Source organism: Planobispora rosea, from assembly GCF_014648175.1.
Lineage (GTDB): Bacteria > Actinomycetota > Actinomycetes > Streptosporangiales > Streptosporangiaceae > Planobispora > Planobispora rosea.
This window is the reverse complement of sequence record NZ_BMQP01000020.1, coordinates 1-56,210: the sequence shown is the minus strand read 5'-3', so window position 1 is coordinate 56,210 and position 56,210 is coordinate 1. Positions and strand designations below refer to the sequence as shown.

The following is a 56,210-nucleotide window of genomic DNA, read 5'->3' as shown; positions in this document are numbered from 1 at the left end:
CCCGCTGGAGCAGCTGGACTTCCTCCGGATCACCCGGGCCGACCTCGCCGAACTGCGCCGGGAGGTCTACCCGCTGGCCCGCCGCCTGGCCGCCCGGCTGACCGTCAAGCACCGGCTGGGCCACCGGGGCCGCCTGGACTTCCGCCGTACCGTACGGGCCTCGTTGTCCACCGGCGGCGTCCCGCTGACCACCTACCTCAAGCCCAGGCGGCCGCACAAGCCCGAGCTGGTCGTCCTGTGCGACGTCAGCGACTCGGTCGCCTCGTTCGCCCATTTCACGCTGCTGCTGACCTACGCGCTGCGCGAGCAGTTCACCAAGGTCCGCGCGTTCGGCTTCGTGGACACCGTGGACGAGATCACCCGCTTCTTCGTACCCGGCGCGGACGTGGCCGAGGCGATGACCCGGCTGGCCTCGGAGGCAGACATGGTCCGCTTCGGCCGGACGAACTACGGTCACGCTTTCGAGCGCTTCGCCGAGCGGTACGGCGACGCCGTCGGCCCGAAGACCTCGCTGCTGATCCTGGGCGACGCCCGGTCCAACTACCAGCCGCCCGCGCTGGAGACGCTCAGGCGTCTGAGCTCCGGCGCCCGGCACGCCTACTGGCTCAACCCGGAACCGGTGAACCAGTGGGACACCGGCGACTCGGTGGCGACGGCCTACGGCGCGGTCGTGCCGATGCGCGAGTGCCGGAACGTCGCCCAGCTCGCGGCCTTCGTGGAGGAGCTCGCCTGACGAGGGGCAGTTCAGAGGAACCACCTGACGGGGGTCGGCCCGGAGGAACTCCCCTGACGGGGGTCAGCTCATCCGCCGCAGCACCCGCGCCGCCGTACGGGCGAGCACCTCCACCTGGCTCTCGTCGAGCTCCTGGCGCGGGGCTCCGAGGATCCAGGAGGCCACGTGGCGCGGCTTGAGGAGGGTGACCCCCTCGGCGGTGACCGTGCGCCGCCGGTCCGCGCCGTGCACGAGCTTCCCGCAGTGCACGGCGATCAGCGGCTCGATCGTCACGGGCACGCCCGACTCGCGGCTGAGCACCTCGGCCAGCGTCGTCGCCACGCCGACGAGCGCCGCGGCCTCCTTCGAGCCGTACTTCTCCCCGAGGAACAGCCGCCCGCCGTACGTGGCGATCTCGGTGTCGGGGTCCCAGGACTCGTTGTCCACGACCCACACGCCGCCGGGGCCGATGACCAGGTGGTCCGCCGAGGCCTGGCCGGGTACGGCGCGCCCGCCGAGGATCCGGTAGCCGCGCCTGCCGAGCTTGCGCCGGAGCAGCCTGCCGGTGATGGTCTCGCCCCGCCGCCTGCCGCGCCAGACCGCGGTGGCCTGGTAGGAACGCCAGGCCATGAACGCGTCCACGACGCCGACCACCAGCCCGAGCAGGAGCCCGGCCGGCACCGGCGCGGGCAGCTCGAAGCGGTATCCCAGCGCGACGCCCGCGACCGCGCCGACCGCCGCCTTGATCCCTCGCAGTTTCCAGCGTTCCTTGGCTTCCTTCCGCCAGAACTGCTCGTACATCACCTGCGGTGACAACCCGTGGAGCCGGTCGGCATCCGGCACGTAGATCGATCCGCCAGGCACAGCGAACCCCCGAGGCTCGAGTGGTGAGAGGAAGACGGATCTGCGGCGTCGGAGATCCTTGATAATCAAATACCCAAGCGGGGGCTCCAGGCGTGGAAAAGTGATGGAAATAACACGCTCACGCCATCCCATCCCGCACCTGACCGACCAGTCGGTATGCTTGCCTCACCACATGAGGGGAAAACGATGAGTCAGGATCAGGAGCCGGTACGGCAACGCCTGCTCGGCGAGGCCACCCGCCTGTTCGCCGAGCGGGGGTTCGAGAGCACCTCGGTGCAGGAGATCGTATCCGCCGCGGGCGTCACCAAGGGCGCCATGTACCACTACTTCGACTCCAAGGACGACCTGCTTCACGAGATCTACGCCCGGGTCCTGCGCCTGCAGACGGACCGGCTCAACCACTTCGCCGGCGCCCCCGGACCGGTGGCCGAGCGCCTGCACGCGGCCGCCGCCGACGTCGTGCGGACCACGGTCGACAACCTGGACGACTCCAAAATCTTCTTCCGCTCCATGCACCTGCTCGCGCCGGACACCCGCAAGACCGTGCGGGCCGAGCGCCGCGTCTACCACGAGCGCTTCCGGGACCTGGTCACCGAGGGCCAGCGCGAGGGGGTCTTCCGCGACGACATCCCCGCCGACATCGTGGTCGACTTCTTCTTCGGCTCGGTCCACCACCTCGGCACCTGGTACAGCCCGGAGGGTCCGCTCTCCGGCGCCGAGCTGGGCACTCACTTCGCCGACCTGCTGCTCACCTCGCTACAGCCGGAGAAGCAGGGGTAACCGGAGCGGCCACCACCTTCCGGGTGACCATCCGCCCGATCAGCGCGACGAGCTTGCGCGGGCGCCGGGGCATGAGGTGGGCGAGACCGATGTTGCCGAACCCCGGCACCACGTAGCCCCGGTCGCGGTCGAGGGCGCGCAGCGCGCTGCGGACGACCCGCTCGGGGGTGCTCATCCGCGCGCCGATCGCCGCCTCACGGGTGCCCATCACCTCGAAGAAGGGGGTCTCGACCGGGCCCGGGGTGACGGCGAGCACCCGCACCCCCCTGCCGCGCAGCTCGCTCCAGAGCGCCAGGCTGAAGTTGAGCACGAACGCCTTGGACGCGCTGTAGGTCGTGAAGAACGGCGAGGGCTGGAAGCCCGCGGTCGATCCCACGTTCACGACCGCGCCGTGCCCGCGCGCGAGCATGCCCGGCACGAGCGCGTGCGTCAGGCCGACCGGCGCGACGACGTTGACCATCAGCTCGTCGCGCTCCCGGTCCGCCTGGATCTCCTCGAAGCGCCCGGCGGTGCCGAACCCGGCGTTGTTGACCAGCACGTCCACCGTCAGCCCGCGGGCGGCCAGTTCCCCGGCGATCGCCGAGGCCGCATCCGGCTCCGCGAGGTCCTGGACGAGCACCTCGGCCCGCACGCCGTACGCCTGCCGCAGCTCGCCGGCCAGCCGCTCCAGGCTGGCGGCCGAACGGGCGACGAGCACCACGTCGTGCCCGCGACCGGCGAGCTGGCGGGCGAACTCCGCGCCGATGCCCGAGGAGGCGCCGGTCACGAGGGCGGTTCCAGTCATGATGATCTCCCGTCTACGCATCTTCTGCTCCACAAAAGTATCAGCTAATCCATTAATTGCAACATCGAAGTGGCAGATAACCGAAGAACGGGATCGATGGTGTAACTTCTGAGCATGAGTACGACAGGCCGAAAGCTGCGCGCGGACGCCGAGCGCAGCGTCAGGACGATCATGGAGGCCGCCGAGCGGGTGCTCAGTGAGAACCCGGGCGCGACGATGGAGCAGATCGCCGAGGCCGCGGGGGTCTCCAGGACCACCATCCACCGGCGTTTCGCCAGCCGCGAGGCGCTGATCGACATCATGACGGTCGCGGCCTGGAAGGAGATCGCCGAGGCGGTGGACGCCGCACGGCCGTCCACCGCGCCGCCCCAGGTGGCGATGTACCAGGCGACCGCGAACGTGCTGCGGGTGAAGTCCGGCTGGCGGTTCGCCCTCACCAGCCAGGGCCCGCCCTCCGGCGAGCGGGCGCGGGCCGAGGCCGCCCGGATCGAGGCCGACACCATCGGCAAGTGCGACATCGCCATCCGCCGCGCCCAGCAGGAGGGAGTCATCCGCCCCGACGCCGACCCGCTGTGGGTCCGCCGGGTCTATCTGGCGCTCCTCACCGAGGCCGCCCACGGGGCATACGCCGGCCGTGCCGGGGCGCACGGTGGGGCGCACGGTGGGGCCGCCCCCGCCGAGACGGAGGCCGACATCGACGAGCTCGCCACCCGCGTCATGGACACCCTGCTGCGCGGGGTCGGCGCGGGGAGCTGACGCGGAAGAAACCGAAGCGGAAGAAGACGCCGAGGGAGAAAACGACGACCCCGGGCACCCGTCCCGGGGTCGTCAGCCGCCGTGCCCGGCCGGGGCGCTCGGGCCCGTTCCCCTCGATCAGAGCTCTCCGGCCCCGTCCCACCCGGCCGGGGCGCTCAGGCCGGGCCCGGGAGGTCGGCCAGCTCCGCCACCGCGTCGTGGTGGGCGCCCGGCGCGCCCAGCGCAATCTGCGATGCCTTCGCCCGCTTGAGATACATATGCACCGGGTGCTCCCAGGTCATACCGATGCCCCCGTGCAGCTGCACGCTCTCCTCCGCGGTGTGCAGCGCCACCTCCGAGCACCACGCCGCCGCCACCGCCGCCGCCAGCTCCGCGTCGGCACCCGCCCCTCCGCCCGCGCCGGAGGGCGCGATCAGGTCCGAGGCCGGGGCCGAGGGCGCCGCCAGCAGGTCGGCGGCGTTGCGGGCGGCCGCGCGGGCACGCACCACGTCGAGCCAGAGATCCGCCATCCGATGCTTGATCGCCTGGAACGACCCGATCGGCCGGGCGAACTGGTGCCGCTCCTTGATGTAGGCCAGCGTCGTGTCCAGACACCACTCGGCCACGCCGAGCTGCTCGGAGGCGAGCAGCCCCGCCCCGAACGAGAGCACCGTCCGCACGTCGACGTCGCCGAGGACCTCGCCGGGGGCGCCCGCGAAGGTCACCGTCGCGATCGGCCGGGTCAGGTCCAGCGAGGGCACGACCTCGACACGGGCGTGCTCGGCCGCCACCTTGTAGAGCGCCGGACCGACCGGGACGAGCAGCACGTCGGCCGCGTCGGCGCCGGCCACCGCGCGCACCTGTCCGCTCAGCGTGCCGTCCTCGCCGGCCGTCACGGTCTCCGGCAGCGGCCGGTACGGCGAGGCCGACAGCGGGACCACCAGCGCCGCCGTGACATCGCCGGAGGCCAGCTCCCGGAGCAGGTCCTCCGCCCCCGCCTCCAGCAGCGCCTTCGTGGCGAGCACCGCGCTGGTCAGGAACGGCACCGGCGCGACCGCCCGCCCCAGCTCCTCCAGCACCACCGCGACCTCACGCGCCGTCGCCCCCGCGCCGCCGTACTCCTCCGGCACGAGCAGCCCGGCCACCCCTATCTGATGGGCCAGCGTCTTCCACAGGTCCATGTCGTACGGCGCGTCCGACTCGATCCGCTTCAGCACGGCGTCCGGCCCGCACCGGTCGGCGAGCAGATCCCGCACGGAGGCCCGGAGCTCCTCCTCGACCTCGGTGTACAGCAGTGTCATGGGTCGCTCACCACTCCTCATTCACTACGGGCGGTCGTCATCGGGGCAGGTCCTTCCAGGGCACGTCCTTGTCGACGCGGGGCTCCGACGGCAGGCCCAGCACGCGCTCGGCGACGATGTTGCGCAGGATCTCCGAGGTGCCGCCCTCGATCGAGTTGCCCTTCGCGCGCAGGTAGCGGTATCCGGGGCCGCGGCCGAAGAAGTCCACGCTGTCGGAGCGGCGGAAGGACCAGTCGTCGTACTCCAGGCCCTCCGCCCCGCGCAGCTCCACGTCCAGCCCGGACAGCGCCTGGTTGATCGAGGCGAAGGAGAGCTTCATGCCCGACCCCTCCGGGCCCGGCTGCCCCGCCGACAGCTGCTCGCGCAGCCGCGCCCCGGCCAGCCGCGTCACCTCGGACTCCACCCAGAGCGCCAGCAGCCTGCGGTGCAGGTCGTGGGTGCGCAGCTCGGGCCGGGACCGCCAGGTCTCGGTCACCACGCCCATCATGCCGCCGCCGCGCCGTACCGGAGCGCCGCCGATGGCGACCCGCTCGTTCATCAGCGTCATCTGCGCGACCCGCCAGCCGTCGCCGATCTCGCCGAGCCGCAGGTCGTCGCCGAGCCGGACACCCGTCAGGAAGACCTCGTTGAACTCGGCCTCACCGGTGATCTGCCGGAGCGGACGGACCTCGACGCCCGGAGCGTGCATGTCGCACACGAAGTAGGTCAGCCCGCGGTGCTTGGGCACGTCCGGATCGGTCCTCGCCACCAGGATCGCCCAGCGGGCGTGGTGCGCCCCCGAGGTCCACACCTTCTGCCCGTCCACGACCCACTCGTCGCCGTCGCGGACCGCCCGCGTGGCGAGGGTCGCCAGGTCCGATCCGGCACCGGGCTCGCTGAACAGCTGGCACCAGATCTCCTCGCCCGTCCAGAGCGGGCGCAGGAACCGCTTCTTCTGCTCCTCGGTGCCGAACGCCAGGATCGTCGGCGCCGCCATGCCCAGGCCGATCCCCTGGACTCCGGTGTCGAGCTGCGGCGTCCCGGCGAGCTCGCGCTCGACGACCAGCTGGAGTTCGCGGGGCAGGCCGAGGCCGCCCAGGCCCTCGGGGAAGTGCACCCAGGCCAGCCCGGCGTCGAACCGGGCCCGCAGGAACTCCAGCCGGTCGCCCGGGTCGTGCGCGGCCAGGAACTCCCTGGCCAAGGATGCGACGTCGTCACCTGTCATGAACGGTCTCCCATGTGCTTCTTGAGTTCGCGATACGCCAAGGAGCGTTTGTGGACCTCGTCCGGGCCGTCGGCCAGGCGCAGCGACCGCGCTCCGGCCCAGAGACCGGCCAGCGGGAAGTCCTGGCTGACACCGCCGGCGCCGTGGACCTGGATGGCCTTGTCGAGGATCCATTCCACGTCCCGGGGCGTTGCGATCTTGATGGCCTGGATCTCGGTGTGGGCACCCCGGTTGCCCACGGTGTCCATCAGCCAGGCGGTCTTCAGCACCAGCAGCCGGAGCTGCTCGATCCGCACGCGCGACTCGGCGATCCAGTCCTGGACGACACCCTGCTGGGCGATCGGCTTGCCGAACGCGGTCCGGGTCAGGGCCCGTGCGCACATCAGCTCGACGGCCCGCTCGGCCATCCCGATCAGCCGCATGCAGTGGTGGATGCGGCCCGGCCCGAGCCGGGCCTGGGCGATGGCGAAGCCGCCGCCCTCCTCGCCGACCAGGTGGCTCACCGGCACCCGTACGTCGTTGAAGTCGATCTCGGCGTGCCCGCCGTGGTCGGCGTCGGTGTAGCCGAACACGTGCATGCCGCGCCGGATGTCCAGACCGGGGGTGTCACGCGGGACCAGGACCATCGACTGCTGCCGGTGCGACGGCGCGTCCGGGTCGGTCTTGCCCATCACGATGAGGATGCGGCAGTTCGGGTTCATCGCGCCGGAGGCGAACCACTTGCGACCGTTGATCACGTACTCGTCGCCGTCGCGCACGATCGACAACGAGATGTTGGTGGCGTCGGAGGACGCCACCTCCGGCTCGGTCATCGCGAACGCCGAGCGGATCTCCCCGCGCAGCAGCGGCTCCAGCCACTCCTTTCGCTGCCACTCGTCGCCGAACATGGAGAGCACCTCCATGTTGCCGGTGTCCGGGGCGGCGCAGTTGGTCGCGGTGGGCGCGATCCTCGGCGACCGGCCCATGATCTCGGCCAGCGGCGCGTACTGCAGGTTGGTCAGCCCGGCGCCGTGCTCACCCGGGAGGAAGAGATTCCACAACCCGCGCCTGCGCGCCTCCTCCTTGAGATCCTCCAGCAGCGGCGGGGCGGCCCACCCGCTCTCGGCCGCCTGGGCCTCGAACGCCTCCTCCGCCGGGTAAACACACTCGTCCATGAACCCCAGCAGCCGCTCCCGCAGCTCCTCGGTCCTGGCGTCGAACCCGAAATCCATGGGCCCTCCTCACGGTCTCACACCGGAGCGTACCGACCGGACGGTATGACTGTCGACCACTCGTCCTCCGCACCGCACGACGGCCGGGACGCGGCCGGCGCCGTCCGGCGGCCCTCAGGTGGCACCGGGGAAAACGCCCCGAGTGGACCTACTCGCGGATCCGCCCCCTTCCTAAGGTCGTGCGCATGACCGCGAACATGCCCTCCCCCGTCACTCTCGAAGGCGGCACCGTACGGCTGGAGCCGCTGACCCTCGCCCACATCCCCGATCTGTTCCTGGCGGGGGGCGGCGACGAGGAGGTGTGGCGCTGGCAGGGCGGCCCGGCGCCGAGGACCGCGGAGGAGCTGACGGCCACCGCCCGCTCCGTGATCGAGGATGCCGCGTACGTCCCGTTCGCGGTGATCTCCAAGGAGAGCGGGCGGGCGGTGGGCTGGACGACCTACATCGACGTCCCCGGCTACGACGAGAGCGTCGAGATCGGCTGGACCTGGTACGGCAGGGCCGTCTGGCGGACCGCGGTGAACACCGAGTGCAAGATCCTGCTGATCGACCACGCCTTCGGGCTCGGGTTCAACCGGGTCCAGCTGAAGACCGACCATCTCAACACCCGTTCGCAGGCCGCCATCCGCCGCCTCGGCTGCACCCACGAGGGCACGCTGCGCCGTCACCGCCGCCGTCCCGACGGCACCTGGCGGGACACGGTCTACTTCAGCATGCTGGAGGAGGAGTGGCCCGCCCACCGTGCCCGGCTGGCCGCCCGCCTCGCCGCCGGACCCTCTCCGGCGGCCGTCTGACCCGCCCCGCGGGCTACGGCAGCATCCCCCGCAGCAGTTCCCTCAGCCCGAGACGGAGGTCGTCGAGGGCCGGTTCGGCCCCGGCTCCGGCGACGGCGTCGAACATGATCCCCTCCCCGAAGGCGACCAGCTGGCGGCCGTGCCGTACCGGATCGCCGGAGCCCGCGGCCGCGAGGACGGCGACGGCGGGCTCGCGGAACCGCGCGCCCGCCCGGTCGTAGATCGCGCGCAGCTCGGGACGGCGGGTGGCCTCCAGGGCGAGCTCGTAGCGGGCGATCGTACGGCGCCTGCCGACGGTGAGCTGCCCCCACAGCGCCTGGGCCATCAGCTCCGCGAGCGCCTCCAGCCCGCGTTCCCCGATCGCCTCGCCCGCCCCGGCCGTCCCGCCCTCCAGCAGGGAGGAGAAATGCCGCGCCTCCAGCTCGGTGAGCCGGGCGAGGGTCAGCTCCAGCAGGGCCGAGCGGGTGCGCGCCAGGTTCGAGGTCGAACCGGGCGGCAGGCCCGCCGCCTCGTCGACCGCCCGGTGGGTCAGTCCGCGCATCCCCCGCTCGACCAGCAGGGCGATGGCGGTGTCCGCGACCAGCTCAGCACGTTGGGACCTCACCCCTCGATACTACATTTGTAGTTTAACTACAGGAGTAGTAACCTTCACTACATCCGTAGTGAGGAGAGGGTCATGGCACACGCAGTGGTGGTCGGGGCGGGAATCGGCGGGCTCACCGCGGCGGCGGCGCTCCAGCGGCGCGGCTGGGAGGTGACGGTGCTGGAGCGGGCCCCGTCCCTGGAGCCGGTCGGCTCCGGGCTGGCCGTCGCCGTCAACGCGCTGAGGGCTCTCGACACCATCGGGGCCGGTGACGACATCCGCAAGCTCTCGGCCATCCAGGGCGACGGCGGCGTCCGGAGCGCCGGAGGCCGCTGGCTGGCGCGGACCAGTGCGGAGGCCGTCTCCGCGCAGTACGGCGACTCGGTGGTCCTGCTCCGCCGCGCGCAGCTGGTCGACGTCCTCATCGCGCACCTGGCGCCCGGCACCGTCCGGCTGAACACCACCGTGACGGGCGTGGACCCCGGCACCGGCACGGTGAACGCCCTGGAGAACGGCGCGGCGTCCGACCTGCGGGCCGATCTGGTGGTGGCCGCCGACGGCATCCACTCCCCCATCAGGAGGGCGCTGTTCCCCGGCCACCCGGGGCCCGTCTACTCGGGGATCACGAGCTGGCGGGTGCTCGTCCCCGCCGAAGGCGTCCCGGGCCAGGCGTCCGAGAGCTGGGGCGCGGGCCGGGTCTTCGGGATCATGCCGCTGGCCGGGGGCGTGACCTACTGCTACGCCACGGACGCGGTCCCGGCCGGCGGCGGGGGCGGCGACCAGCTGGCGGAGCTGCGGCGCCTGTTCGGCCGATGGCACGCCCCGATCCCGGACCTGCTCGCCGCGGCCTCGCCGGAGAACGTCCTGCGCAACGACGTCTACCACCTGGCGGCCCCGCTGCCCGCGATGCACCGCGGCCGGGTGGCCCTGCTGGGCGACGCGGCGCACGCCATGACGCCCAACCTCGGCCAGGGCGCCTGCCAGGCGATCGAGGACGCGGTGGTGCTCGCCCACGTCGCGGGCCCGGGCGCGGGGCCGGCCGGCGACGTCACCGCCCGCCTGGCGGACTACACCGCCGCCCGCCTGGAGCGGACCTGGAAGATCGTGAACCGTTCGTCCTCGATCAACCGCGTCACCGGGATCCGCAACCCGCTGGCCGTACGGCTGCGCGACACCCTGATGGCGCTGGCCTCCCGCCTGGCTCCCGGCAGGATGGCCGGCGCGGCCGACGACATCTTCGGCTGGCGCCCGCCCGCGGCGTGACGGAGCACCGGGCCCCCCGGACTCCCCGGCAGGAGCGGGCCGTCCGGAATCCCGCCGCCCGCACGGCGGCGGGCCCGGCCCGCACGCCGGTGTGCCCCGTTACCGCGTGACCGGGACGGGTTCCGGTGCCGGAAGCGGGGTACGGGCGCCGTGGTCGGGGGCGAGCCGCCCGAGGGTCATCGTCCCCCAGACCATGAGCGCCCCCGCCAGCAGCGCGGGGAGCACGTTGGACCAGCCGGAGGGCACGGCCTCGTCGAGCAGGAGGACACCGGCGAGGATCGAGGTGATCGGGTCGAACACCTGGACTCCCGCGTAGGCGATGCCGAAATATCCCACCTCGTAGGACTTCTGCAGCAGCACGGTGGCGCAGATGAGCAGGATGGGGACGGCGAGGGTGAACCAGTTGAGCAGATTGGCCCACTCACCGCCGAAGTTGCCGCCGACCACCCGGACGAAGGTGGACACGCTGGCCGTCGTGGCACCCGCGCCGACCGAGAGCAGCAGGGCCTTGGAGGCCCCCGTCGCCTTCCGCCCGGCCAGATGCGCCAGGAGCACGACCAGCCCCACGCAGGCGAGGAACCCGAACGCCTCCTGGCCCGTCATGTGCGGCTTCACCGAGTGCACGGGGACCAGCAGGAGCAGCCCCAGCAGGCCGACGGCCACCGCGACGGAACCGATGATCTCCGCCCGGTGCGGCTTGCGGCCGTGCAGCATGGCCGCCAGGGGCACCGCGAACACCAGCGTCGCCACGCTGATCGGCTGCACCGCGACCAGCGGCGCGAAGCTCAGCGCCACCGCGTGCAGGCAGGCCCCGGTGAACCCGATGACGCCGCCCAGCCACCAGCGGGGGCGTCTCATCAGTTTGAGCGAGGCGCCCTCGGTCACCGCCTCCAGCTGCTGGAGCGCGGCGCCCAGGGCGTATCCCAGCGCGCCGACGAGGGCGATGGAGATGCCGACCCAGGTCATCGCCACCCACCAAGGGAAGACGCGCACGGGGAGGTAAGCGATACTCGGGTCATCTCTCCAGCTTAGGGTGCCGCGTGAGTCGACGATGGCGTTCGCGAGCATGATCAGTCAGAAAACAGGCCGAATACTGATGTAACAGGACGGAACCAGCACCTCATTTCCCACTGCATTTCCCACTGCCCACTCCGCCGGCGACACCGCCGTGAGCACGCGCTCGACGGCGGCGCCGCCCGGCGGCTCACCCGGCGGCGCGCTCACGCCGGAGCGTGCGCGCACCGGCGAGCCCGACGCAGACGGCGAGCAGGCCGAGGAAGGCCAGCAGCTCCGTACCGCTCCACAGCGGCATGAACGACGCCGCGTCCACGGCGTCCGAGACCCGCACCGCCGCGTCCGTCGGGAGCCGCCGCCACGGCCACCCGCGTCTCCGGGGTCGTGATGGGGGCCTGCCTGATGCTCATGGCCCGGCACTCGCTGGCCGGTACGGTCAGCGCGGCCGCCTGCCTGCCGGTGGGGATGGTCGCGTTCGACGCCCCGGGGGTCAGCGGCGCGACGATGATCGGCATGATCGGGGCGGTCGCCTGGTCGGGCTGGCGGAGCCCCCGCGCCGTTCGGCCGTGGCGCTGGGCGTCGCGGCGGCGTCCTTCACCGGTGCGGCGCTCGTCGGAGCCTCGTCGTGGGAGTTGTTCTTCGCGCCGTCGGTCCTGCTGCCGGGCTGGTTCATGGGACTGCTGGCCCGGCGCAGCAGTCAGCGGGCCGCCAAGCTGGCCGAGCTGGCCGCCGCCCTCGACGCGGAGCGCGAGGCCAACGCCCAGGCCGCGGTCGCCATCGGCTCCACCGGTCAGGCGCTCACCGTGGAGGTACGAAGAGGACGCGCACGTCGCCGCCGCGCTCCGCGCGGGGGTCAGCGGTTTCCTGCTGAAGGCCGCCCCGCCGGAGCAACTGGTCGAGGCGGTACGGACGGTCGCCGCCGGGAGAGGGCTGCTCGATCCCGCCGTCACCCTGCGGGTGATCTCCGCGTTCGCCGGGCAGCCGGACCCCGACCGCGGCACCGGACGGGCGGCCGAGCTCGACACGCTCACCGGCCGGGAGACGGACGTGCTGAGGCTGCTGGCGCAGGGCCTGACCAACACCCAGATCGCCGCCCGGCTCCACCTGGGTGAGGCGACCGTCAAGACCCGCCTGTCCCGTGTCCTGATGAAGCTCGGCCTGACCTGCTGAAAGTGGACGAGAGCGCCGTCGCGCTCGGATGGGACTTCTTCGGCCCGCTCATCCACGAGATCGTCGCCGTCCTGGGGCGGTTCGGGCCCGCGGACCAGGCGGCCATCGAGCGATTCCTGGACGGCGTGCACACGGCCGTCGTCCAGCGACGGACCGGCGAGGAGTAGCGCCCGTACCGCTCTCATGACCGGGCCGGTCGTGCCGCGCGTCCTCGTACCCGCCGAGAGTCCCGGACCGGAGGAGATCGAACCCGGCCGTCCGTGGTCGCCCGCCCGGCCGGGTGTCCGGATATGCGGTGGAGCCAGGGGCCGCCGTCCCGTTACGGTGGGCGCGTGCCGACGTTCCTCATCGCTCCCGTCATCTCTCCCCCGCCCGCCCGGTAGCGGGCGGCATCTCTCCTGTGTGACCGGGTCGGGGTGACCCGGTGGGTGGTCGCTGCCCGCAGACGTGCGGACGTTGACGACCACTTCCTCCGGAGAGATCTCCATGACGCATGTCTCCGTACGGCAGGGCCTGCTGTACGTCTCCCTCGCGGCGACCGCCTGGGGCACCGGTGGTGCCGCCGGGGCGCTGCTCGACCGGGCCGGCGGGATCGGGCCCGCCGCGGTCTCGTTCTGGCGGTTCGCCGTCGGGGCGGCCGTGATCCTGCTGGTCACCCGGGTGCTCGGCCACGGACGCCGGTCCGGTTCCGGAGCGCGGCCCGGCCCGGCGCGATCCGTGGTCACGGGTGTGATGATGGCCGTCTGCCAGGCGGCCTACTTCGCGGCGATCGCCGAGTCCGGCCTCGCCGCGGCCACCGTGGTCACCATCGGCGCGACCCCCGTCCTCGTCGCCGCCGGGTCCGTCGTGCTCCTGCGGGAGCGGCCGGGGGCGGCCGGGCTGGGGTGCGCCGGCGCCGCCCTGACCGGGCTGGCCCTGCTGGTCTCCGGCGACGGCCCGGGGAGCCTCTCCCCCGCCGGCGCCGGATGGGCGTTGCTCTCGGCGGCCGCCTACGCGGGCGTGACGCTGCTCAACCGGGCCCGGCCCGCCGAGCCGTACATCGTCGCGATGGGCGGCTTCGCGGCCGGCGCCGTCTGCCTGCTCCCCGCCGCCCTGGCCCACGGGCTGCTGCCCTCGGGCGAACCCCTCGCGTCCTGGGTGCTCATCGCCTACCTGGGCGCGGTTCCGACGGCTCTCGCCTACGGGTTGTTCTTCACCGGGCTCGCGGCGGTGCGGGCCACCACCGCCTCGGTGATCACGCTGGTGGAGCCGGTGGGAGCGGCGGTCCTCGGCGTGTTCCTGTTCGGCGAGCGGCTCGGCCCGCGGACCGCGGGCGGCGCCGCGCTCCTGCTCGCCGCCGTCGCCCTGCTCGCCCTGAGCGAGGGGAAGGAGCAAAGAAACCGGGTCTGACCTGTGATGAGACGGCCGGAGCAGGGCGGTGCGATCCGGCCGTCTCCATCACCCGGCCGATGGAGTCCCGGCTCAGTCGCGGGCCGGGCAGACGCAGAACAGGTGTCCCTCGGGGTCGGCGAGCACGGTCCAGTTCTCCCCGCCGGGCTGGAAGCCGGGCCTGCTCGCGCCGAGCTCCAGGTAGTCCTTGACCGCCTGCTCCACGTCCGGGACGCGCACGTCCAGGTGGAACTGTTTGTCCGGGCCGGGCCAGGCGGCGGGCCTGCGCTCGGTGTTCTTCTGGAAGTAGATACTCATGGTGCCGTCGCCGATACCGGCGTACTCGTCCTCGGCGTACTGGACCTCGTAACCGAACACGGCCGCGTAGAACTCGGCGAGCCGCTTGGGCTCGGCGCAGTCGAGGGTGACGGCGAGGAACTTCGCTGTGGTGGTCATGGAGTCGATGCTGCCGCCCGTACCTGTCATCTCATGTCAGGTACGGAGGGCGGATCATCACGAAGCGGACACGCCGTCGCCGTTCTTCGGGGAGGCCGGGGAGGCCGGGGAGGCCGGGGAGGTTTCGGCGCTTCCGGAGATCTCAGAGGCCCCGGAGGCCCCGGAGACCGAAGAGGGCTCCTCGCCGTCGGCCGTCGGATCGTCCGGGGCGGGCAGGGCGATGACGAACCGGGTCCCGTCCGTGTAGCCGGTGTCGAGCCAGATCCTGCCGTGGTGGTATTCGACGATCTTCCGGCAGATCGCCAGGCCGATCCCCGTCCCCGGATAGGCGTCCCGGGTGTGCAGCCGCTGGAAGATGATGAAGATCTTCTCGGCGAACCGGGCGTCGATGCCGATGCCGTTGTCGGCCACGGAGATGTGCCACTCCGGGCCCTCGCGGCGCCCCTCGATCCTGATCACCGGCGCGCGGTCGGGACGGCGGAACTTCACGGCGTTGCCGATGAGGTTCTGCCAGAGCATCACGAACTGGGAACGGTCACCGCTGATCACCGGCAGGTCGCCGACCTCGATCACGGCATCGGCGTCCTCGATCGCGGCCGAGAGGTTCCGCCGGGCGGACGCGACCGCGTCGCCGAGGCCGAACGTCACGGGGTCCCTGGTGATCCGGCCCACCCGGGAGAAGGTGAGCAGCTCGTTGATGAGCTCCTGCATGCGCTTGGCGCCGTCCACCGAGAACGCGATGTACTGCTTGGCCCGGTCGTCGAGCTGGTCGCCGTAGCGCTGCTCCAGCATCTGGGTGAAGCTGGCGACCTTGCGCAGCGGCTCCTGCAGGTCGTGACTGGCCACGTAGGCGAACTGCTCCAGCTCGGTGTTCGAGCGCTTCAGCTCCTCGGCCCGCTCGGCCAGCAGCCGCTGGGACCGGCGGGTCTCCTCCAGCTCGGCGACGATCCGTCCGCGCATCGCCTCCATGTCGCGGGCCAGCTCGGCGAGGTCGGCCGGGCCGCCGGTGTCGACATGGTGGGAGAAGTCCCCGCTGGTGACCCGGCGGGAGGCGGCCGACAGCCGGTCCAGCGGGCGGAACACCACCAGCCGCAGCAGCACCGCCATCGCCACGACGGCGAGCAGCAGGGCTCCGACGATGGCCATGAAGACCGTGTCCCGCGTCGCCCGGGCGGCGCCGAGGTCGGCGCGGGCCATGTCCCGCGCCCGGCTCCAGGCGTCGTTGTAGGCGTCCAGCGCGTGGCGGACGGCGTCGAAGGACTCCTTGCTCTCCTGGGCCTGCGCCGGGGTGACCCGCTCCGGCCCGTCGGTCCGGGTGAGCGCGACCATCGGTTCCGCGTGCCGGGCCCGCCACTCCGCGGCGAGCCGCTCCAGCTCCTCCAGCTCGCGCAGCCGCCGTCCCGGGTTGAGCTGCCGGATGCGGGCCGCCGCCTGGATCTCGGCCTCCCGGCCCAGGGTGTACGGCTCCAGGAACTCTTCCTTGCCGGTGAGGACGAACCCCCGCACGCCGCTCTCCTGGTCCAGCAGCGCGGCCTCCAGGTTCTTGCCCTCGACGCGGGCCGGGGAGATGCGGTCGACCAGGCGGTTGGAGACCTCGGCGGTGTACTGCAACGCCAGGGCCCCGCCCACGGTGGACACGCACAGCAGGACGGCCATCGTCGCGAGCACGAGGGCGAACCAGGCCTGGGCGCTCCAGCGGCCGGCACGGGAACTCACCGGAGGCCTGGCGAGCGTCTCCTCAGCGGGCATCGCACTCCGTTCCGGCGGCACGGTCCCCCGGTCGGGGGATCCCGGACGGGGGAGTCCGGCCGTGCCTGAGGAAAGATACCCGAAGGACCGTCCCCGCGGCATGGCCGGACCCGTACGGGCGCCCTGTCAGGCCGTCATCGCGACCAGGATCCGGCGCTCGCCCGTGAACGGCGCGCGGCCGTGGGCGCAGAGCATGTTGTCGATCACCATCAGGTCCCCGGGCCTCCAGGGGAAGGAGAAGGACGCCTCGTCGTAGGCTGCCTTGATCGCGGCCAGGTCGGCGGGGTCGATCGGGGAGCCGTCGCCCAGGTAGGCGTGCCGGGGCAGGTCGGCCTCGTCGTACAGCGACAGCAGCGCCTCCAGGACCTCCTCGTCGAGGCTGGAGGCGTGGAACAGGTTCGCCTGGTTGAACCAGACCCGTTCCCCCGCGTGCGGCTCGGTCTGCTCGGCGGGCCGGTGGTGCCTGGTGCGCAGGCCGTCCTCGGTCCACTGGAAGCTCTGCCCGTGGCGCGCGCAGTACGCCTCGACCGCCGCCTGGTCGCCGGTCTGGAACGCCTCCTGCCACGACAGGCCGAGCCCCTCCCGGAACGCCCTGGCGTACACGACGCCGCCGGCGAACCGCTCGCGCACCTCGGCCGGGATCAGGCGCAGCACGGAGCGGCTGTCGGCGATCGGGGTGGCCCCGCCCGCGGCCGCGGCGATCTGGCAGAAGAAGAACAGGAGACCGGGCCAGGAGTCGGAGTAGGAGTTCTCGTTGTGCATGGGGATCGACTGGTCCGCGGGGTACTCGGTGGAGGTGTAGATGGCCTCGGTGACCGAGGTGCGCGGGGTGGAGCGCTCGGTGTACGGCAGCGGGTCGCCGCCGACGGCCCGGACGATCCCGTCGAACAGCTCCAGGTCCACCGGCAGGCCGCGCAGCAGCACCGCGCCCCGCGTGCCCAGCACCGCCCGGATGCCGTCGCGGTGGGTCTTCGCCCAGCCCATGTGGTCGGTGATGTCCGGCCCGAGTTCGTACACCGCCAGGCTGGTGTGCTCGTTGCCGTCGAGACGCCCGGTCACCGGTCCGAGCCGGGGCGGGTCCGCGGGGATGACGCCTGTCATCGGGTCTCCTTGATGGGATGGCGGTCCGCCGGGACCGCCGGGTCGTTGCGGAGGTTCTCCAGGCGGCGCTGCCGTTCCTGGATGCCGACGAGGTCGTCGGGGAGCGAGTCGGGCACCTCGGTGTCGAAGTCGCGCAGCAGCCGCACGCCGAACGCGCAGGCGGTGATGGAGGCCATCACCAGCGCGAAGACGACGTAGGTGAGGCCGACGCCCCGCCCTTCGCCGGTGCCCAGGACCGCGCCGACGGAGCCGGCCAGCACCCCGTCCGGTCGCAGCAGGGGATCGAACAGGGACGTGGCCAGCGGGGCCAGCACGGCGAACCCGATCGGCAGGGTGGACCAGGAGATGGCCTGGTTGAGCGCGAGCACCCGGCCGTGGAAGCGCTGCGGCACCTTGACCTGGACGAGCGTCACGTAGATGCCCTGGGAGACGGACATGGCCGTGCCCAGCCAGAAGGCTCCGAAGGCGACCACCGCCAGGGACGGGCGCAGGCCCATGATCAGGCACCCGGCCGCGGTCCCCAGGTTGCCCAGGAGCACACCGACCATCCGGCGCCGCCGGGGGCCGCCCCACAGCGCCATCGCGATCCCGCCGGCCGTCGCGCCCAGCGCCTCCGCTATCGCCACGTGGGCGACGTTGTCGACCGTGCCGAAGGAGAGCGTCAGCGGGACCGTCAGCACCAGCGCCGGGGCCAGGAAGATGTTCGCGACGCCGAAATAGATGATCATGTAGCGGAACCCGCGGAGGTTCCACGAGTAGCGCATGCCCTCGCCGATCGCGGTCAGCAGCGGCTCGCGGGGACGCCAGCCCATCAGGTCGGGGAAGCGGACCACCAGCAGCACCACGACGGCGAACAGGTAGCTGACCACGTCGATGGCCAGGATGCCGGGCAGGCCGATCGCGACGTACAGACCGGCGCCCGCCAGGGGCGCGAACAGCATCGCGAAGCCGTTGCCGAGCTGGGCCAGGCCCGCCGCGTGTCCCAGATAACGTTTGGGGACGAGCTGAGGCACCGCCGCCTGGAAGGCCAGGCGCTGGAACGTCCCGGCCATCGAGTTCAGCGGCAGCATCACGTAGACGGCCACCAGGTCCAGCCCTCCCGTCCACAGCAGCAGCGTGAGGACGAGCTGGATGGCGCCCGAGACGCCGCTGGCCGCGATCAGCACGGCCCGCCGGTCGAAGCGGTCGATCAGCGGACCGGCGAACGGGAGCGTCACGACGCCGAAGACCAGCGCGAGCGCCCAGAGCAGGCCGAGGTCGGCCACCGACCCGGTGCGGTCGAACAGCCACACCGGGATGGCGAAACCGGTCAGCGCCGAACCGATCGACGACACCAGCTGCCCGACCGTGACCACGGCGAACCTCGCGGTACTCGGCTGCACCGGGGGCTTGCCCGCGGGTGCGGCCGGGTTCCCGGAATCCCCCGGCGGGCCCGCCGCCGGGTCGCCGGGGTAGTGCACGGCGTGCAGGGCCCAGGGGGCGTCGACACCACGCCGGGCGATGTCGTACTCGGCGGTCTCGTGCCGCGCCATCGCGGGGTGCACGCCCGTGACGATCTCAGCCAGTTCCTCCGCCCGGTGCTTGAGGAAGAAGTGGCCCGCCCGGTCGAGCACCACCAGGCCGGTGGTGTCGGTGATGAACTCCCACTCGCGGTAGCGCTCGGCGTAGTAGTCGGTGACCGGGTCCTCCGAGCCGACCACGGAGATGATCGGCGCGGGGATCGGCTCCGCCCGCTGGTCGAGCAACGTGGTGAAGTACTCCTCGGCGGCGCGGGAGTCGGCCCGCATGTTGCCGATGATCCGGTCGGCCTGTTCCGGGTCGAGGTCGTCGGTGTCGACGCCCATCCCCTTGAGCCAGTTGGCGTACTGACGGTTGTTGCGCAGCTTCTCGATCCGGGTCTGCCACGAGCCCACGACGCCCTTCAGCCGGGCGAAGGGGAACATCGCCCCGATGTAGACCGCCTCGACGTCGCGGCCCTGCTCGGCCAGCCGCCGCGCCACGCCGACCGTGATGGCGCTGCCGACGCCGCAGTGGCCGTACAGGACCAGCGGGCCCCGCACCCCTTCGAGAATCTCGGCCGCGAGCCGTTCCACCAGCTCGTGGAAGGGCAGCGCCTCCTCGCTCAGTCCCACGTCGTGGCCGGGGATGGCCACCGAGTACAGCGCGGTGCCCTCGGGCAGGGCGTCGGCCAGCGGCTGGTAGACGATCGCGCTGCCGCCGCCGTACGGCACGCAGACCAGCGACAGGGTGCGGGGGCGTCCCTTGGGCGTCAGCTCGTACAGCAGCGGCGGAGGCCCGTCGGCCGCGTCCTGGCCGCCGTCGATGAAGACGGCCAGCTCGGCGATCGTGCGGTTCTGGAACAGGTCCATGACGCCGACCGGGCGCCCCGAGCCGTCGGAGGCCTTGCGGATGCGGGCCACCACCTGCGTGGCGAGCAGGGAGTGACCGCCCGCGTCGAAGAAGTCGTCGTGGATGCCGATGCGCTCCACGCCGAGCACCTCGGCCCAGATCGCGGCCAGCATGCGCTCGGTCCCGGTCGTGGGCTCGACCGGTTCGGTGGACGCCTCCCGTCGCGCCTTCGGGGCCGGCAGCGCGGCGCGGTCCAGCTTGCCGTTGGGCGACAGCGGCAGCGCGTCCAGGGTGACGAAGGCCGCGGGCACCATGTAGTCGGGGAGCGTGAGCTTGAGCGCGGCCCGCAGCTCGGCGGCGTCGATGTCCCGGCCGGTGTCCGGGCCGGCGTCCGGGCCGGCGTCCGGGCCGGCGTCCTGGGCGGCGGGAGTGAGGTAGGCCACCAGCCGCTTGTCGCCCGGGGTGTCCTCGCGGACCACGACGACGGCCTCGGCGACCTCGGGCCGCTCGCGCAGCGCCGTCTCGATCTCGCCGAGCTCGATGCGCAGGCCGCGCAGCTTCACCTGGTGGTCGATCCGGCCCAGGAACTCCAGGTTCCCGTCGTGCCGCCAGCGGGCCAGGTCACCGGTGCGGTACAGCCGCCCGCCCGGCTCGGGGCCGAACGGGTCGGGCACGAACCGCTCGGCGGTCAGTGCGGGGCGGCGGTGGTAGCCCCTGGCCACACCGACCCCGCCGATGTGCAGCTCCCCGGGAACGCCGACCGGGGCGGGGTTCCCGCGCCGGTCCAGGACGTGGAGCCGGATGTTGGCGATCGGGGCGCCGATCGGCAGCGTGGCCGCCCGGGCGACGGCCTCCGGGGTGCAGTGCCAGGAGGTGACGTCGACGGCGGCCTCGGTGGGACCGTACAGGTTGTGCAGCTCGCAGCCGGGCAGGGCCGCGACGAACGCGGCGGCGGTGGCGACGGGCAGCTCCTCGCCGCTGCAGATCACCCGGCGCAGCGTGCCGCAGCGTGCCGCGGCCTCCTCGTCGTCGGCGAGGAACACCGCCAGCATGGAGGGGACGAAGTGGGCGGTGGTCACGCCCTCCGCGATGATGAGGTCCCGCAGGTACGCCGCGTCCTTGTGCCCGCCCGGCCGGGCGAGCACCAGCCGGGCCCCGGTCAGCAGCGGCCAGAAGAACTCCCACACCGACACGTCGAATCCGGCGGGGGTCTTCTGCAGCACGACGTCACCGGCGCCCAGCCGGTAGGCGGACTGCATCCAGCGCAGCCGGTTGACGATGCCGCGGTGGGTGTTGGGCACGCCCTTGGGACGGCCGGTCGAGCCCGAGGTGTAGATCACGTAGGCGGCGTTGCCCGGGACGGCCCCGGGACGCGGCCCGTCCCCGGGATCCTCCCGCTCCTCACCGGGGCGTTCCCTCCACTCCTCGGAGTCGTCCAGGTCCAGGACGATCGCGTCGGTCGCCGGCAGGGTCGCCCGCAGCCGTCCCTGCGTCAGCACCACGGGCGCGCCCGCGTCCGAGATCATGAACGCCAGCCGGTCGGCGGGGTACTCGGGGTCGAGCGGGAGGTAGGCCGCCCCCGCCTTGAGCACGCCCAGCAGGGCGACCACGAGCTCGGCCGAGCGTTCGGCGTAGACGCCGACCAGGGTCTCCGGTCCCACGCCCAGGCCGCGCAGCCGGTGCGCCACCCGGCCGGCCCGCTCGTCCAGCTCCCGGTAGGTCAGGTGACGGCCCTCGAAGGTCACGGCGACCGCGTCGGGGGTGCGGGCGGCCTGCCTCTCGACCAGGCCGTGCAGCGTCCCCTCCCCACCGGCCGTCTGTCCGCCGATCGTCTCTCCGCCGGCCGTCTCCTCGCCACCGGCCTTTCCGCCGTCGGCGGCGTCCCAGTCGACGGCGGTGTCGTTCCACGCCTCCAGCAGCGCCCGCTCCTCGGCGTCCAGCATCGGCAGCTCGGACGCGCGCACGGAGGGGTCGGCGACGATCGAGCGCAGCAGGGCGACGAACCTGGCCGTGATCCCGCGTACGGTCACCTCGTCGAACAGCGCGGTGTTGTAGACGAACTTGACCACCAGCCTGTCGGACACCTCGATGACGTGCAGCTCGATGTCGAAGCGGGTGGCGCGCAGGTCCGTGGGCAGCCAGGTGATGTCCAGGTCCGACCGCCCGGCCTCGTCGATCCGGCCCATGCGGTAGTTCTGCAGCGCGAACATCGCCTGGAAGACCGGCGGCCGGCTGACGTCCCGGGGCACGCCCAGCGCGTTGACCAGTTTCTCGAAGGGCACCTCCGCGTGGTCGAAGGCGTCGAGCACGCTCACCTTGGTGCGTTCGAGCAGTTCCTCGAAGGTGGGGTCGTCGCCGAGCCGCGCCCGCATCGGCAGCATGTTGATGAACATGCCGACCACGTTCTCCAGCTCCGGCAGCGACCTGCCGGCCGAGGAGGAGCCGACGGCGAAGTCGTCCTGGCCGGAGTGGCGGGCCAGCAGCACCTGGTAGGCGGCCAGCAACGTCATGAACAGGGTCGCGCCGCGCTCTCGGGAGAACCGGTTCAGCGCGGCGGTGAGTTCCGCGTCGGTCTCGACGAGGTGCCGGTCTCCGTCGAAGACCTGTACGGCGGGCCGGGGCCGGTCCCCGGGCAGCTCCAGGGCCGGCACCCCGGCCAGCCGCTCGCTCCAGAAGGCGAGCTGCCGCTCCAGCTCGGCGCCGGCCTGGGTGGTCCGCTGCCAGTGCGCGAAGTCGCCGTAGGAGATGGGCTGCTCGGGGAGCACGGCCCCGGTGCCGGAGCGCAGGCCGTGGTAGGCCGCGGCGAGATCGCGCAGCAACAGGTCCACCGACCACCCGTCACCGACGATGTGGTGGGTGCTGACCAGCAGCAGGTGGTCGTCGTCGGTGATCCTGACGAGCAGGGCGCGCAGCAGCGGCCCCTGCGCCAGGTCGAACGGCTCGCTCGCGAAGGCGGTGGCCAGCGCCCGGGCCTCGTCCTCGCCGGCGGCCTGCGTGACGCGCAGCGGCACCGCGACGGCGGGCTCGACGACGACGCACGGGCTGCCGTCGCCGTCGGCGGGGAAGCGCATGCGCAGCGCCTCGTGCCGGACCGGGAGCGACTGCAGGGCCCGGTCGAGCAGCTCGACGTCGAGCGGCCCGGTCAGCCGCATCGGGATCGGGATGTTGTACTGATCGGTCCCCGGCGCGAACTGCTCCATGAACCAGACCCGCTCCTGCTGGTAGGACAGGGGCGGAGCGGTCCCCTCGGGGCGGGGTGTGACGGTCGTGGACACGCGCCGGCGCAGGCGCCGTTCCAGCAGCGCCCGGCGGGCCGCCGCAGAGGTCGCCGAGGAGGCCGCCGGGGACTCCGGAGGGGATGCCGCGGGGGTCGCCGGATCGGGTCCGGAGGAAGCCGGGGGAGGCGATGCGGAGGAGGGCGGAGGAGAGATCCGCGGGGGTGTCGTCATGCCTGGGCATCGCCTTCCTGCGCGAGCATCCGCTCGACGTCTTCGTCGCTGAGGCTGTCGAGGTCCTCGGTGAGCCGCCGCTCGATCTCGGCCGCGAGGTCGGCGACGGTGGCGTAGGAGAACAGTCCCCGCACCGGGAGGTCGACCTCGACCTGCCGGCGGATCCTCGCCATGGCCCGGATCCCCAGCAGGGAGTTGCCGCCCGCCTCGAAGAAGTCGTCGTGGACGCCGATGCGCTCCACGCCGAGCAGCTCGGCGAACACCTCCGCCACCAGTTCCTCCGCCGCGGTGCGCGGCGCGACGTATCCGGTCCCGGGCCTGTCGTCCGCGGCCGGCGCGGGGAGCGCGGCCTGGTCCAGCTTGCCGTTGGCGGTCAGGGGAAGGGCGTCGAGGGTGACGTAGGCGGAGGGGAGCATGTGCGCGGGCAGGACGGCGGCCAGCGCCTCGCCCACCTCCCGGTGATCGGCCTCCCCGACCAGGTAGGCCACGAGCCGCGCGCTGTCGGCGGTGCCCGCGGCGCCGGGAGCACCCGGGACACCGGCGGCTCCGGCGGTTTCGGCGGTTTCGGCGTACAGGCGGACCGCGGCCTCGCGCACCCCGGGCTGGGCGCGCAGGACCGCCTCGATCTCACCGGGCTCGATGCGGTGGCCGTGCAGCTTGATCTGGTCGTCCACCCGGCCCAGGAACTCCAGGTTCCCGTCCGCGCGGCGGCGGGCCAGGTCGCCGGTGCGGTACATCCGCCCGCCGGGCGGCCCGTAGGGGCACGGGACGTAGGCGGCGGCGGTGGCGCCGGGCCGGTTCAGGTAGCCGCGGGTGACCTGGGGACCGGCGATGTACAGCTCGCCGACGACCCCGGTGGCCACCGGGCGCATCCGGCCGTCCAGCACGTAGGCGGCGGTGCCCGGGACCGGGCGGCCGATGACGGCCGAACCCGTCAGACCGGTGGGCAGTTCCTCTCCCGGCCCGGCGTGCGCCGCGACGCATCCGACGGTCGCCTCGGTGGGACCGTACTCGTTGACGACCGTGACACCGGGGTGCCGCTCGCGCCAGGCGACGACCGCGGCCGCGGGCAGCGCCTCGCCGCCGAGTACCAGGTCGGCGGTGGGGGCCGCGTGCTCGGGCAGCGCCGCCAGCAGCGTCAGGTGGCTGGGGGTGGCCTTGAGGAACGCCGGGCGGTCGGCCGCGGTGAGGGTCTCGTCGAGAGCGGCCAGCCGTACGGTCCCGCCGACGGTGAGCGGCCCGAACAGCGCGGTCACGGTCAGGTCGAACGTGATCGGCGAGTGCAGCAGCGCCTGCCCGGCCAGGCCGGGGTAGGCGCCGCCCGCCCAGGACAGGTAGGCGGCGACCGAGGCGTGCTCGACCACGACGCCCTTGGGGGTCCCGGTCGAGCCCGAGGTGTAGATGACGTAGGCGACGTTTCCGGGTCCTGCTTCTCCCCGGGCCTCGCTCCGGCCCTCTGCCGGGGCCTCGCTCCGGAGCGCGGGGTCCGGCGGCTTCACCGCCCACTCGGCGGGATCGTCGATCGCCAGGACGGTCGTCCCGGCGAGCTCCGCCGTACCCGTCAGATACTTGTGCGTGAGCACCACCGCGGCGCCCGAGTCGGCCAGCAGGTACGCCACCCGTTCGGCCGGGTAACCCGGATCCACCGGCAGGTATCCCGCCCCTGCCCGCCACACGCCGAGCAGGGCGGGCAGCAGTTCCAGGCAGGGGCCGGCGTAGACCGCGACCAGCGACTCCGGTCCGACGCCCGCCCGGCGCAGCCGCCCGGCCACCCGCTCGGCGGCCTCCTCCAGCTCCGCGTAGGTCAGCCGCCGCCCGCCCGCGGCCACGGCGACCGCCTCCGGTGTGCGCGCGGCCTGCTCCCGCACCATCCGGTGCACCGTGGTGGGTTCGTACGCCGGGACGGCGGGCGCGAGCAGCCGTTCCCGCTCGGACTCCTCCAGCACCGGCAGATCGCCGAGCCGGATCCCCGGGTCGTCCACGGCCGCGGCCAGCACCCGCAGATAGCGGGAGGCGAACGCCTCGGCGGTGGCGTGGTCGAACAGGTCCGCGCGGTACAGCAGCCGGCTGACGTCCGAGGTCAGGTCGATCGCCAGGTCGTCCTTGGAGGTGGTGTAGGGGACGGCCTCGATGCCGGAGTCGGGGATGTAGTTGAAGCCGATCTGGTACAGGGGCTGCACCCCCGGGTCCCGGCGCGGCGCGACGGCCTCGACGACCGCCTGGAACGGGACCCGGCCGTACTCCATGGAGTCGAGCACGGTGTCGCGGACCCGGTCGAGCAGCTCGGCGAAGGCCGGGTCGCCCGAAGTGTCGGTCCGTACCACCACCTGGTTGATGAACATGCCGATCAGTTCGGCGACGTCCGGCAGGTCCCGGCCGCTCAGGGTCACCCCGACCACGATGTCGTCGTCACGGGACATCCTGGACAGCAGCGCGATGTAGGCCGTCAGGAACACCATGAACGGGGTCGCCTTCGCCTCGCGCGCCACCGTCTCGGCCCGCTCCCGCACCGGCAGGGGAAGGGTGAAGCGGACCTCGCCGCCGTCGTAGCGCAGCCGGGCCGGCCGGGGCCGGTCGGTGGCCAGGGAGTGCACGGCCGGCAGCCCGGCCAGCCGCGCCTTCCAGTAGGCGGTCTGCTCCCGCAGCGCCTCCCCCGTCAGCTGCTCGCGCTGCCAGATCGCGTAGTCGGCGTACTGGATGGGCGGCTCGGGCAGCTCGGCCGGCCGGCCGGCCAGGGCGGCCTCGCACAGCTCGAACATCTCCCTGGAGAGGATGACGGCCGAGGTGGCGTCGGAGACGATGTGATGGACGACGAGTGTCACCGTCCAGAAGTCGTCCTCGGTCCGCACGGCCAGGGCCCGCAGCAGCGGGGCCCGGTCGGTGGGGATGGAGCCGGCGGCGGCGGCCCGGGCCAGTTCCATGGCCCGCCGCCCGCGCTCCGCGGCCGGCAGTCCTCGCAGGTCGTGCACCCGTACGTCCGGTACGGCCTGCGAGTGCACCACCTGACGCAGGGTGTCGTCGCGCAGCCGGAAGGAGGTGCGCAGCACCTCGTGCCGGTCGACGAGTGCCCGCAGCACGCCGACGACCTGGTCCGCCTCCAGCGGGTACGGCAGGTCGAACGGGAACGGCAGGTTGAACACCGGCGAGTCCGGGTCGAGTTGCCCGGCCAGCCAGATCCGCTCCTGCCCGAAGGAGGCGGGAGCCTCCCATTCATCACCGGTCACGCCACCGGTCATATCGCCGATCATGTCGTCGGTCATCGTTCCTGCCTTGTTCCTGGGCGGGTCTGCGGGGAGATGACGCCGGTCCGGCGGATCACACGGCCGCCGCATGTTGCGCCCCATCCGAAACCCCCGCCGGGTGTGTTACGCCCTCGCGCACGACTGACGGCTCGCTGATACACGAAACGTTAAAGGGGCGAGATTTCGGATCATTGGCCGTACGATTGCAATGTCCGCAAACATCGCCATATATGGCGTAGGTCGATCTTTTGCGCAAGACGTACGGGCGGCTCAAGCGACTCTCGCGAAGGAACGGACATGACGGTCGACACGACTGTTCCCGCGTACGACTTCCAGATCCTCGGTCCGCTCCGGGTCTGCAGCGAGGCGACTCCCCTGTCGCTGCCCGCTCCCCACCCGCGGATGATCCTGGCGGTGCTGCTGCTGCACAACGGCGAGCTCGTACCCGAGGCGCGCCTGCTGGAGCAGGTGTGGGGCCACGGCACCGGCAGTACGACGGCCCTGCGCACGGCCGTGTCGCGGCTGCGCGCCTGGCTGCGGGAGCGGGTGGGCCCGGTCGCCCGGGTCGAGCACGCCGATGGCGGCTACCGGCTGCTGCTGCCCGACCGCCTCGTCGACGCGGCCCGCTTCCGCGCCGCGATGGCCGCCGACGTCGAGACCGCCGATCCCCACCTGCGGCTGACGACGCTGATGGCCGCGCTCGACCAGTGGCGCGGGCCCGTGCTCGACGGCGCCCCGGACGGGGTGCGGCAGGACTCCGCGGCACGGGCGCTGGACGACGACCACGCCGCGTGCCTGCGGAGGCTGGCCCTGCTGGCCGTACCGGCGCGGGTCCCCGAACTGGTGCTGCCGAGGATCCGCGCCCTGGCCAGGATGCGGCCGTTCGACGAGCCGCTGCACACCCGCCTGATCGAGCTGTACGCCGCCTGCGGGCGTCCCGCCGAGGCCCTGATGGAGTACGAGCGCCTGCGCTCCCGCCTCGCCGACGAACTGGGCATCGCGCCCAGCGCGGACGCGCAGCGCGCCTACCTCGCCGTCCTCAACCAGGATCCCCCGGACATGACGGGAGGCTCCGTACCGCTCCCGCCCTCCGGCGGCACGGCGCCGGAACGGCCGCCCGGGGACGGGTGGGGTCATCCCGTCGTCCCCCACCAGATCCCCGCCGACGTCGCCGGTTTCACCGGACGGGAGAAGCAGACGGCCGCGCTCCTGGACCACCTGGGCGGGCCGCCGACCGGCCGGGGACCGGCGGCCACGCCGATCGCCGCCGTCACCGGTCCTCCCGGCGTCGGCAAGACCGCCCTGGCCGTGCACGCCGCCCAGCGGCTGGCGCCGGTCTATCCCGACGGCCTGCTCTATGCCGACCTGCGCGGCAGCGGCTCCGCCCCCGAGCCGCCGATCCGCGTCCTGGGCAGGTTCCTGCGGGCGTTCGGGGTGCCGGGGGCGGCGGTCCCGGACGACCCGGCCGAGTGCGCGGCCCTGTACCGCAGCCTGACCAACGACCGGCGCGTGCTGATCGTGCTGGACGACGCCGAGGGAGAGGCGCAGGTACGGCCGCTGCTCCCCGCGTCGCCGTCCTGCGGAGTGATCGTCACGGGGCGGCCGCGGCTGGTGGGCGTCGGCGGGGTGAGGATCGTCGACCTGGACCGGCTCGACACCGACCACGCCGTCGAACTCCTGGCCGCCGTCATCGGGCACGAGCGGGTGAACGCCGAGCCCGAGGCCGCGACCGAGCTGGTCCGGCTGTGCGATCGGCTGCCCCTGGCGGTGCGCATCTGCGGCGCCCGGCTCGCCGCCCGGCCGCGCTGGCCGCTGGCCCGGCTGGCGGCGGCGTTGCGCGAGGAGGACCGCCGTCTGGACGAGCTGAGCGTCGCCGACCTGGACGTGCGGGACGCGCTGCGCCAGGGCTACGCGCGGCTGCGGCCGGACGTGCGGCAGACGCTGGAGCGGCTGGCCCGCCGGGGGCCGGACGAGTTCACCGTCGGCACCGTGGCCGCCGCCTACGGTCTGACCTCGGCCGCCGCCGAGGAGCACCTGGAGGCCCTGGTGGACCTCTGGCTCGTCACGGCGGACGTCGATCATTCCGGGCGGCCGTGCTACCGCATGGACGACCTGACGCGCCTGTTCGTCCTGCGGCCCGGCTGAGGCCGCCCATCCGGACGGGCCGGGGGTCGCTCAGCCGGGCAGGCCGGGGCCGCCCGTCCGGGAAGGCCGGGGCCGTCAGTCGAACAGGTCGGGGTCGGAGGCGGCGATCTGGTCGTACAGGGGCTGGAAGTTGACCCAGCCGACGAAGTCGTTGCCGATCTGCCCGTGGGTGAGCTTGGCGTTCTCGTGCTCGATCGCGACGGTGGGACCGGCGGCCTTGGCCAGCAGCTGCGCCTGGCAGCTGCGCTCCATGGTGATGAACCACCAGGCGGCGGCGTCGACGCTGTCGCCCACGGTCAGCAGGCCGTGGTTGCGGAGGATGACGGCCTTGTGGGAGCCGAGCGCCGCCGCGATGCGCCGGCCCTCCTCGGTCTCCAGGACGACGCCGGTGTAGTCGTCGAACAGGCCGTGGTCCTCGTAGAAGGCGCAGGCGTCCTGGGTCAGCGGCTCCAGCAGCGTGCCCAGAGACGACAGCGCCTTGCCGTGCACCGAGTGCGAGTGGGCGGCGGCGACCGCGTCGGGGCGGGCCTGGTGGACCATCGCGTGGATGGCGAACGCGGCCTGGTTGACGTGGTGGCGGCCCTCGACGACCTGGCCCTCGTGGTTGACCAGGATCAGGTCGCTGACCTTGATCTGCTTGAAGGACATCCCGAACGGGTTCACCCAGAAGTGGTCGGTGTGCTCGGGGTCGCGGGCGGTGATGTGACCGGCCACGCCCTCCTCGAAGCCGAACCGGCCGAACAGGCGCAGGGCGGCGGTCAGGCGCTCCTTGCGGTGCCGCCGCTCCTCCTCCACGGTCGCGAACGCCGGCGGCATCCGGAAGGTGAGCTGGTCGGCGGGGACGGGCTTCAGGTCGGACAGGCTCATGCGCGCTCCAGTACGGAAGGGTCGAGGTCGGCGGGCGTGCGGAAACCCGCAAGCCCGAGGGTGAGGTCGAGGTCGGCCAGGATGCTTCGCAGGACGTGGCGCACACCGGCCTCGCCGCCGTTCGCCAGACCCCATACGTACGGCCTGCCGAGGAGTACGGCCCGCGCCCCCAGGGCGAGGGCCTTGACGACGTCGGACCCGGTGCGCACGCCCGAGTCGAACAGCACGGTCAGCCGGTCGCCGACGGCCGCCACGACCGGCGCGAGCGCGTCGAGGGAGGCCAGCGCGCCGTCCACCTGCCGGCCGCCGTGGTTGGAGACGACGACGCCGTCCATGCCCGCGTCGGCGGCGCGGCGGGCGTCGTCCACGTGCTGGACGCCCTTCAGGACGATCGGCCCGTCCCAGTTGTCGCGCAGCAGCGGCAGCTGGTCCCAGGTGTGCGCGCGGCCGTTGAACATCGGCACCCACTGCATGATCGCCGCGTCCGGATCCTCCTCCACCGGCCGGGCCAGCCGCGACCGGAACACCGGGTCGGACAGCGGGATCGCCAGCCCGGTCCCGCGCAGGAACGGCAGGTAGGCGCGGTCGAGGTCGTTGGGGCGCCACGCCAGGGTCCAGGTGTCGAGGGTGACCACCAGGGTGTCGTAACCGCTCTTGCGGGCGCGCTCCAGCAGGCTGAGGGTGACCTCGTCGTCGTGCGGCCAGTACAGCTGGTACCAGCGGGGTCCGCCCGCCTCGGCGACCTCCTCCAGCGTGTGGGAGGAGGCGGTGCTGAGCACCGTGGGCAGGCCGAGCGAGGCGGCGGCGCGGGCGGTCGCCAGCTCGCCGTGCGGGTGCACAATCGACTGCACGCCGATCGGGGCGAGGGCGAGGGGAGCCGGGTAGGTCGTGCCGAACAGCTCGACGCTCAGGTCCCGGACCGAGACGTCGCGCAGCATCCTGGGCACGATCCGCCACCGGCCGAACGCCTCGCGGTTGGCCCGGTCGGTCGCGCCGGTCCCGGCCGAGCCGGCGACGTACCAGTAGGCCCCGGGGTCGAGCCGCTCCCGGGCGGTCCGTTCGAGATCGGCCACGCCGACCGGGTACGGCGGACGCTGCCCGGCCAGGCCGCCGAGGTAGATCTCATACTGATAATCGGAGAACGCCACGGGTCCAGAGTGACCCCCGCGGCGTGGCGTGTCCACGGTCCGCCGACGCGAATCACATTCGGTTCTTTTGTGCGGTGGCACAATCGGCTCCGTGGCACATCCCGACTTCGCGGCGCTCAGCCGGCACCTGCTCGGCCGGGTGGACGAGCTGGCCGGGGAGCTGGCCCGGCGGATCCGCGCGGCCGAGGCGGAGCTGGCGGTCGTCCCGCCGGAGGACCTGACCGCCGTGTGCGTCCGCCACCTGCGCGGGATCTACACCCACCTGGCCGGCGAGGGCCCGATGGAACTGGACACGGTCCGGGACAACGCCCGCCGCCGCGCGCTGCAGGGCGTGCCGCTGGCCGCGCTGCTGCACAGCTACCGGGTCGGCACCCTGTTCATCTGGGAGAGCTTCGTCACGGCGGCCGACGAACGGGTGCGGGCGGTGCTGCTGGAGAGCGTCAGCGAGCTCTGGCTCGGGCTGGAGGACTACTCCGAGGCGGTGCGCAGCACCTACCACGAGGTCGAGGCCGAGCGTGAGCTGCGCGCCCGCCGCGACCGCGACCTGCTCTTCGACGCCCTCCTGGGCGCCGACCACGCCCGCATCCTGGAGAGCGCGGACGCCCTGGGCCTGCCCCAGCGGGGCCGCTTCCACGTCCTGGCCGCCGAGACGGCGGCGCAGCCCCGGCTGCCCGGCCACACCGTCTGGCGCGAGCTGCCCGGCGAGCGCCTCGCCGTCGTCTCCCTGCCCTCCCCGTCCTCCCCGTCCGCCCTGCTGCCTGCCTCGTCCTCCCCGTCTGCTCTGTCCGGCGCGTCCGACCCGCTCCTGGCCGATCCGCCGCCCGGCCGGTTCGGGATCAGCCCGCCGTACACGCAGATCTCGCAGACCGCCTCCGCCCTGCGCCTGGCCCGGCTCGCGCTGGCCGCCGTCCCGCCCGGCGAGGACGGGATCTCCCGGTACGGCGACCGCCCGGTCGCCACCCTGGTCGCCAGCAGCCCCGAGACGGCCGGCGACCTGGCCCGGCGGCTCCTCGGCCCGGTCCTGGGGCTGCCCCGGGAGGACCGGGACACGCTGCTCGGCACCGCGCACGCGTGGTTCGCGGCGGGCGGTTCGACGGCGCGCACGGCCGGGGCGCTGTTCTGCCACCGCAACACCGTGCGCTACCGGCTCGCCCGCCTGGAGTCGCTGACCGGCCGCCGCTTCGAGGACCCCCGCGAGGCCGCCGAGCTGTTCGTCGCCCTGGAGACCCTGCGCGTCCTGCCCTGACCCTCCCCGGCCGGGACTCCGCCGTGAGCGTGATCCATTCCGGCCGGTACGGTGGACGGACGGCGGGAACACCGTGGAACGCGGCGCGGGAGCACCGGGGAACACCACGGGAACAGCGCCGGGGAACACCGCGGGAACGCAGTCCCGCAAGCGGGCGTTGGAGGGAACGTGGCCTCGATAAAGCAGCGCATCAGGCGGTTCCTGGAACGCCCCGGATCCGTCGACCTGACCCCGTACGAGCGGGTCGTGGCGGCGGCCCGGGCCCACGAGGAGCGCCTGAAGGGCCTCGCGGAGCTGCCCGCCCCCTCGATGGACGACCTGGCGGAGTTCTGCGCGATCGCACGCGAGGCCGCCGACCGGACCCTCGGGCTGCGCCCGTACGACGTGCAACTGGTCGGCACGCTCGCCATGTTGTCCGGCAACGTCGCCGAGATGGCCACCGGCGAGGGCAAGACCCTGTCCGGGGCCATCGCCGCCGCCGGATACGCGCTGCGGGGCCGGCGGGTCCATGTGATCTCCGTCAACGACTACCTGGCCCGCCGCGACGCCGAGTGGATGGAGCCGCTCTACACCGCGCTGGGCGTCTCGGTCGGCTGGATCGACCAGACCTCCACCCCGCAGGAGCGCCGTGAGGCGTACTCCCGGGACGTGACGTACGGGTCGGTCAGCGAGATCGGCTTCGACGTGCTGCGCGACCGGCTCCGCACCGACGTGGCCGACATCGTCGTGCCCCCGCCGGAGGTCGCGCTGGTGGACGAGGCCGACTCGGTGCTGGTGGACGAGGCCCGGGTGCCGCTGGTGCTGGCCGGGGCGACCGACCCGGGTGACGCGGTGCCCGAGATGGCGGCGCTGGTCCGGCAGCTGGTCAGCGGGTACCACTACGAGGCCGACGACCAGAGGCGCAACGTCCACCTCACCTCCAAGGGCATCGACACCGTCGAGCGGGCGCTGGACGTCGAGCTCTACAACGAACCCGCGACCCTGGCCGAGGTGAGCCTCGCCCTGCACGCCCACGCCCTGCTGACCAAGGACGTCGACTACATCGTGCGGGACGGCAGGGTCCACCTGATCAACCCGTCCCGGGGCCGGGTGGCGCTGCTGCAGCGCTGGCCGGACGGCCTGCAGGCGGCGGTCGAGGCCAAGGAGGCGCTGCCGGCCTCGGAGACCGGCGAGATCCTCGACTCCATCACGGTCCAGGGATTGATCACCCGCTATCCCGAGCGGTGCGGCATGACCGGCACGGCCGTGGCCGTCGGCGACGAGCTGCGCGAGTTCTACGGCCTGAAGGTGGCCGCCGTCCCGCCGAACCGGCCGATCGTCCGCGAGGACGCGCCGGACCGGTTGTTCGAGTTCGCCATGGACCGGGACCGGGCGCTGGTCGAGGAGATCGTCGAGGCGCACTCCACCGGCCGGCCGATCCTGGTCGGGACCCTCGACGTGGCCGAGTCCGAGCGGCTCGCCCTGAACCTGTCCGGCCGGGGCCTGGAGTGCGTCGTGCTCAACGCCAAGAACGACGCCGAGGAGGCGTCGATCATCGCCGCGGCCGGGGAACGCGGGGCGATCACCGTCTCCACCCAGATGGCCGGGCGCGGCACCGACATCCGGCTCGGCGAGGGAGTCGACGACCTCGGCGGGCTGTACGTCATCGGCTCCGGCCGGCACACCAGCAGCCGCCTGGACGACCAGCTCCGCGGGCGCGCCGGGCGGCAGGGCGACCCCGGCGGCTCGGTCTTCTTCGTGAGCGGCGAGGACGACCTGATCACCCACTACGTCTCCGACGAGTACACCTCGGGGGTGCCCACCCAGCGGCTCGTCGCGCACGCCCAGCGCGTCGCCGAGGGCGTCAACGCCCAGATCCACCGCAACACCTGGCGCTACACCCGGCTGCTGGAACGCCAGCGGGACGAGGTCCTGGAGCGCCGCGGCCGGGTCCTGCGCGACCGGACCGCCGGGGACGCCATGGCGGCGGCGCTCCCCGAGCGGTGGGCCGAGCTGGTCGAGGCGGCGGGCGAGGAGGCGGCGCACGCCTCCGCCCGGCAGGTCGTGCTCTTCCATCTCGACCGCTGCTGGTCGGAGCACCTGGCCCACCTGGCCGAGGTGCGTGAGGGCATCCACCTGCGCGTGCTGGGCCGCGCCAGCCCCCTCGACGAGTTCCACAAGGAGGCCGTGACCGCCTACCAGCGCCTGCTCGCCGAGATCGAGTCCCGCTCGGTGGCGACCTTCGGGTCCGCCCCGGTCACCGCCGGCGGTCTCGACCTCGATGAGGAGGGGCTGAAGCGCCCCACCGCCACCTGGACCTACCTCGTCCAGGACAACCCCTTCGGCAGCGAGTGGGAGCGCATCGCCGGCCGCCTCGCATCCAAGATCCGCCGCCGCTGACCGTGGGGGCGGGGCGGGCGCGGATAATCGTTCGCCGTCGCCGCAGGTGAGCGGAGAGACTTGCGGGATGGATCGGGTGCGGGGCCGTACGGCCGGCGCGGTGGTGACCGCGGGAGACGAATGCCTGGGGACCTTCGGCCCCTTCGCGCTGGACATCCCCTGGTGGGCGGAGGCCGAGTCGGTCGTCGCGCACCTGACGGCGGCCCTCGGCGTGCCGGTCATGGTGTTGCGCCTGATCGGCGTCGACGGCGGGGAGGGTGCCAGGGACGGGCACGTCACCTACCACGTCGAGGCCTTCGAGCGGCCGCGCGGCGGCCTTCTCGGCCCGCCTCCGTCCGATCACGGGGACCTGTTCCGTCCCGCTGCCCGGCGGGCCGGCTGGGCGACCGCCGCCGGACTGCGGGAGGCGCTGGAGTGGGCCCGCGCGTCGCTCGGTGCGGCGGACCGGCCGGTGACCGGGGCGGTGCGGCAGATCAAGACCTGGAACCTGGCGGGACTGTTCCGCATCCCCACCTCCGCCGGTCCGGCGTGGCTGAAGACGACCCCGGAGTTCGCCACGCCGGAGGCGAGCGCGATCGGCCTGGTCGCGGGCGTGGACCCGGGGATCGTGCCCGGCGTCGTGGCGGCGGAACCGGGACGGGGCTGGACCCTGCTGGAGCACGTGCCCGGAGAGGACTGCTGGGACGCCTCCCCGGAGGTGATCCGGACGGTGATCGGCCGCTGGGTCGCGGCGCAGGCCGCGCTCGCCGTACACGTGGAGACGGCGCGGACGGCACCCGCGGAACACCCGGGCGCGACGCGGACGGCACCCGCGGGACACCCGGCCGGAGTCCCCGAGGGGCTGCCCGACCGGCGGCTGCCGGTCCTGGCCGGGCGGGTGCGCGGGCTGCTGGACGGTGAGGCGGCGGCCGGGCTGACCGGGGACGAGCTCTCGGCGGCGTGGCGGCTGGCCGACGCGCTGCCCGCGCGGATCTCCGCGATCGAGGAGTGCGGCCTGCCGGACACGCTCGTGCACGCCGACTTCCACTCCGGCAACTGGCGCTCCGGCGGGCTCCGCTCGGCCGTCGTCGACTTCGCCGACAGCCACATCGGGCATCCCGTGCTGGACGGCCTGCGCGTGCGGGACTTCCGGCCCGGCCCCCACCGGACGGAGCGGGAACAGGCGTGGATCTCCGCCTGGTCGGCGCGCGTGCCGGGTTCCGATCCGGTCAGGGCGCTGGCGCTGGCCGAACCGCTGGCCCATCTGATGTACGCCGTGCGCTACCAGGAATTCCTCGACGGCATCGAGACCAGCGAGCGGATCTACCACGAGGGCGACCCGGCGGTCGAGATCCGCGCGGCGCTGGAGTCCGCCCACCTCGCCTGACGGAGCCTCACATCATCATCTTCATTACATAAGCGGTAATGGTTACGTCGATCACCGTTGGTTATCGTGGGTTGCGTGACCACCGCGAGCGGAAACCGGCCAGTCGGCGAGCTGCTGCGCCAGTGGCGGGAACGGCGCAGGATGAGCCAGCTGGACCTCTCCATCCAGGCCGACATCTCCACCCGTCATCTGAGCTTCGTGGAGACGGGCCGGTCCAAACCGAGCCGGAGCATGATCCTCCACCTCGCCGACGAACTCGACCTGCCCCTGCGTGAGCGCAACCGGCTCCTGCTCGCCGGCGGGTTCGCCCCGGTCTACGCCGAGACCCCGCTGAACTCCCCGGAGATGGTCTCGGTCCGGGAGGCGCTGGGCCAGGTGCTGAGCGGGCACCAGCCGTACCCCGCCGTGGTCGTCGACCAGCGCTGGAACCTCGTGGACCGCAACTCCGCAACCGGGCTGCTGCTCCGCGGCGTCGCGCCCGAGCTGCTCGAACCCCCGGTCAACGTGCTCCGGCTGAGCCTGCACCCCCGGGGCATGGCCCACCGCATCCTCAACCTGGGCGAATGGCGGGCGCACCTCCTCCACCGGCTCCGCCATCAGATCAGCCTGACCGCCGATCCCGACCTGACCGCGCTCTGGCGGGAGCTCGACGACTATCCGTGCGACCAACCGGAGCCCGAGATCAGCCCGGGTCCGGGACAGATCGTGATCCCGCTCCGGCTCCGCCGCGGCTATCGTGAGCTGGTCTTCTTCAGCACGATGACCACCTTCGGCCATCCCATGGACATCACCGTGGCCGAGCTCGCCATCGAGGCCTACTTCCCGGCGAACCCCGAGACGGCCGCCTACCTGCAGCACCAGCACCACCCCGACTGAGAGCCCCCGGGCTCTCACCCGCTCCGGCCGAGAGCCCACCGGACCCTCACGCACTCCGGACCGTCACCCGCCTCGGACGGTCACGGAGTGGACGGCATCAGCACCGTGGTGAAGATCCTCCTGACCCGGCCGTCCCCGGGGCCGTGGCCGGCCCTGGCCTCCACCACCCGCCGGAGGTCGGCGGCGAACTCGGCCAGTTCCTCGTCGGAGAGCCACAGCGCGGCGTGGCGGTATCCGACGCCGTCCCGCCGCAGATCGACGTCCCCGCGCCCGGTGTAGCGGTCGAAGTCGGCGAGCAGCCCCGCCACGAACCCCATGAACGCCCGCCGGTGATCCTCCGGCGACATCGCCAGCAGGTCCTCCTCCGCGACCTGGGCCGCGGACAGGCGCAGCGCGTAGGTGCGCTCCACCGCGCCGCGCACCCGCTGCTCGTCCACCACCTCCAGGACCCCGGCGTCGGTCAGGGTGGCGACGTGCCGGTAGAGCGTGGCGGTGGAGACGTCGGAGAGTTCGGCGGCGAGGGCCGCGGTGGTCATGCGGCGGTCGCCCAGCAGCGCCTGGACGATGCGGAGCCGTACCGGATGCAGGAGCAGATCAGCCGTCGTCTTCATGACCTAACACTCTCATATTTGACATCAATCTCAAAAATGAGAATAATCATGGCCGGTAGCGAAGGAAAGGGAGCACGATGGCGACGATGACGATCACCGGGGGCGAGCTGGTGCTGGCACTCAGCCAGGGCGAGAAGGCCGCGGGTCTGCACGGCGACCTCCGTATGCCGCGCGCCGCGGTCCGCGAGGTCGCCGTCGTGGAGAACGCGGTGGCGCACGCCCGCGGCCTGCGCTCCCCCGGCCTGGCCCTGCCGGGACGGATCAAGATCGGGACTTGGCGGAGCCCGGGCCGCCGGACGTTCGTGGTCGCCCACCGGGACGTGCCCGCCGTACGGGTGACCCTGGACGGGGCCGACTACGACGAGCTGCTGGTCAGCGACGAGAACGCGGCGGAGCTCGCCGGGCGCATCCGCGAGTGGGCCGGCCTGCCCGCGCCGGTCACCGAGGAGCGCGTCACCTTCCGCTCCGGCGGTCTGGTCCTCGGCGGCACGCTGGCCCTGCCCTCCGGTCCGGGGCCGCACCCTGCGGTGGTGATCATGACGGGCTCGGGACCCATGGACCGGGACGCCGACCACAAGCGCATGCCCCTCGGGGTCAGCCGCGACCTCGCGCACGCCCTGGCCCGCGCCGGCGTGGCCTCCTTCCGCTACGACAAGCGCGGTGTGGGGGAGTCGCAGGGCGACTTCCTCAGCGCGGGCCTGAACGACAACATCGACGACGCGAGGGCCGCGCTGTCCTGGCTCCGGGGCCGTACGGAGGTCGACCCGGCGGCGGTGTTCCTGGCGGGCCACAGCGAGGGAGCCGTCATCGCCACCGCCGTCGGCGCGGCGGAGCAGGACGGCCTGGCCGGGCTCGTGCTGCTGGCGGGCATGGCGAAGACGGGCGAGGAGACCCTGCGCTGGCAGGCCCGGCAGATCGCCGGCGATCTGCCCGCGCCGGTCCGGGTGATGCTCCGCGTGCTCCGCACCGACCTGTTCGAGAAGCAGGACGAGGCCATCGCCGCCTTCAAGGCGAGCACGACCGACGTCGCCCGGATCCAGGGGCGCAAGGTGAACGCGCGCTGGCACCGCGAGTTCATCGCCTTCGACCCCGGGCCGCTCCTGCGCGGGCTGCGCGTCCCGGTCCTGGCCGTCACCGGCGCCAAGGACGTCCAGACCGACCCCGCGGACCTCGACGTCGTCGCCGCCACGGCGGGCGGCGACGACGTCACGACCGTCCGGGTGCCCGACCTGACCCATCTGCTCCGCCGCGAGGCGGGCCCCGGTGGCCTGAACACCTACAAGCAGCAGCTCCGCAGGCCCATCGACCCCGGGGTCCTCACCCTGGTGACGGACTGGATCACCGAGCGCCTGCCGGAGCGCCCGGCCTGACGGCGGCTCCGCGAGGCCGGAGGGTCACGCCTTCCGCGATGCGCGTTCGGGGGGCATGCCGGGCCCGATCACGGCCCGGATCTCGGCCGGGTCGTCCACGCGGCCGCAGTGGGCGCACACCACCTGCTGGGTGATTCCGGCGCCGCACACCGAGTGGGTGTAGAGGATCGGCGGTTCCCCGTCGCTCGCCCACCGGTCACCCCACTCGGTGAGCGCGATCAGGGCGGGCGCGAGCGCCCGCCCCTTCTCGGTCAGCAGGTACTCATGCAGTTCGGGCTGCTCGGAGTATCTGTGGCGCCGCATGATCCCGGCCTCGACGAAGCCGTCGAGGCGGGACTTGAGGACGTTGGTCGCGATGCCGAGGTTGCGCTGGAAGTCGCTGTAGCGGGTGGCTCCCCCGAACAGGGCGTCGCGCACGATCAGCAGGCTCCAGCGTTCGCCGATCACCTCCAGCGAGCGCGCGATCGAGCACACCTGCGAGTCGTAGGTCTTCCCCAGCATGCGCCCCATTCTAACTAGAGCTTGCGTCATGCAAGCGCCTGAGTTTAAGGTGCTTGCATGACGCAAGCTCATCGGGATCAGAACTTCACCATCGCCTTCACCGTGGACCGGACCCCCCAGGAGGCGTTCGAGGCCGTCACCGACGTCCGCGGCTGGTGGTCACAGGAGATCGAGGGCGTCACCGACCAGGTCGGGGGCGAGTTCGACTACCACTACAAGGACGTCCACCGCTGCCGGATCCGCGTGACGGAACTCGTGCCCGGACGCAAGGTCACCTGGCTCGTCCTGGACAACCACTTCGACTTCATCGACGACCAGTCCGAGTGGAAGGACACCGAGATCGTCTTCGAGATCTCCGGCGGGGACGGCGGCGCCGAGGTCCGCTTCACCCACGTGGGCCTGGTTCCGCAGTACGAGTGCTACGACGTGTGCTCCAACGCCTGGGGCGGTTACATCAGCGGCAGCCTGCGCGATCTGATCGACAAGGGGGAGGGCCGGCCGAACCCGAAGGAGAACGGGAACGCTCCGGACCATCAGGACACCGCCACCGCGCTGCGCGCCAGGCGGTCACCTCAGGCCGCCGGCCTGGCCGATGCCGGCCCGAGCGGCGCCTGACATGATCCCGATCACGGGAAAGACCGTCCTGATCACCGGCGCCAACCGCGGCATCGGGCAGGCGCTGCTGGAGGAAGCCCTGCGCAGGGGCGCCCACCGGGTGTACGCCGGCACGCGTGAACCCTTCACCCACCCGGACGAACGGGTCACCCCCCTGCTCCTCGACGTGACCGACGCGGCGCAGCTGCGGCAGGCCGTCCGGCCGGTGTCCTCGCTCGACATCCTCGTCAACAACGCCGGCACGGCGGCCTACGACGATCTCAGCGACCGCGCCGTGCTCGAACGTCACCTCGCCGTCAACCTCTTCGGCGTCCACGACCTGACACAGGCCTTCCTGCCTCTGCTGGTCCGTTCACGCGGCGCCGTCGTCAACAATCTGTCCGTGACGGCCTTCGCCCCGCTGCCGATCATCCCGGCCTACTCGATCTCGAAGGCGGCCGCGTTCTCCCTGACGCAGTCGCAGCGGGCCCTTCTCGCCGGCCGGGGCGTACGGGTCCATGCCGTCTTCGTCGGCCCGACCGACACCGACATGTCCCGCGAGTTCGACGCCCCGAAGGCCTCGCCCGGATCGGTCGCGCGAGCCATCTTCGACGGCGTGGAGAACCAGGAGGAAGACATCTTCCCCGACCTCATGTCACAGACCATGGCCGCCGGCTGGCGGAACAGCCCGGCCAAGGCGCTGGAACGCGAGTACGCCGCCATGGCGACGGCCGGGCGCGCCGGATCACAGGCGTGAATCACCGGCCCGTGAAACCGATTCCGTACGACGACGAGGAGACCTCAGATGACGACGCTGACACCCGGCAGCATCCTGCTCGGCACCACCCGGCCCGCGGAACTGCGTGACTGGTACCGCAGAGTGCTCGCACCGGAGCACGAGGGCGAGGGGCCGATCCAGCTCGGCGGCCTCATGCTGGTCATCGACCGGCGCGACGACGTCGACGTGAAGAACAACGAGCCGGGCCGGATGATCCTCAACTTCCACGTCGACGACTTCGACGCCGCCGAGGCACAACTGCGGGCGGCCGGCGTGGAGTGGCTCGTTCCCGTCGCGGACCGTCCCTCCGGACGCTTCGGCACGTTCACGGACCCGGACGGGAACTACCTCCAGATCATCCAGTTCACATAGGACACCGCCGGCACGCGTCCCGCCGGTAAGGCCTCCTACCGGGCGGCGCGGGCCGGCCTGCCGCTTCGGCGGGACGCCGGGAGAGTCACCCGGCCGGGCTCCACTCACGTGGCGCCGTCCTGCGGATGCGGAGTCCGCGCCCCCTGCGAGGATCCGGCCTCGCAACAGATCTCAGTCCCAGCGCTGGGCGTTGTCGTCGTTGAGCTTGCCCGGGGCGTCCGGGATGACGCAGAACAGCAGCCCCGCCGGGTCCCGCATGATCCACCAATGGTCGTTCGCCTTCTGCACCCGCTCGGCGCCCAGCTTCTCCAGCCGCGTGACCTCCGCCTCCAGGTCGTCGGTGTGGATGTCGACGTGGACCCGGCTCTCCCCCTCCCCCAGCCGCTGGATCATCAGCGCGAACTCCTGCCCGTGCAGCAGGGCGCCGTGGTACTCCGGGTAGCGCTCGTTCGCCTGCAGCGCCGGGCCGATCGCCCCCTGCCAGAACTCCACCTCCCGGTCGTGGTCGGCCTCGGGAACATCGATCACGACCGTGTAGAGCCTGCTGTAGTGCGCCATGTCCATTACCTCCGTCAACGGGCCCGTACCTCCGGTATCACGGCGAGGACCCGTAATCACCGACACGTCGGCCCCCATGATCCGGGACTCCCGTGCACGGTGCATCCCCCGCCCAGCGGGTTTTCCCTCCGGGCGGGTCCCCCGGCAGGACGAGCCCGGGGTCACGGGACGGTCCCCCTGCGATGGACGATGACATCGTCCCCACGCCCCGGGTAGGTCATGATCAGCAGCCGCTGCGCGCCCGAGGGGAGCCAAGCGTGGTGCACGCGGATCCGGTAGTCGCCGCCCCTGCCCCTGAGGGCGGGGTCGGGCAGCGTGGAGCCGCCCATCGGATCACTGAGGACGATCTCTCCGCCCGGGCTGCGGTAGCCGACCTCGACGACGTGGTGCCAGCCCCTGGTCTCGACGGGTGGGCGGCGCGTGTAGGTCTCGGTCGTGACACAGGCCACGGCGTCGGCGTGAACGTCGACGCCACCGGCCGAACGGACGCGGGCGATCTCCACCGGGTCGTCGCGGGTGTAGACGCCGCACAACCGGCGGGCGGAGCGGAGGAGGCGCACGCGGATTTCCTCGAACGAACGAAACTAACAGAACGAAGCGCCCAGCCCTAGCGATTCGCTCCGACAGAGTCGATCATCCCCCCGGACCCCGATCCCGGTCCGATAGCGGAGACACCTGGTCGCGGCGGGATTCCATCACCGGACGAAACATCAGCCTCCGGGCGATCGAGAAATTTCATTCATACCGGTAGTAACAGACGTCATCGATAACCGCCATGGGCTCCTCTACCGTGCTGCACCGACCCCCCGGACAAGGAGACCTCAATGACGTTCGCCCAGCGGCGGCCGGCTGCCCTCGTCGCCTCCGCCCTCGTGGCCTTCCTGGTCCTGGCTGCTCAGCCCGTGGCGGCCGAGCCGGACACGCCCCTGCCCGCCGCGTTCGATCACGCCGCGACCCGATACGACGTCCCCCGTGACCTGCTCGCCGCCCTCGCCTACGCCGAGACCCACCTCGACGACCACGGCGGCGAGCCCAGCACGATGGGCGGCTACGGCATGATGCACCTGGTCAGCAACCCCACCGCGCACACGCTCGAACAGGCCGCCCAGCTCACCGGACTGCCGGTGGACAAGCTGCGCACCGACACCGGGGCGAACGTCCTCGGCGGCGCGGCGGTCCTGCGCGCCCACGCCGACGGGCTGGGCCTCGACGAGGCCGCCAGGAAGGACATCGGCCGCTGGTACCAGGCCGTGGCCAAGTACGGCAACGCCTCGTCCCCCGAGACCGCCCGCCTCTACGCCGACGCCGTCTACGAGCTGCTCGGCACCGGGTTCACCGCCCGCGGCGTGACGGTGACGCCGCAGGTCGTCACCGCGGACCGGGGCCCCTACGCCGAGGTCCCCGATCTCAGCGCGGTGGCCGCGCCCGGCGCCGAGTACCCGTCCGCGTCCTGGGTGGCGGCGAGGTCGAGCAACTACACCGTCGCCAACCGCCCGGCGAGCCGGAAGATCGACCGGGTGGTCATCCACGTCACCCAGGGCTCGTACGCGGGCGCCATCTCCTGGTTCCAGAACCCCGGCGCCAAGGTCTCGGCGCACTACGTGATCAAATCGTCGAACGGCGCCATCACCCAGATGGTGCGGCACAAGGACGTCGCCTGGCACGCGGGCAACCGGGACTACAACCACCGCTCCATCGGCATCGAGCACGAGGGCTTCGTCAACAACGCCTCGTGGTTCACCGACGCGATGTACCGCGCCTCCGCCGCGCTGACCCGTCATCTCTGCGACGAGTACGGCATCCCCAAGGACCGCAAGCACATCATCGCCCACAAGGAGGTGCCGGGGGCCACGCACACCGACCCGGGCCCCCACTGGAACTGGACCACGTACATGAAGTACGTCACCGGCGGGAACTCGACGAAGCCGTGGTCGACCACCACGGACAACACCACCGCCGACCGGTTCACCGCCGGCGCAGACTGGCGCGTCTCCACCTACTCCGACCAGCGCCTGGGCCCCGACTACCGGTTCGCCGTCCCGGCCTCCACCGCCGATCCCGCCCGGTACAAGATGAAGGTCCCCAGCACCGGCAGGTACCGGGTCGAGGTCCGCTACCCGGCGCATCCGGGATACAACAGCTCGGCGCCGTACATCGTGGTGGCCTCCGGCGGTGACAAGACGGTCTACGTCGACCAGCGCTCGGGCGGCGGGGTCTGGCGCAGCCTCGGGACGTTCTCGCTCAAGGCCGGGACGTACGACGTCGTGGGCGTCGGCCGGCAGACCTCGGGAACCGGGTACATCATCGCGGACGCCGTCCGCATCAGCCGCCCGTGACGGGCGATCACGGCCGGGCCCGCTCGCGATGGACGACGACGCCGTCCCCGCGCCCGGGGTAGGCCATGATCAGCAACCGTTGCACGCCGTGCATCCCGCCCTTCCACGGGAGCAGGGCGTAGTGCACGCGGAGGCGGGTCCCGTTCCCTCCGGCCGCGCTACGGCCTCCGCGTGCGGGCCCGCGAGGTCGTGCGCGGAACGGGCCACCCACACCGGCATGAGCAGGCCGGATACGGCGGAGAGGCTGGCGATCGCCGCGACCCCGGACCCGTCGTCGGGGAGCACCGCGGAGGTCAGCGGCATGATGAGGAGCGTCATCACCGGGTACGCGGCCCCGGTCCACACGGTCGTCCTGCCCCACCGGCCGTCCCGGGCCTGGGCGACGAGGAGCAGCGCCAGCCACGACGACCAGGTCAGTCCGCCGAGCAGGGCGAGGTCGGATGTCTCCGCGACGCTCCGTCGGCCGAGCGCACCGGCCACGTCCTGGCCGATCGAGACCAACGAGGTGAGCGCCCCGGTCGCGAGCACGGCGAGTCTCAGCACCCGGGGAGTGCCGCTCAGCACCCGGTGGAACAGCACCACGACGGCCAGCTGCAGGAGCTCCCAGGGAATGTCCACCCACCAGGGGTCGGGGAGCCTGAGCGGCCGGGAGAAGACCAGCCTGAGGACCAGGTCGGTGTAGAGCAGGCCGCGCAGCACACGGACGTGCCCGTCCAGACGGGGGCGCGGTCCGGCCGCCCGCCCGCGCAGGATCTGCCAGAGCGCCCACCCCTGCGCCCCTCCGGCCAGGATCACGGGCAGCACCTGCCACCCCGTCAGATCCTCGCCCACCCACCTCCGCCCGAGGGGGAACAGCAGCCGCCAGAGGGCTCCGTCGTCACCGGCCGCCGCGACGGCGCCGGACGCGACGGCGGCGACCGCACAGCCGATCGCGAGGCCGGCGGCGAGCCGCCCGAAACGGTACCGGCGGCCGGAATGGTCGAGACGCACGCGCACTTCCCCGAGAGGTGGGAGATCGCCTGCCGGGAGGGGCGGCGATCGCACAAACCGCCCAACCCTAGCGAGCGGCTCCCGATAAGTCGATCATCGTCGTGCCCGGGGACGGGTGCCCGCCTTCCGGGGTACGGCGCCGCCGCGTCCCGGTCCGGCGGTGACCGGCGCTCCCGCTCGATCACGCGGCCTGTGCGGTCAGCCTGTGCGGTCAGGAGGACAGTTCGGCCAGCATCCGCTTGACCTGCTCCGAGCGGAACCGTTCGATCTGCCGCGCCAGCTCCACCGTCTCGGGGTTCCTGCCGGTCCGCACCTCGGTGCGCGCCATGTCCAGGGCGTTGTGCTGGTGGCCGATCAGCACGTTGAGGAAGGCGGTGTCGAAGGCGGCGCCCTTCAGCGCCGCCAGCTCGGTGACCACCTCGGGCCCGGTGACGTGCAGGCCGCCGTGGGCGTCGTGGGCGTGCGCCTCCGCCTCCAGCGGCTGCTTCCAGGCCGTCAGCCGATCGGTCATGACCTGGACCTGGTCGCTTTGGGCCGCCACGATCTCCGCCGCCAGTGTCCGCACCTCCTCCCGCGAGGAGCGGGTGGCGGCCAGCATGGCCAGCTCCACGCCCCGTCGGTCGTGCGGAATCATCATCTGCAGGAACATCACGTCGGCGGCGTTGAAGGCCCCGGCCGTGGTGCCCGCTCCCGTCCCGCCGTCCGTCACCTGCTCCGTCACCCGCTCCGTCGCGTGCGTCGTGCCGCCGGACCCGTGGGCCCCGTGGCCGGTGCGGTGATGCGAGGCGTCCGTGCTCCCGCAGGCCGAGACGGTCAGCGTGCTCAGAACGAGGACGAGGGTGAGAGCGGAGCGTTTCATGGGGGGCGGTTCCCTAGATCGGGGCGTGTCGTGCGGGCCGGGGCGTGTCGTGCGGGCCGGGGCGTGCGACACGCCCCGGCCCGCCGGCGGGCACCGTACCCGAGGGTGGCACGGCGCCCGCCGCCTGTCAGCCCAGGCGCTTCCAGAGGGCGGGGACCTTCGGCGGCGCCCAGTCGCCGTAGGCGGTGTGCGACTGGAGGCACCGGTACTTGACGCCCTGGTAGGTGACGACGTTACCGATCGTGTACTTGCCGCCCAGGCGCCACGTCCCGGCGGGGGTCGTGGGGAAGGTCGTCGGGACGGCCGTCGGCTTCGGGACCGAGGTGGGGCTCGGGAGCGGAGCCGGGGTCCTGGTCGGTGCCGGGGTCGGGGCGGGGGTCGTGGGGTTCTTGGTGGGGGTGGGGGCGGGGGTCGGGGCGGTGCCGCCGCCGGAGCCGCCGACCTGCAGGTCGATGCAGGAGTAGAAGGCGTTGGCGGTGTCGGCGATGTTCCAGACGGCCAGGACCTTCTGCTTGCCGCTGTAGCCGGCGAGGTTCACGTTGTGGGTCACCGTCGCGCCGGGCTGCCTGCCGTTGTCGTTGAAGGACGCGATCAGCTTGTTGCCGATGTAGTACTCCCACGTGCTGGTCGCGTGCCGGGCGGTCAGCACCCAGCTGAAGTTGACGCTGGTCCCGACGGCGGTGGTCGGCCAGGCCTTCGAGTCGTCGTTCAGCTCGGCGAAGGCGGCGATGCCGGCGTTGCAGTTGCGCTGGCCCTTGGGGCCCTCCACGCTCTGCGGCTCGTACTTGACGTTGCCGCAGGCGATCTTGCCCTGGGCGCAGAACGCCTGGCGGCTCGGCGGCGCCGACACGTAGCCGTGGGCCATCGCCGGGGAGGCGGCGAAAACCGTGGCGCCGAAGGCGAACGAGGAGACCGCGGCGAGCGTGAGAGTCCTTCTCATGTACCGTTCCCTACCATCGATTAATCAAATACAGAATTGATGAACAAATTCAAAGAATGGCCATCCGGCCCATCCCGGCAAATTCAACGAAAACGCACGGCGCCGTGACGGCGGCTTCCCGGAGTCGTGGACCGCGGCACGGGCGGCCACCGGCGGATGCCGTGCCGACGCGCCCCGACCTCGCCGTCCGCGCGGACGGCCTGCGCGTCCTGGGACGCGGTGAGGCTGCGGGGGGTGCTCACGGCGGGCTGCTCCTTCGTGCCGAGTGAAGTTGATTTTTTCTATCACGCAGGAGCGCGCATAAATCTTATCGGCAGCTTAAGGACCGTTTAGGATCACCATAACGAAGATCGATTGGAATGTTCCGTACCACGATCGACCTGGCCGCCGGGCCTTTTCCGGCGCCCTTCACGCCCCGGCCGGCGGCCTCTCCCGGGCCGGTCCGGTGAGGAGGTGGCACAATCCCCTCGTGGAGATAAGAGATCACGTAGCCGCGTTGCGGGACGCCGGGGTACGGATGGCCGAGGCCGCGTCGCAGGCGGGACTGGACGCCCCGGTGCCGACGTGTCCCGGCTGGACGGTGCGGGACCTGCTCGGCCACACCGGCGGGGTGCACCGCTGGGCGACGGCGTACGTCGCCACCGGGAAGGCGGAGCCGTTCACGGACGAGGAGGAGACGGAGTTCTTCTCCTGCCCGGCCGACGACACGCTGATCAGCTGGTTCCGTGACGGCCACGCCGCGCTGGTCGGCACCCTGGAGCAGGCCGATCCCGATCTCGCGTGCTGGGCCTTCCTGCGGGCGCCCTCCCCGCTGGCGTTCTGGGCCCGGCGGCAGGCGCACGAGACCACGATCCACCGGGTGGACGCCGAGTCCGCCACCGGGAAGATCACCCCGATCGACCCCGCCCTGGCCGCCGACGGCGTCGACGAGCTCTTCGACGGTTTCTACGCCAGGCCGCGAGGGCGGCTGGTCGCCGATCCGCCGGTCAGCCTGGCCGTCCGCGCCACTGATCGAGCGGCTTCCTGGACGATCCGGGTGGAGCCGGACGGGCGGACCGTCACCCCCGGCGCGCGGGACGACGCCGACTGCGTGATCTCCGGTCCCGCGGCAGAGCTGTACCTCCTGCTGTGGAACCGGGCGGACGCCGGCGGACTCGACGTGCGCGGCGACCGGGACGTCCTCGCCCTGTGGCGGGAGAAGGCCAGAATCCTCTGGAGCTGACAGGGGTCCTCCACCCGGGCCGGTGCCGTACGGCACGGGATCCCATACGGCACGGGATCCCATACGGCACGGGATCCCATACGGCACGGGATCCCATACGGCACCGCGGGGCGGCCGGGCCGCAGGGCCGTGAGGCCGTGACCCCCGCGGTGCCGGAGCCCGGGTGAGCAGGGGTCAGGCGAGCTGGGGCAGGACCTTCGCGCCGAAGGCGTCGATGAACGCCTCCTGCTCCCTGCCGACGTGGTGCAGGTAGATCTCCTCGAAGCCCAGCTCCGCGTACTCGTTCAGCCGGGCGGCGTGCCATCCCAGGTCCGAGGAGACGTTGACCACCTCGGCGACCTTGGACGGCGGCACGTCCTCGGACACCACGTCGAAGAGCTCGGCGGTGTCCAGGTCCCAGCAGACGGGCGGGCGGAAGGTGTTGCTCCGCCACTGGTCGTGGGCGATGGCCAGGGCCTTGTCGTCGTCCTCGGCCCAGCTCAGGTGAACCTGGAGCGCCAGCCGCCCCCGGCCGCCCGCGCCCCGGTACGCCTCGACCATCTGACGCAGCGTCTCGGTCGGCGCGTTCACCGTGATCAGCCCGTCGGCCCATTCCGCGCACCACCGCGCCGTCTCGACGCTCACCGCCGCCCCCACCAGCTCCGGCGGGGTCTCCGGGCGGGTCCACAGCCGGGCACGGTCCACGGTCACCAGGCCGTCGTGGCTGACCTCCTCCCCGGACAGCAGCGCCCGGATGACGTCGACGCACTCGCGCAGCCGGGCCGTACGCACCGATTTGCGGGGCCAGCCCTCCCCGGTGATGTGCTCGTTGCTCGCCTCCCCGGTGCCCAGGGCGGCCCAGAACCGGCCGGGGAACATCGCGGCGAGGGTGCCGATCGCCTGGGCGATGATGGCCGGGTGGTACCGCTGGCCGGGGGCGTTGACCACGCCGAAGCGCAGCTCCGTCGCCTGGAGCGCCGCGCCCAGCCAGGACCAGGCGAAGCCGGACTGGCCCTGGCGCGCGCTCCACGGGGAGAAGTGGTCCGACGACATCGCCGCGGCGAATCCCGCCTGTTCGGCCCGGACCACCGCCTTCAGCAGCGCGGCGGGGTGGATCTGCTCGTGTGAGGAGTGGAAGCCATAGGTCGCCATTCCCTCCGGGTACCCAGGGGACGGCGTTCCAGACGGGGGATCGGCACGGGATCGACGGGCGCCGCCTCCGGCCGGGAATCCGGGCGGGAGTCCGGGCGACCCGCTCAGCCGGACAGGAAACCGGCGGACCGCTCAGCCGGACAGGAAACCGGCGGACCGCTCAGCCGGGCGGGAACCCGGACCGCCCGCTCATCCGGGTGCGGGCTCAGGCGGCCCGTTCGTTGCCCAGTCGGGCGGCGAAGACCTTCGGGCTGATCACGGCGACCGGGCAGTTGGCGTGGTGCAGCACCCCGTGGCTCACCGAACCCAGGACGAGCCCGGCGAGCGCGCCCCGCCCCCGCGTTCCCACGACGACCAGGTCCGCGCCCTCCGAGGCGTCGGTGAGCGCCTGCACCGGGTGGCCCGTCACCACCTGGTGCACGACGTCGAGCCCCGGATGGTCTTTCTCCACGGCCTCCACGGCCTCCTCCAGGATGCGCGTCCAGGCGTCCTCGATCTGGCCGAGCTCGATGAGGAGCGGGGGCATCGTCTCGGCCGCCGGGGTGGCCAGGGTCCACGCCAGGATCGCCCGGAGCCGCGCCCCGCGCAGTACGGCCTCGGTCGCGGCGAACCGGAGCGCCTCGGCACCCGCCGGTGAACCGTCCACGCCGACGACCACCTCGTCGAACAGCTTCTCCGGCTCCAGCGGACCGCGGATCACCACCACCGGGCAGGACGCCTGCGAGGCGACCTTCAGGGCCACCGAGCCGAGCAGCAGGCTGGAGATCCGGCCCGTCCCCCGCGAGGCCACCACCAGCATCCCCGCCCCGTCCGCCTCGGCCGCAAGCACCTGGACCGGGTCACCGGCCGCGATGGCCTCATCGACCTCCAGTCCGGGCTCGCACTCCCGGGCGCACGCCACAGCCTGATCGAGGATCACCCGGCCGCCGTCCAGCAGCCACTGCCGGACCTCCTCTATCCCGGCCTCCGCCGGATGGTGCAGCCACGCGTACACGGCGTGGACCACCCGGAGCGAGGACCTCCGGCGCATCGCTTCGCGAGCCGCCCACCGCACGGCCCGGAGACTGTCCGCGGACCCGTCGACACCCACCACCACATGTCTCATGGATGGCCCATACCCAGCGGAAAAGCCGCCATCCCCGGTCCACGGGCCGTCCGGTAATCGGGATGCAACCGGGGTGAAAGCGATCTCCGCTTCCCTTGATCCGTAACAGCAGGGCACCGTACTTCTGGGAACGGGGAACGTGATGACACGGATGAGGACGCTGGGCATGGCGGTCGGGGCTTGCGGCGCCGTTCTCCTCACCGCGGGAATCACCGGGATGACGATGTGGCCGATGCCCGGATGGGCGGTCCCGGCGTTCGTCTCGGGCATGATCCTGACGCTCTCGGGGACCTTCACGGCGGCGTGGTCCTTCCACTCCACGATGATGGGCCGGGCCATGTCGGTCTTCGAGACGGAGGTGTCGGCGGCGTCGGCGGCGTCCTCCGCGGGGACGGTCGGCGGGTTCTTCGCCATGGTCAACGAGATGACCCGGGGCAACGACGACCTGCGCACCGGCGGAATCCCCGCGACCGCGCTCGTGGTCTCCATGGCGGACACCGGAATGACCGTGAACGACCTGCCCATGGTCGCCTTCGAGCTGGAGGTGTGCCGCGCCGGCGCGGCTCCCTACCGCGTCTCGCACCGGGAGACCCTGCCCCGGCTGCTGGTCGGGGCCGTGCTGCCGGGCTGTGTGCTGGCCGTACGGATCGACCCGGCCAGGCGGGAGCGGCTGACGATCGACTGGAGCGTGCCCCCGGGTGAGGGCGGTCCGGTGATCAAGGAGCATCTGTCCGCGGCCGACCTGCTCGCCCGGGGTCTGCCCGGCACCGCGACCGTGCTGGGCACCTTCTCCATGAACGGCATGACCGCCGAGAACGGCGACCCGATCGTGGGGTTCATGCTGCGGGTGACTCCGGACGGCGGGCACGCGCCGTACGAGGTGCGGCTGGGCCACCGGGTGCCCTCGGCCCACCTGCACCGGACCCTGCCCGGCACTGAGCTGCCCGTACGGATCGCCGCCGAGGACCCCGAGAAGGTCGCCGTCGACTGGGAGTCCTGACGGAGACCCGGGTCAGCCTGCGGCCCGGGTCAGCGGGTCAGCCTGCGGCCCGGGTCAGCCTGTCGCCCGGGCCTCGGGCTCACTCCATGTCGTCCGGCGACTGCGCCTCCGACGGCAGCCAGTCGCGCTCCGCGCCGGGCTGGGCGTCCTCCTCGGGCTCGGCGTCGGGCGACTGGGCCAGCGGCGGCTGCTTCTCCGGCCCGCCGGGCGCGGCGTCCTCCCCGGTGCTCCCCCACTCGCCGGGATCGGTCTCGTCTGACTGGACCATGATCTCTCCTCCTGTCGTTCAGGCTCACGCATACCCGGCCCGATCAGGAGAATTCCCAGGAGACGTGTCCCCCTCAGACCGCCGCGGCGGGGCCGTCGATCCGTTCCTGCTCCTGCAGGATCGCCTCAAGCGCCTCGGCGTCGTCGGCGTACGCGGTCATGACGAGCCCGGCGTCCAGCTCGGCCTGCGAGAGGGGGCCCGTGGTCCGGGTCGCGTACCACCGGCCCGTGTCACTTCTCCAGATCGACCAGGATCCGGCGTACCGCCTGAGCATCCGTTCCCAGCCAGCGTTCTGCAGCGGGAGCAGCACCTGTCACCACCTCCGGGGAGTCAACGGGTCAACGGTGAACCCAAGGATCTCCCCCGCGTGGAGACACGCGGTAGTGAGAGGACCTCTCACCGTGTGGAGGCCGATCTTCCTGTCGCGCCGCAGCCGGAGGTCGCTCCCGGGCGGCGGCCGCACAGGGTCACTCCCCGGGCAGCCGCCACACCCCCGCTCGGATCAGGTGATACAGGAGGATCAGCTGGGTGATCCGGAGCGGCTCGTTGCGTGAGCCGTCCGGCATGAGGCCCAGGCGGCCGGGGAGCGGCTCGGGCACGCCGAGGTCGTGCCAGATCGCCTTGGCCACCACGTCGGCCTCCAGCGGGTCCGCGTCCCCGTGGACGTGCAGGGCGTCCACCGGGCCGCCGTCGCAGTCACGGGTGAGTGTGAGGTGGGCGGCCAGGCCGGTGGCGCAGGACAGGATGCGGGCGAAGTCGGGGTGGCGGATCGTGGGCCGCAGCAGCAGCGTCGCCGAGAGCGGCCCGCCCTCGCGCCCCTCGACCGGCGTGAAGCGGACCACGATGTCCGCCTCGCGCCGCTGAGGGCGGACGAAACCCGCCGAGTCCGTCTCGCGCCGGGAGAGTTCCGCCAGGACCTGCGCGGGGGTGTAGCCCCGCCGATCCGTGTCCCGGGTGACCTTCCATTCACGCCTGGCCCACTCCGGCGGGTCGAGATAGACGGTGACGTCGAAGCACGCTCTGGCCAGTTTGCTGTGGAGGGGGAGAAGCCCCTCCACGATCACCAGGTCGCGCGGTTCGACCAGGCGGGGCCGGGCGAGGGAACCGTCCCGGTGGTCGTAGACGGGCTTGAGGATCGGCTGGCCCATCGCCAGCAGCTGCAGGTGCTGCTCCATGATCTGAATGTGGTTGCAGGCGGGGTGGAGCGGGGTGAACGGCAGCCCGCTCCGCTCGGCCCGTTCGTAGCGGTGGTAGTCGTCCACGCAGACCATGGTGCTGCGCTCCTCACCCAGCGCCTCGGTCAGGCCTCGGGCGACGGTCGTCTTGCCGGCCGCGCTGTCGCCGGCGATGGCGAGCATGGCGGGCCGGAACGACTCGGCCCGGTGGATCCGCATCAGCTTGTGGGGCATCGGGGCGGCTCGCTTCCACGGAATGAGGCGGGTCGGTGCCCGCTGCGGAACCCGCCTCCCTGCTTCGCGACGGAGGGGGTTCCGCGGCAGGCCGCTGCCCGGACGTTATGCCGGGTCCGGGAGGCCGCCCTCCCCCATCCGGGTGAGACACCGGGGGATCCTTAAGTGCCCTTATTTTTCGTACCTTTGGCGCATGAGGAGCCCACCTCTCCGGCTGGTGACCGTCGACGACCACCAGATGGTCCACGACGGCCTGCGGGCCATGTTGCGGTCCTACCGCGACCAGGTGCGGATCGTCGGGGAGGCGCGCGACTCCGACGGGGCACTGCGCGCCATCCTGACCTACGAGCCCGATCTGGTCCTGCTCGACGTACGGCTGCGCGGCGAGAGCGGCCTGGACGCCTGCGCCAGGATCCTGCGCGCCCGCCCCTCCTGCCGGGTGGTCTTCATGACCGTCTACGACGACGAGCAGTACGTCTACCAGGCCCTGCGGCTCGGCGCCTCCGGATTCCTGCTGAAGGACGTGACCGGCGCCGAGCTGGTCGGATCCCTGCTGCGGATCGTGGCCGGGGAGGTGCTGATCGCCCCGACGCTGGCCGGCCGGATCGCCCTGTCCGCCGCCCGGCTCCACGCCGGCGAGTTCTGGCCGGGCGCCCACCTCGGCCTCACCCAGCGCGAGAGCGAGGTCCTGGCGCTGATGGTGTCGGGCCTGAGCAACAAGGGCATCGCCGCCCGCCTGACGGTCAGCGAGGAGACCGTCAAGACCCACACCCGCGGCATCTACCGCAAGCTCGGCGTCAACGACCGCGTCACCGCGGTGGCCACCGCCCTGCGCGAGGGGGTGTTCCGGTGACCCGTACCGGACCGGCCGTCCCGCACGAGGGGGTGTTCCGGTGAGCCGGCTCGGACTGACCGATCCGGAGCGGGAGGCGCGGCTGCTCTCCCGGATCATCGAGATCATCTCCACCGGTCTCGACCTGGGCGAGATCGTGCAGGGCGTGGCCGCGTTGATCACCGAGACGACCGAGACGGACGTCTGCTTCGTGCACCTGCTCGACGACAACGGCCGCCGGCTCGTCCTGCGCGGCGCCACCCCGCCCTTCGACGAACTGTCCGGCCTGATCGAGCTGGACCTCGGCGAGGGCGTCGCCGGCTGGGTCGCGGCCCACGGCAGGCCCGTGGTCATCGACGACGACAAGCTCGCCGACCCCCGCTACAAGTACATCCCGGAACTGCGGGGCGAGGACTTCACCTCGATGTGCTCGGTTCCCATCGCCATCCGCCCCGGCCACCTGGTCGGCGTCCTCAACGTGCACACCCGGGCGCGGCGGGCGTTCACCTACGCCGAGGTCGAGCTCCTGCACTCCGTGGGCGGGCTGATCGCCGGGACCATCGAGAACGCCCGTCTCCACCGCCGCCTGGCCGAGCGCGAGGAGGCCATGGAGCGCTTCGCCGAGCGCGTCGTCCTCGCCCAGGAGGCCGAACGGCGCCGCCTCGCGGGAGAGATCCACGACGGCATCAGCCAGCGCATCGTCAGCCTCTCCTACCACCTGTCCGCCGCCTTGGACGCGCTCGCGCCGGAGAACGCGCGGGGAACCGGGGAGCAGGCTGACGGGCCCGCGAGACAGAAGCGCAAGGCCGGGGAACAGACCCGTGAGGACGCAGAACAGACGTGTGAGGCCGCGGAGCAGATCAGGCGGGCGCGGGCGCTGGCCGACGACGCGCTGGCCGAGACCAGGTCCGCCATCGAGGGACTCCGTCCCCCGGTCCTCGACGACCTCGGCCTGCCCGCCAGCCTGGCCAGTCTCGCCAGATCGTTCCCGCAGCTGACGGTCGAGGTGGACCTGGCCCCGGTCCGCCTGCCCGAACACGTCGAGACCGCGATCTACCGGGTGGCCCAGGAGGCCCTGTCCAACGTGGCCAGGCACTCCGGCGCCGGGTCCGCGGCGATCAGCCTGGCCGTACGGAGCGGGGACGTCACACTGGAGATCGAGGACGACGGCGTCGGCTTCGACCCCTGCCGCCTGGCCGAGCACCCGGCCCCCACCGGCTACGGCCTGGGCGGCATGCGCGAGCGCGCCGAGCTGCTCGGCGGACGCCTGGAGGTGCACAGCCGCCGGGGCGCGGGCACCCTGCTCCGGGTCGTCATCCCGGTGAAGCGCGCTTTCTGACCGTTGTTCCCTGACCGCTGTTCCCTGACCTCCGTTCTCCGGGGACCGCTCTTACGCGGAGTTTTATCGCTTTTCATAGACATTTATCTACTTATGCAGTCCGTACGGCTTCTTTCTCGAAGATCGAGCTCGGCGAGATCCGCCGGAGAAATCCGAGACGGACATTTCCCGGTTGTGCGTCGGTCAGCTGCGAGTCGTAGGCGTCCGTGCGAGCGCCCACGCCGGGCAGATTGACGGCCTAGGACGGTCGCCCTAAGATCCTCCTAGGACGACCGTCCTAAACCGTGACGGCAACGTGGGGAAAGCCGGCAGAGGAGGCGTGCGGCGATGCGCGGCGAGACGACCCGGGCCCAGATCGTCGAGGCGGCCGACCGGCTGTTCTACCAGCAGGGTTATGAGCACACGTCCTTTGCGGCGATCGCCGAGGCCGTGCGCATCTCAAGAGGCAACTTCTACTACCACTTCAAGTCCAAGGACGACATCCTGGACGCGGTGATCAGCGCCCGCCTCGCCGGGACACGGCAACTGCTGGAGCGGTGGGAGGCCGAGGAGAGCGAGCCCGCCGGCCGCATCCGCAGGTTCATCGAGATCCTGCTGACGAACCGCGCGGACATCCAGAGCTACGGCTGCCCGGTGGGCACCCTGACCACCGAACTGGCGAAGCTGGACCACGCGTCGCTCCGGGAGGCCAACGGCCTGTTCACGCTCTTCCGCACGTGGCTGCGCGACCAGTTCGCGCTGCTCGGGCACGAGACGGAGGCCGACGCGCTGGCGATGCACGTCCTGGCGTTCACCCAGGGCGTCGCCACACTGGCGAACGCCTTCCGGGACGAGGACTTCATCCGCCGCGAAGTCAGGCAGATGTGCGACTGGCTGAGCCAGTACACGGAAGGCGGCTAGCTCGCCGCACACGGACCATGTGCACAGGTGGACTCCTGGCACACCGAATCAGCTCAGAGGAATCAGATGTTTGTGGTGCTGCTGCGATTCTCCGACAACAGGAGCGCTGCGGGTCAACATATGGCGGGCCATCAAGAGTGGATCAAGCGTGGCCTCGACGACGGGGTGTTCCTGCTGGTCGGCAGCATCCAGCCGGGGTTGGGCGGCGCGATCCTGGCACACGACACGTCGCTGGACGAACTGGAGAGCCGCGTGAGGGCCGACCCGTTCGTCGTGGAGGACGTCGTCAGCGCGGAGATCATCGAGATCGCCCCGGGGATGGCCGACGACCGACTGAAGTTCCTGCTGGCCTGAGCGCTCACCCCGGGCCCCCGGGGCGAGCACCGTCCACGCTCGCGCAGCCGGGCCACGACCGGGAGGGCTTGCCGTCCGGGGCCGAGGCGGCGCCGTCGGGAGACCTTGACCGGTGCCGTCAGGGTGAAAAGGGCTCGATGCCGCTGATGTGGCCGCGTTGATGAGGTTCATCGCACTGGCGGACCGCATGGCCGGCCAGAAACGGAACGCACACAAATCGGCGGTTCAAGAAAAAGCTGGATATAGATTAAAAGTCCTCGGACGTGGCTTACGATCACCATCAGAGTGATCAAGCAGACCGGGGAGAGCGTCATGGACGACGAGCAGGCGCCGGCGGGGATCGATCCGACGATCCCCAGCGTGGCCCGGATGTACGACTACTACCTCGGCGGCAAGGACAACTTCGCGTCCGACCGCGAGGCCGCCGAGAAACTGATGAGCGTCGTTCCCGGCGTCCGGGAGACGGCCCGGTCCAACCGCGCCTTCCTGTCCCGGGCGGTCAGCGAGATCGCCGGACAGGGCGTGCGGCAGTTCCTGGACATCGGCTCGGGCCTGCCGACCCAGGAGAACGTCCACCAGGTCGCC

Annotated in this window: 52 protein-coding genes (1 of these 52 running past the window's edge); 25 read left to right on the top strand and 27 right to left on the bottom strand. The window is 72.3% G+C overall.

Going from position 1 to position 56,210, the window contains the following annotated elements; translation table 11 throughout:
* Positions 1–733, top strand: the 3' portion of a protein-coding gene (locus IEZ08_RS20610) for a vWA domain-containing protein (protein WP_189242747.1). The gene continues 698 nt to the left of window position 1, outside the view; only the last 733 of its 1,431 coding nucleotides appear in the window; its start codon lies beyond the left edge, outside the window; its stop codon occupies positions 731–733.
* A gap of 63 nt (positions 734–796) precedes the next feature.
* Here the strand turns inward: IEZ08_RS20610 and IEZ08_RS20605 are convergent, their stop codons facing one another.
* Positions 797–1,576: an NERD domain-containing protein gene (locus tag IEZ08_RS20605; RefSeq protein ID WP_068926164.1), complete on the bottom strand. Its 780-nt coding sequence runs from the start codon at positions 1,574–1,576 to the stop codon at positions 797–799.
* Between the two features lie 186 nt (positions 1,577–1,762).
* Between IEZ08_RS20605 and IEZ08_RS20600 the strand changes: the two genes are divergently transcribed.
* The gene (locus IEZ08_RS20600; RefSeq protein ID WP_068926166.1) at positions 1,763–2,356 is read left to right on the top strand and encodes a TetR/AcrR family transcriptional regulator; all 594 of its coding nucleotides are present in this window, start codon (positions 1,763–1,765) and stop codon (positions 2,354–2,356) included.
* Here IEZ08_RS20600 and IEZ08_RS20595 read toward each other — a convergent pair.
* Entirely contained in the window at positions 2,325–3,140 is an 816-nt protein-coding gene (locus IEZ08_RS20595; RefSeq protein ID WP_068929093.1) for an SDR family NAD(P)-dependent oxidoreductase, read from the bottom strand. The two genes, IEZ08_RS20600 and IEZ08_RS20595, sit on opposite strands and share 32 nt — an antisense overlap.
* A gap of 114 nt (positions 3,141–3,254) precedes the next feature.
* On the opposite strand from IEZ08_RS20595, the gene IEZ08_RS20590 reads away from it, so the two are divergent.
* Positions 3,255–3,896 (top strand): TetR/AcrR family transcriptional regulator, encoded by a 642-nt coding sequence (locus IEZ08_RS20590; protein ID WP_189242705.1) that lies wholly within the window; start codon positions 3,255–3,257, stop codon positions 3,894–3,896.
* Positions 3,897–4,051: 155 nt separating this feature from the next.
* On the opposite strand, the gene IEZ08_RS20585 is transcribed toward IEZ08_RS20590, so the two are convergent.
* The 3 genes from IEZ08_RS20585 to IEZ08_RS20575 are packed head-to-tail and all read right to left on the bottom strand — an operon-like array spanning position 4,052 to position 7,591.
* Complete coding sequence (locus IEZ08_RS20585) at positions 4,052–5,176, bottom strand: acyl-CoA dehydrogenase family protein (RefSeq protein WP_189242704.1); 1,125 nt, start codon at positions 5,174–5,176, stop codon at positions 4,052–4,054.
* Between the two features lie 37 nt (positions 5,177–5,213).
* Positions 5,214–6,380 carry an acyl-CoA dehydrogenase family protein gene (locus IEZ08_RS20580; RefSeq protein WP_068926172.1) on the bottom strand — a complete coding sequence of 389 codons (1,167 nt, stop codon included), beginning with the start codon at positions 6,378–6,380 and terminating at the stop codon, positions 5,214–5,216.
* Positions 6,377–7,591 (bottom strand): acyl-CoA dehydrogenase family protein, encoded by a 1,215-nt coding sequence (locus tag IEZ08_RS20575; protein WP_068926175.1) that lies wholly within the window; start codon positions 7,589–7,591, stop codon positions 6,377–6,379. Before IEZ08_RS20575 ends, IEZ08_RS20580 begins: the two co-directional genes overlap by 4 nt.
* A gap of 185 nt (positions 7,592–7,776) precedes the next feature.
* Between IEZ08_RS20575 and IEZ08_RS20570 the strand changes: the two genes are divergently transcribed.
* Positions 7,777–8,385: a GNAT family N-acetyltransferase gene (locus IEZ08_RS20570; RefSeq protein ID WP_068926177.1), complete on the top strand. Its 609-nt coding sequence runs from the start codon at positions 7,777–7,779 to the stop codon at positions 8,383–8,385.
* 13 nt (positions 8,386–8,398) lie between these two features.
* On the opposite strand, the gene IEZ08_RS20565 is transcribed toward IEZ08_RS20570, so the two are convergent.
* On the bottom strand, positions 8,399–8,989 hold the full coding sequence (locus IEZ08_RS20565; RefSeq protein ID WP_068926179.1) for a TetR/AcrR family transcriptional regulator: 591 nt from the start codon (positions 8,987–8,989) through the stop codon (positions 8,399–8,401).
* 72 nt (positions 8,990–9,061) lie between these two features.
* Between IEZ08_RS20565 and IEZ08_RS20560 the strand changes: the two genes are divergently transcribed.
* Positions 9,062–10,231: an FAD-dependent monooxygenase gene (locus tag IEZ08_RS20560; RefSeq protein WP_068926181.1), complete on the top strand. Its 1,170-nt coding sequence runs from the start codon at positions 9,062–9,064 to the stop codon at positions 10,229–10,231.
* A 99-nt stretch (positions 10,232–10,330) separates the two neighbouring features.
* Here the strand turns inward: IEZ08_RS20560 and IEZ08_RS20555 are convergent, their stop codons facing one another.
* Positions 10,331–11,224, bottom strand: coding sequence for a DMT family transporter (locus IEZ08_RS20555; RefSeq protein WP_229803341.1), 894 nt, complete (start codon positions 11,222–11,224; stop codon positions 10,331–10,333).
* Positions 11,225–11,435: 211 nt separating this feature from the next.
* Entirely contained in the window at positions 11,436–11,579 is a 144-nt protein-coding gene (locus IEZ08_RS20550) for a hypothetical protein (protein WP_176728591.1), read from the bottom strand.
* A 623-nt stretch (positions 11,580–12,202) separates the two neighbouring features.
* Here IEZ08_RS20550 and IEZ08_RS39665 point away from each other — a divergent pair.
* The 3 genes from IEZ08_RS39665 (at position 12,203) to IEZ08_RS20535 (ending at position 13,804) form a co-directional block, all read left to right on the top strand.
* Positions 12,203–12,415, top strand: coding sequence for a helix-turn-helix domain-containing protein (locus IEZ08_RS39665; protein ID WP_229803339.1), 213 nt, complete (start codon positions 12,203–12,205; stop codon positions 12,413–12,415).
* 2 nt (positions 12,416–12,417) lie between these two features.
* Positions 12,418–12,582 carry a hypothetical protein gene (locus tag IEZ08_RS20540; RefSeq protein ID WP_176728592.1) on the top strand — a complete coding sequence of 55 codons (165 nt, stop codon included), beginning with the start codon at positions 12,418–12,420 and terminating at the stop codon, positions 12,580–12,582.
* 319 nt (positions 12,583–12,901) lie between these two features.
* Entirely contained in the window at positions 12,902–13,804 is a 903-nt protein-coding gene (locus IEZ08_RS20535; protein WP_068926183.1) for a DMT family transporter, read from the top strand.
* A 72-nt stretch (positions 13,805–13,876) separates the two neighbouring features.
* Here IEZ08_RS20535 and IEZ08_RS20530 read toward each other — a convergent pair whose 3' ends face one another.
* The 5 genes from IEZ08_RS20530 to IEZ08_RS20510 all read right to left on the bottom strand — a co-directional run bounded on the left by IEZ08_RS20530 (position 13,877) and on the right by IEZ08_RS20510 (position 26,147).
* Positions 13,877–14,239, bottom strand: coding sequence for a VOC family protein (locus IEZ08_RS20530; protein WP_068929095.1), 363 nt, complete (start codon positions 14,237–14,239; stop codon positions 13,877–13,879).
* A 57-nt stretch (positions 14,240–14,296) separates the two neighbouring features.
* The gene (locus tag IEZ08_RS20525; RefSeq protein WP_189242703.1) at positions 14,297–15,988 is read right to left on the bottom strand and encodes a sensor histidine kinase; all 1,692 of its coding nucleotides are present in this window, start codon (positions 15,986–15,988) and stop codon (positions 14,297–14,299) included.
* A gap of 126 nt (positions 15,989–16,114) precedes the next feature.
* A complete protein-coding gene (locus IEZ08_RS20520) occupies positions 16,115–17,089 on the bottom strand; it encodes a TauD/TfdA family dioxygenase (RefSeq protein ID WP_068926187.1) in 975 nt (324 codons plus the stop codon).
* Positions 17,086–22,887 carry a non-ribosomal peptide synthetase/MFS transporter gene (locus tag IEZ08_RS20515; RefSeq protein ID WP_068926189.1) on the bottom strand — a complete coding sequence of 1,934 codons (5,802 nt, stop codon included), beginning with the start codon at positions 22,885–22,887 and terminating at the stop codon, positions 17,086–17,088. The genes IEZ08_RS20520 and IEZ08_RS20515 overlap by 4 nt, the downstream gene beginning before the upstream one ends.
* Complete coding sequence (locus tag IEZ08_RS20510) at positions 22,884–26,147, bottom strand: non-ribosomal peptide synthetase (protein ID WP_229803337.1); 3,264 nt, start codon at positions 26,145–26,147, stop codon at positions 22,884–22,886. Before IEZ08_RS20510 ends, IEZ08_RS20515 begins: the two co-directional genes overlap by 4 nt.
* Before the next feature lie 279 nt (positions 26,148–26,426).
* On the opposite strand from IEZ08_RS20510, the gene IEZ08_RS20505 reads away from it, so the two are divergent.
* A complete protein-coding gene (locus IEZ08_RS20505) occupies positions 26,427–28,274 on the top strand; it encodes an AfsR/SARP family transcriptional regulator (protein ID WP_068926191.1) in 1,848 nt (615 codons plus the stop codon).
* 75 nt (positions 28,275–28,349) lie between these two features.
* Here the strand turns inward: IEZ08_RS20505 and IEZ08_RS20500 are convergent, their stop codons facing one another.
* Together IEZ08_RS20500 and IEZ08_RS20495 are read right to left on the bottom strand one after the other, a co-directional pair.
* Positions 28,350–29,141 carry a class II aldolase/adducin family protein gene (locus tag IEZ08_RS20500; protein ID WP_189242702.1) on the bottom strand — a complete coding sequence of 264 codons (792 nt, stop codon included), beginning with the start codon at positions 29,139–29,141 and terminating at the stop codon, positions 28,350–28,352.
* Entirely contained in the window at positions 29,138–30,289 is a 1,152-nt protein-coding gene (locus IEZ08_RS20495; protein WP_141704215.1) for a lactate 2-monooxygenase, read from the bottom strand. Before IEZ08_RS20495 ends, IEZ08_RS20500 begins: the two co-directional genes overlap by 4 nt.
* 91 nt (positions 30,290–30,380) lie before the next feature.
* On the opposite strand from IEZ08_RS20495, the gene IEZ08_RS20490 reads away from it, so the two are divergent.
* The 4 genes from IEZ08_RS20490 (at position 30,381) to IEZ08_RS20475 (ending at position 36,156) form a co-directional block, all read left to right on the top strand.
* Positions 30,381–31,535: a PucR family transcriptional regulator gene (locus IEZ08_RS20490; protein WP_189242701.1), complete on the top strand. Its 1,155-nt coding sequence runs from the start codon at positions 30,381–30,383 to the stop codon at positions 31,533–31,535.
* Positions 31,536–31,703: 168 nt separating this feature from the next.
* Positions 31,704–33,914, top strand: a complete 2,211-nt coding sequence (gene secA2, locus IEZ08_RS20485) for an accessory Sec system translocase SecA2 (RefSeq protein ID WP_068926196.1) — start codon at positions 31,704–31,706, stop codon at positions 33,912–33,914.
* Between the two features lie 67 nt (positions 33,915–33,981).
* Positions 33,982–35,280, top strand: a complete 1,299-nt coding sequence (locus IEZ08_RS20480) for a phosphotransferase family protein (protein ID WP_189242700.1) — start codon at positions 33,982–33,984, stop codon at positions 35,278–35,280.
* 75 nt (positions 35,281–35,355) lie between these two features.
* Positions 35,356–36,156, top strand: a complete 801-nt coding sequence (locus IEZ08_RS20475; protein ID WP_268249348.1) for a helix-turn-helix domain-containing protein — start codon at positions 35,356–35,358, stop codon at positions 36,154–36,156.
* Positions 36,157–36,236: 80 nt separating this feature from the next.
* Here IEZ08_RS20475 and IEZ08_RS20470 read toward each other — a convergent pair whose 3' ends face one another.
* The gene (locus IEZ08_RS20470; protein ID WP_189242699.1) at positions 36,237–36,767 is read right to left on the bottom strand and encodes a helix-turn-helix domain-containing protein; all 531 of its coding nucleotides are present in this window, start codon (positions 36,765–36,767) and stop codon (positions 36,237–36,239) included.
* An 86-nt stretch (positions 36,768–36,853) separates the two neighbouring features.
* On the opposite strand from IEZ08_RS20470, the gene IEZ08_RS20465 reads away from it, so the two are divergent.
* The gene (locus IEZ08_RS20465; protein WP_203863427.1) at positions 36,854–38,137 is read left to right on the top strand and encodes an alpha/beta hydrolase family protein; all 1,284 of its coding nucleotides are present in this window, start codon (positions 36,854–36,856) and stop codon (positions 38,135–38,137) included.
* A 24-nt stretch (positions 38,138–38,161) separates the two neighbouring features.
* Here IEZ08_RS20465 and IEZ08_RS20460 read toward each other — a convergent pair whose 3' ends face one another.
* On the bottom strand, positions 38,162–38,638 hold the full coding sequence (locus IEZ08_RS20460) for a winged helix-turn-helix transcriptional regulator (RefSeq protein ID WP_068929098.1): 477 nt from the start codon (positions 38,636–38,638) through the stop codon (positions 38,162–38,164).
* Positions 38,639–38,695: 57 nt separating this feature from the next.
* Between IEZ08_RS20460 and IEZ08_RS20455 the strand changes: the two genes are divergently transcribed.
* The 3 genes from IEZ08_RS20455 to IEZ08_RS20445 are packed head-to-tail and all read left to right on the top strand — an operon-like array spanning position 38,696 to position 40,382.
* A complete protein-coding gene (locus tag IEZ08_RS20455) occupies positions 38,696–39,253 on the top strand; it encodes an SRPBCC family protein (protein ID WP_189242697.1) in 558 nt (185 codons plus the stop codon).
* A gap of 1 nt (position 39,254) precedes the next feature.
* Positions 39,255–39,989, top strand: a complete 735-nt coding sequence (locus tag IEZ08_RS20450; protein ID WP_189242696.1) for an SDR family NAD(P)-dependent oxidoreductase — start codon at positions 39,255–39,257, stop codon at positions 39,987–39,989.
* A 48-nt stretch (positions 39,990–40,037) separates the two neighbouring features.
* Positions 40,038–40,382, top strand: a complete 345-nt coding sequence (locus IEZ08_RS20445) for a VOC family protein (protein ID WP_068926208.1) — start codon at positions 40,038–40,040, stop codon at positions 40,380–40,382.
* A 171-nt stretch (positions 40,383–40,553) separates the two neighbouring features.
* On the opposite strand, the gene IEZ08_RS20440 is transcribed toward IEZ08_RS20445, so the two are convergent.
* Both IEZ08_RS20440 and IEZ08_RS20435 read right to left on the bottom strand, forming a co-directional pair.
* The gene (locus IEZ08_RS20440; RefSeq protein ID WP_068929100.1) at positions 40,554–40,940 is read right to left on the bottom strand and encodes a VOC family protein; all 387 of its coding nucleotides are present in this window, start codon (positions 40,938–40,940) and stop codon (positions 40,554–40,556) included.
* Positions 40,941–41,101: 161 nt separating this feature from the next.
* The gene (locus IEZ08_RS20435; RefSeq protein ID WP_189242695.1) at positions 41,102–41,500 is read right to left on the bottom strand and encodes a hypothetical protein; all 399 of its coding nucleotides are present in this window, start codon (positions 41,498–41,500) and stop codon (positions 41,102–41,104) included.
* 264 nt (positions 41,501–41,764) lie between these two features.
* Between IEZ08_RS20435 and IEZ08_RS40285 the strand changes: the two genes are divergently transcribed.
* A complete protein-coding gene (locus IEZ08_RS40285) occupies positions 41,765–43,276 on the top strand; it encodes a golvesin C-terminal-like domain-containing protein (protein WP_189242694.1) in 1,512 nt (503 codons plus the stop codon).
* Positions 43,277–43,345: 69 nt separating this feature from the next.
* Here IEZ08_RS40285 and IEZ08_RS20425 read toward each other — a convergent pair whose 3' ends face one another.
* The 3 genes from IEZ08_RS20425 to IEZ08_RS20415 all read right to left on the bottom strand — a co-directional run bounded on the left by IEZ08_RS20425 (position 43,346) and on the right by IEZ08_RS20415 (position 46,065).
* Positions 43,346–44,266, bottom strand: coding sequence for a hypothetical protein (locus IEZ08_RS20425; RefSeq protein ID WP_068926214.1), 921 nt, complete (start codon positions 44,264–44,266; stop codon positions 43,346–43,348).
* Positions 44,267–44,477: 211 nt separating this feature from the next.
* Positions 44,478–45,125: a DUF305 domain-containing protein gene (locus IEZ08_RS20420; protein ID WP_068926216.1), complete on the bottom strand. Its 648-nt coding sequence runs from the start codon at positions 45,123–45,125 to the stop codon at positions 44,478–44,480.
* 127 nt (positions 45,126–45,252) lie between these two features.
* Positions 45,253–46,065 carry a lytic polysaccharide monooxygenase gene (locus IEZ08_RS20415; protein ID WP_068926218.1) on the bottom strand — a complete coding sequence of 271 codons (813 nt, stop codon included), beginning with the start codon at positions 46,063–46,065 and terminating at the stop codon, positions 45,253–45,255.
* A gap of 469 nt (positions 46,066–46,534) precedes the next feature.
* On the opposite strand from IEZ08_RS20415, the gene IEZ08_RS20410 reads away from it, so the two are divergent.
* Positions 46,535–47,287, top strand: a complete 753-nt coding sequence (locus tag IEZ08_RS20410; protein ID WP_141704216.1) for a maleylpyruvate isomerase family mycothiol-dependent enzyme — start codon at positions 46,535–46,537, stop codon at positions 47,285–47,287.
* A gap of 174 nt (positions 47,288–47,461) precedes the next feature.
* On the opposite strand, the gene IEZ08_RS20405 is transcribed toward IEZ08_RS20410, so the two are convergent.
* Positions 47,462–48,418, bottom strand: a complete 957-nt coding sequence (locus IEZ08_RS20405) for a TIGR03885 family FMN-dependent LLM class oxidoreductase (protein ID WP_068926220.1) — start codon at positions 48,416–48,418, stop codon at positions 47,462–47,464.
* 205 nt (positions 48,419–48,623) lie between these two features.
* Positions 48,624–49,523 (bottom strand): universal stress protein, encoded by a 900-nt coding sequence (locus IEZ08_RS20400; protein ID WP_068926221.1) that lies wholly within the window; start codon positions 49,521–49,523, stop codon positions 48,624–48,626.
* Between the two features lie 166 nt (positions 49,524–49,689).
* On the opposite strand from IEZ08_RS20400, the gene IEZ08_RS20395 reads away from it, so the two are divergent.
* A complete protein-coding gene (locus IEZ08_RS20395) occupies positions 49,690–50,523 on the top strand; it encodes a hypothetical protein (RefSeq protein WP_176728593.1) in 834 nt (277 codons plus the stop codon).
* Between the two features lie 79 nt (positions 50,524–50,602).
* Here the strand turns inward: IEZ08_RS20395 and IEZ08_RS20390 are convergent, their stop codons facing one another.
* From IEZ08_RS20390 to IEZ08_RS20380, 3 genes are all read right to left on the bottom strand, one after another.
* Positions 50,603–50,791, bottom strand: coding sequence for a hypothetical protein (locus IEZ08_RS20390; protein ID WP_068926226.1), 189 nt, complete (start codon positions 50,789–50,791; stop codon positions 50,603–50,605).
* A gap of 73 nt (positions 50,792–50,864) precedes the next feature.
* Positions 50,865–51,101: a hypothetical protein gene (locus tag IEZ08_RS20385; RefSeq protein ID WP_229803336.1), complete on the bottom strand. Its 237-nt coding sequence runs from the start codon at positions 51,099–51,101 to the stop codon at positions 50,865–50,867.
* A 157-nt stretch (positions 51,102–51,258) separates the two neighbouring features.
* Entirely contained in the window at positions 51,259–52,200 is a 942-nt protein-coding gene (locus tag IEZ08_RS20380; protein ID WP_068926228.1) for a phosphoribulokinase, read from the bottom strand.
* A 193-nt stretch (positions 52,201–52,393) separates the two neighbouring features.
* Here IEZ08_RS20380 and IEZ08_RS20375 point away from each other — a divergent pair, with 193 nt between their 5' ends.
* From IEZ08_RS20375 to IEZ08_RS20355, 5 genes are all read left to right on the top strand, one after another.
* Complete coding sequence (locus IEZ08_RS20375; protein ID WP_068926231.1) at positions 52,394–53,053, top strand: response regulator; 660 nt, start codon at positions 52,394–52,396, stop codon at positions 53,051–53,053.
* Between the two features lie 40 nt (positions 53,054–53,093).
* Complete coding sequence (locus IEZ08_RS20370) at positions 53,094–54,371, top strand: GAF domain-containing sensor histidine kinase (RefSeq protein WP_068926233.1); 1,278 nt, start codon at positions 53,094–53,096, stop codon at positions 54,369–54,371.
* 327 nt (positions 54,372–54,698) lie between these two features.
* On the top strand, positions 54,699–55,271 hold the full coding sequence (locus tag IEZ08_RS20365; RefSeq protein ID WP_068926235.1) for a TetR/AcrR family transcriptional regulator: 573 nt from the start codon (positions 54,699–54,701) through the stop codon (positions 55,269–55,271).
* 66 nt (positions 55,272–55,337) lie between these two features.
* A complete protein-coding gene (locus tag IEZ08_RS20360; RefSeq protein ID WP_203863426.1) occupies positions 55,338–55,625 on the top strand; it encodes a YciI family protein in 288 nt (95 codons plus the stop codon).
* A 312-nt stretch (positions 55,626–55,937) separates the two neighbouring features.
* A partial coding sequence (locus IEZ08_RS20355; RefSeq protein ID WP_189242743.1) for an SAM-dependent methyltransferase occupies positions 55,938–56,210 on the top strand: 273 nt, incomplete at its 3' end.

Bases quoted from the DNA above. Each gene is read 5' to 3' on its own strand.
- IEZ08_RS20600 (WP_068926166.1), top strand. From the start codon at position 1,763: ATGAGTCAGGATCAGGAGCCGGTACGGCAACGCCTGCTCGGCGAGGCC.
- IEZ08_RS20595 (WP_068929093.1), bottom strand. From the start codon at position 3,140: ATGACTGGAACCGCCCTCGTGACCGGCGCCTCCTCGGGCATCGGCGCG.
- IEZ08_RS20590 (WP_189242705.1), top strand. From the start codon at position 3,255: ATGAGTACGACAGGCCGAAAGCTGCGCGCGGACGCCGAGCGCAGCGTC.
- IEZ08_RS20585 (WP_189242704.1), bottom strand. From the start codon at position 5,176: ATGACACTGCTGTACACCGAGGTCGAGGAGGAGCTCCGGGCCTCCGTG.
- IEZ08_RS20580 (WP_068926172.1), bottom strand. From the start codon at position 6,380: ATGACAGGTGACGACGTCGCATCCTTGGCCAGGGAGTTCCTGGCCGCG.
- IEZ08_RS20575 (WP_068926175.1), bottom strand. From the start codon at position 7,591: ATGGATTTCGGGTTCGACGCCAGGACCGAGGAGCTGCGGGAGCGGCTG.
- IEZ08_RS20570 (WP_068926177.1), top strand. From the start codon at position 7,777: ATGACCGCGAACATGCCCTCCCCCGTCACTCTCGAAGGCGGCACCGTA.
- IEZ08_RS20560 (WP_068926181.1), top strand. From the start codon at position 9,062: ATGGCACACGCAGTGGTGGTCGGGGCGGGAATCGGCGGGCTCACCGCG.
- IEZ08_RS20535 (WP_068926183.1), top strand. From the start codon at position 12,902: ATGACGCATGTCTCCGTACGGCAGGGCCTGCTGTACGTCTCCCTCGCG.
- IEZ08_RS20530 (WP_068929095.1), bottom strand. From the start codon at position 14,239: ATGACCACCACAGCGAAGTTCCTCGCCGTCACCCTCGACTGCGCCGAG.
- IEZ08_RS20525 (WP_189242703.1), bottom strand. From the start codon at position 15,988: ATGCCCGCTGAGGAGACGCTCGCCAGGCCTCCGGTGAGTTCCCGTGCC.
- IEZ08_RS20520 (WP_068926187.1), bottom strand. From the start codon at position 17,089: ATGACAGGCGTCATCCCCGCGGACCCGCCCCGGCTCGGACCGGTGACC.
- IEZ08_RS20515 (WP_068926189.1), bottom strand. From the start codon at position 22,887: ATGACGACACCCCCGCGGATCTCTCCTCCGCCCTCCTCCGCATCGCCT.
- IEZ08_RS20510 (WP_229803337.1), bottom strand. From the start codon at position 26,147: ATGACCGACGACATGATCGGCGATATGACCGGTGGCGTGACCGGTGAT.
- IEZ08_RS20505 (WP_068926191.1), top strand. From the start codon at position 26,427: ATGACGGTCGACACGACTGTTCCCGCGTACGACTTCCAGATCCTCGGT.
- IEZ08_RS20500 (WP_189242702.1), bottom strand. From the start codon at position 29,141: ATGAGCCTGTCCGACCTGAAGCCCGTCCCCGCCGACCAGCTCACCTTC.
- IEZ08_RS20480 (WP_189242700.1), top strand. From the start codon at position 33,982: ATGGATCGGGTGCGGGGCCGTACGGCCGGCGCGGTGGTGACCGCGGGA.
- IEZ08_RS20470 (WP_189242699.1), bottom strand. From the start codon at position 36,767: ATGAAGACGACGGCTGATCTGCTCCTGCATCCGGTACGGCTCCGCATC.
- IEZ08_RS20465 (WP_203863427.1), top strand. From the start codon at position 36,854: ATGACGATCACCGGGGGCGAGCTGGTGCTGGCACTCAGCCAGGGCGAG.
- IEZ08_RS20460 (WP_068929098.1), bottom strand. From the start codon at position 38,638: ATGCTGGGGAAGACCTACGACTCGCAGGTGTGCTCGATCGCGCGCTCG.
- IEZ08_RS20455 (WP_189242697.1), top strand. From the start codon at position 38,696: ATGACGCAAGCTCATCGGGATCAGAACTTCACCATCGCCTTCACCGTG.
- IEZ08_RS20450 (WP_189242696.1), top strand. From the start codon at position 39,255: ATGATCCCGATCACGGGAAAGACCGTCCTGATCACCGGCGCCAACCGC.
- IEZ08_RS20445 (WP_068926208.1), top strand. From the start codon at position 40,038: ATGACGACGCTGACACCCGGCAGCATCCTGCTCGGCACCACCCGGCCC.
- IEZ08_RS20440 (WP_068929100.1), bottom strand. From the start codon at position 40,940: ATGGCGCACTACAGCAGGCTCTACACGGTCGTGATCGATGTTCCCGAG.
- IEZ08_RS40285 (WP_189242694.1), top strand. From the start codon at position 41,765: ATGACGTTCGCCCAGCGGCGGCCGGCTGCCCTCGTCGCCTCCGCCCTC.
- IEZ08_RS20420 (WP_068926216.1), bottom strand. From the start codon at position 45,125: ATGAAACGCTCCGCTCTCACCCTCGTCCTCGTTCTGAGCACGCTGACC.
- IEZ08_RS20415 (WP_068926218.1), bottom strand. From the start codon at position 46,065: ATGAGAAGGACTCTCACGCTCGCCGCGGTCTCCTCGTTCGCCTTCGGC.
- IEZ08_RS20405 (WP_068926220.1), bottom strand. From the start codon at position 48,418: ATGGCGACCTATGGCTTCCACTCCTCACACGAGCAGATCCACCCCGCC.
- IEZ08_RS20400 (WP_068926221.1), bottom strand. From the start codon at position 49,523: ATGAGACATGTGGTGGTGGGTGTCGACGGGTCCGCGGACAGTCTCCGG.
- IEZ08_RS20395 (WP_176728593.1), top strand. From the start codon at position 49,690: ATGGCGGTCGGGGCTTGCGGCGCCGTTCTCCTCACCGCGGGAATCACC.
- IEZ08_RS20390 (WP_068926226.1), bottom strand. From the start codon at position 50,791: ATGGTCCAGTCAGACGAGACCGATCCCGGCGAGTGGGGGAGCACCGGG.
- IEZ08_RS20380 (WP_068926228.1), bottom strand. From the start codon at position 52,200: ATGCCCCACAAGCTGATGCGGATCCACCGGGCCGAGTCGTTCCGGCCC.
- IEZ08_RS20375 (WP_068926231.1), top strand. From the start codon at position 52,394: ATGAGGAGCCCACCTCTCCGGCTGGTGACCGTCGACGACCACCAGATG.
- IEZ08_RS20365 (WP_068926235.1), top strand. From the start codon at position 54,699: ATGCGCGGCGAGACGACCCGGGCCCAGATCGTCGAGGCGGCCGACCGG.
- IEZ08_RS20360 (WP_203863426.1), top strand. From the start codon at position 55,338: ATGTTTGTGGTGCTGCTGCGATTCTCCGACAACAGGAGCGCTGCGGGT.